General features: G+C 65.0%; 48 protein-coding genes and 1 other RNA gene (1 of these 49 cut by a window edge). 36 read left to right on the forward strand and 13 right to left on the reverse strand.

All coding sequences use genetic code 11. The features are described 5' to 3' along the window. Positions 1–154: 154 nt before the first annotated feature. The 6 genes from AC0L2F_RS26590 to AC0L2F_RS26615 all read left to right on the forward strand — a co-directional run bounded on the left by AC0L2F_RS26590 (position 155) and on the right by AC0L2F_RS26615 (position 7,058). Positions 155–1,345 (forward strand): extensin-like domain-containing protein, encoded by a 1,191-nt coding sequence (locus AC0L2F_RS26590; RefSeq protein WP_063995210.1) that lies wholly within the window; start codon positions 155–157, stop codon positions 1,343–1,345. A 320-nt stretch (positions 1,346–1,665) separates the two neighbouring features. After that, the gene (locus AC0L2F_RS26595) at positions 1,666–2,964 is read left to right on the forward strand and encodes a M20 family metallopeptidase (protein ID WP_063995211.1); all 1,299 of its coding nucleotides are present in this window, start codon (positions 1,666–1,668) and stop codon (positions 2,962–2,964) included. Then, positions 2,961–3,800: an ABC transporter permease gene (locus tag AC0L2F_RS26600; RefSeq protein WP_084777506.1), complete on the forward strand. Its 840-nt coding sequence runs from the start codon at positions 2,961–2,963 to the stop codon at positions 3,798–3,800. The genes AC0L2F_RS26595 and AC0L2F_RS26600 overlap by 4 nt, the downstream gene beginning before the upstream one ends. A gap of 29 nt (positions 3,801–3,829) precedes the next feature. Further along, on the forward strand, positions 3,830–4,840 hold the full coding sequence (locus AC0L2F_RS26605; protein ID WP_473250418.1) for a taurine ABC transporter substrate-binding protein: 1,011 nt from the start codon (positions 3,830–3,832) through the stop codon (positions 4,838–4,840). 62 nt (positions 4,841–4,902) lie between these two features. Continuing rightward, positions 4,903–6,282 (forward strand): amidase family protein, encoded by a 1,380-nt coding sequence (locus tag AC0L2F_RS26610; protein WP_473250419.1) that lies wholly within the window; start codon positions 4,903–4,905, stop codon positions 6,280–6,282. Between the two features lie 47 nt (positions 6,283–6,329). Further along, entirely contained in the window at positions 6,330–7,058 is a 729-nt protein-coding gene (locus tag AC0L2F_RS26615) for a Crp/Fnr family transcriptional regulator (protein ID WP_007613593.1), read from the forward strand. 36 nt (positions 7,059–7,094) lie between these two features. Here AC0L2F_RS26615 and AC0L2F_RS26620 read toward each other — a convergent pair whose 3' ends face one another. The 4 genes from AC0L2F_RS26620 to AC0L2F_RS26635 all read right to left on the reverse strand — a co-directional run bounded on the left by AC0L2F_RS26620 (position 7,095) and on the right by AC0L2F_RS26635 (position 9,456). Continuing rightward, a complete protein-coding gene (locus AC0L2F_RS26620; protein WP_473250420.1) occupies positions 7,095–7,472 on the reverse strand; it encodes a response regulator in 378 nt (125 codons plus the stop codon). A 15-nt stretch (positions 7,473–7,487) separates the two neighbouring features. Continuing rightward, positions 7,488–7,886, reverse strand: a complete 399-nt coding sequence (locus AC0L2F_RS26625; RefSeq protein ID WP_007613589.1) for a response regulator — start codon at positions 7,884–7,886, stop codon at positions 7,488–7,490. Between the two features lie 554 nt (positions 7,887–8,440). After that, a complete protein-coding gene (locus AC0L2F_RS26630; protein WP_473250421.1) occupies positions 8,441–8,776 on the reverse strand; it encodes a DUF6665 family protein in 336 nt (111 codons plus the stop codon). A 44-nt stretch (positions 8,777–8,820) separates the two neighbouring features. After that, positions 8,821–9,456, reverse strand: coding sequence for a TetR/AcrR family transcriptional regulator (locus AC0L2F_RS26635; protein ID WP_063995213.1), 636 nt, complete (start codon positions 9,454–9,456; stop codon positions 8,821–8,823). Positions 9,457–9,653: 197 nt separating this feature from the next. Between AC0L2F_RS26635 and AC0L2F_RS26640 the strand changes: the two genes are divergently transcribed. From AC0L2F_RS26640 to AC0L2F_RS26660, 5 genes are all read left to right on the forward strand, one after another. After that, complete coding sequence (locus AC0L2F_RS26640; RefSeq protein ID WP_473250422.1) at positions 9,654–10,973, forward strand: HlyD family secretion protein; 1,320 nt, start codon at positions 9,654–9,656, stop codon at positions 10,971–10,973. 210 nt (positions 10,974–11,183) lie between these two features. Continuing rightward, complete coding sequence (locus AC0L2F_RS26645) at positions 11,184–12,770, forward strand: DHA2 family efflux MFS transporter permease subunit (protein WP_473250423.1); 1,587 nt, start codon at positions 11,184–11,186, stop codon at positions 12,768–12,770. A 490-nt stretch (positions 12,771–13,260) separates the two neighbouring features. Continuing rightward, on the forward strand, positions 13,261–15,060 hold the full coding sequence (locus AC0L2F_RS26650) for an ABC transporter ATP-binding protein (protein ID WP_473250424.1): 1,800 nt from the start codon (positions 13,261–13,263) through the stop codon (positions 15,058–15,060). A gap of 67 nt (positions 15,061–15,127) precedes the next feature. Then, complete coding sequence (locus AC0L2F_RS26655) at positions 15,128–16,534, forward strand: MATE family efflux transporter (RefSeq protein WP_473250425.1); 1,407 nt, start codon at positions 15,128–15,130, stop codon at positions 16,532–16,534. A 72-nt stretch (positions 16,535–16,606) separates the two neighbouring features. Further along, positions 16,607–17,875 (forward strand): O-antigen ligase family protein, encoded by a 1,269-nt coding sequence (locus AC0L2F_RS26660; RefSeq protein ID WP_473250426.1) that lies wholly within the window; start codon positions 16,607–16,609, stop codon positions 17,873–17,875. Here the strand turns inward: AC0L2F_RS26660 and AC0L2F_RS26665 are convergent. Beyond that, positions 17,872–18,615, reverse strand: coding sequence for a sulfite exporter TauE/SafE family protein (locus AC0L2F_RS26665; RefSeq protein WP_035974350.1), 744 nt, complete (start codon positions 18,613–18,615; stop codon positions 17,872–17,874). The genes AC0L2F_RS26660 and AC0L2F_RS26665 overlap by 4 nt on opposite strands. 276 nt (positions 18,616–18,891) lie before the next feature. Then, positions 18,892–20,262 carry an aminotransferase-like domain-containing protein gene (locus AC0L2F_RS26670; RefSeq protein ID WP_473250427.1) on the reverse strand — a complete coding sequence of 457 codons (1,371 nt, stop codon included), beginning with the start codon at positions 20,260–20,262 and terminating at the stop codon, positions 18,892–18,894. A 49-nt stretch (positions 20,263–20,311) separates the two neighbouring features. Between AC0L2F_RS26670 and AC0L2F_RS26675 the strand changes: the two genes are divergently transcribed. Beyond that, entirely contained in the window at positions 20,312–20,776 is a 465-nt protein-coding gene (locus AC0L2F_RS26675; protein WP_473250428.1) for a DUF983 domain-containing protein, read from the forward strand. A 72-nt stretch (positions 20,777–20,848) separates the two neighbouring features. After that, the gene (locus AC0L2F_RS26680; protein ID WP_473250429.1) at positions 20,849–21,562 is read left to right on the forward strand and encodes an alpha/beta fold hydrolase; all 714 of its coding nucleotides are present in this window, start codon (positions 20,849–20,851) and stop codon (positions 21,560–21,562) included. A 163-nt stretch (positions 21,563–21,725) separates the two neighbouring features. Here the strand turns inward: AC0L2F_RS26680 and rnpB are convergent. After that, positions 21,726–22,205, reverse strand: an RNA gene (rnpB, locus tag AC0L2F_RS26685) — RNase P RNA component class A. A gap of 148 nt (positions 22,206–22,353) precedes the next feature. Between rnpB and AC0L2F_RS26690 the strand changes: the two genes are divergently transcribed. Both AC0L2F_RS26690 and AC0L2F_RS26695 read left to right on the forward strand, forming a co-directional pair. Beyond that, on the forward strand, positions 22,354–22,707 hold the full coding sequence (locus AC0L2F_RS26690; protein ID WP_007600836.1) for a YciI family protein: 354 nt from the start codon (positions 22,354–22,356) through the stop codon (positions 22,705–22,707). 22 nt (positions 22,708–22,729) lie between these two features. Then, entirely contained in the window at positions 22,730–23,962 is a 1,233-nt protein-coding gene (locus tag AC0L2F_RS26695; RefSeq protein WP_473250430.1) for an RNA polymerase sigma factor, read from the forward strand. Between the two features lie 114 nt (positions 23,963–24,076). On the opposite strand, the gene AC0L2F_RS26700 is transcribed toward AC0L2F_RS26695, so the two are convergent. Beyond that, positions 24,077–24,859: an N-acetylmuramoyl-L-alanine amidase gene (locus tag AC0L2F_RS26700; RefSeq protein WP_035974348.1), complete on the reverse strand. Its 783-nt coding sequence runs from the start codon at positions 24,857–24,859 to the stop codon at positions 24,077–24,079. 525 nt (positions 24,860–25,384) lie between these two features. On the opposite strand from AC0L2F_RS26700, the gene rsmH reads away from it, so the two are divergent. The 18 genes from rsmH (at position 25,385) to recN (ending at position 49,007) form a co-directional block, all read left to right on the forward strand. Then, the gene (gene rsmH / locus AC0L2F_RS26705; RefSeq protein WP_473250431.1) at positions 25,385–26,374 is read left to right on the forward strand and encodes a 16S rRNA (cytosine(1402)-N(4))-methyltransferase RsmH; all 990 of its coding nucleotides are present in this window, start codon (positions 25,385–25,387) and stop codon (positions 26,372–26,374) included. 3 nt (positions 26,375–26,377) lie between these two features. Further along, entirely contained in the window at positions 26,378–26,770 is a 393-nt protein-coding gene (ftsL, locus tag AC0L2F_RS26710) for a cell division protein FtsL (protein ID WP_007613549.1), read from the forward strand. Next, a complete protein-coding gene (locus tag AC0L2F_RS26715) occupies positions 26,767–28,521 on the forward strand; it encodes a peptidoglycan D,D-transpeptidase FtsI family protein (protein WP_007613547.1) in 1,755 nt (584 codons plus the stop codon). The genes ftsL and AC0L2F_RS26715 overlap by 4 nt, the downstream gene beginning before the upstream one ends. Positions 28,522–28,605: 84 nt before the next feature. Then, positions 28,606–30,078, forward strand: a complete 1,473-nt coding sequence (locus AC0L2F_RS26720) for a UDP-N-acetylmuramoyl-L-alanyl-D-glutamate--2,6-diaminopimelate ligase (protein ID WP_473250432.1) — start codon at positions 28,606–28,608, stop codon at positions 30,076–30,078. Next, positions 30,075–31,454, forward strand: coding sequence for a UDP-N-acetylmuramoyl-tripeptide--D-alanyl-D-alanine ligase (locus AC0L2F_RS26725; protein ID WP_473250433.1), 1,380 nt, complete (start codon positions 30,075–30,077; stop codon positions 31,452–31,454). The genes AC0L2F_RS26720 and AC0L2F_RS26725 overlap by 4 nt, the downstream gene beginning before the upstream one ends. Positions 31,455–31,618: 164 nt before the next feature. Beyond that, positions 31,619–32,722: a phospho-N-acetylmuramoyl-pentapeptide-transferase gene (gene mraY / locus AC0L2F_RS26730; RefSeq protein ID WP_007600847.1), complete on the forward strand. Its 1,104-nt coding sequence runs from the start codon at positions 31,619–31,621 to the stop codon at positions 32,720–32,722. Between the two features lie 7 nt (positions 32,723–32,729). Beyond that, entirely contained in the window at positions 32,730–34,130 is a 1,401-nt protein-coding gene (gene murD / locus AC0L2F_RS26735) for a UDP-N-acetylmuramoyl-L-alanine--D-glutamate ligase (protein WP_473250434.1), read from the forward strand. Positions 34,131–34,327: 197 nt separating this feature from the next. Continuing rightward, entirely contained in the window at positions 34,328–35,479 is a 1,152-nt protein-coding gene (gene ftsW / locus AC0L2F_RS26740) for a putative lipid II flippase FtsW (RefSeq protein ID WP_473250435.1), read from the forward strand. A 181-nt stretch (positions 35,480–35,660) separates the two neighbouring features. Continuing rightward, complete coding sequence (gene murG / locus AC0L2F_RS26745) at positions 35,661–36,761, forward strand: undecaprenyldiphospho-muramoylpentapeptide beta-N-acetylglucosaminyltransferase (protein ID WP_473250436.1); 1,101 nt, start codon at positions 35,661–35,663, stop codon at positions 36,759–36,761. Positions 36,762–36,899: 138 nt separating this feature from the next. Beyond that, positions 36,900–38,303 (forward strand): UDP-N-acetylmuramate--L-alanine ligase, encoded by a 1,404-nt coding sequence (gene murC, locus AC0L2F_RS26750; protein ID WP_473250437.1) that lies wholly within the window; start codon positions 36,900–36,902, stop codon positions 38,301–38,303. 4 nt (positions 38,304–38,307) lie between these two features. Next, positions 38,308–39,228, forward strand: a complete 921-nt coding sequence (murB, locus tag AC0L2F_RS26755) for a UDP-N-acetylmuramate dehydrogenase (RefSeq protein ID WP_473250438.1) — start codon at positions 38,308–38,310, stop codon at positions 39,226–39,228. A gap of 22 nt (positions 39,229–39,250) precedes the next feature. Next, complete coding sequence (locus AC0L2F_RS26760) at positions 39,251–40,237, forward strand: D-alanine--D-alanine ligase family protein (RefSeq protein ID WP_473250439.1); 987 nt, start codon at positions 39,251–39,253, stop codon at positions 40,235–40,237. Between the two features lie 350 nt (positions 40,238–40,587). Beyond that, entirely contained in the window at positions 40,588–41,616 is a 1,029-nt protein-coding gene (locus AC0L2F_RS26765) for a cell division protein FtsQ/DivIB (RefSeq protein ID WP_473250440.1), read from the forward strand. After that, complete coding sequence (gene ftsA / locus AC0L2F_RS26770; RefSeq protein WP_007613530.1) at positions 41,613–42,935, forward strand: cell division protein FtsA; 1,323 nt, start codon at positions 41,613–41,615, stop codon at positions 42,933–42,935. The genes AC0L2F_RS26765 and ftsA overlap by 4 nt, the downstream gene beginning before the upstream one ends. Positions 42,936–43,022: 87 nt before the next feature. Further along, on the forward strand, positions 43,023–44,828 hold the full coding sequence (gene ftsZ, locus AC0L2F_RS26775; RefSeq protein WP_063995230.1) for a cell division protein FtsZ: 1,806 nt from the start codon (positions 43,023–43,025) through the stop codon (positions 44,826–44,828). Between the two features lie 360 nt (positions 44,829–45,188). Next, complete coding sequence (gene lpxC, locus AC0L2F_RS26780) at positions 45,189–46,151, forward strand: UDP-3-O-acyl-N-acetylglucosamine deacetylase (RefSeq protein ID WP_473250441.1); 963 nt, start codon at positions 45,189–45,191, stop codon at positions 46,149–46,151. A 263-nt stretch (positions 46,152–46,414) separates the two neighbouring features. Next, entirely contained in the window at positions 46,415–47,320 is a 906-nt protein-coding gene (locus AC0L2F_RS26785; protein ID WP_063995232.1) for an outer membrane protein assembly factor BamD, read from the forward strand. 13 nt (positions 47,321–47,333) lie between these two features. After that, the gene (gene recN / locus AC0L2F_RS26790) at positions 47,334–49,007 is read left to right on the forward strand and encodes a DNA repair protein RecN (RefSeq protein ID WP_473250442.1); all 1,674 of its coding nucleotides are present in this window, start codon (positions 47,334–47,336) and stop codon (positions 49,005–49,007) included. Positions 49,008–49,097: 90 nt separating this feature from the next. On the opposite strand, the gene AC0L2F_RS26795 is transcribed toward recN, so the two are convergent. After that, complete coding sequence (locus AC0L2F_RS26795; protein WP_473250443.1) at positions 49,098–49,385, reverse strand: GIY-YIG nuclease family protein; 288 nt, start codon at positions 49,383–49,385, stop codon at positions 49,098–49,100. A gap of 120 nt (positions 49,386–49,505) precedes the next feature. Between AC0L2F_RS26795 and ligA the strand changes: the two genes are divergently transcribed. Further along, the gene (gene ligA, locus AC0L2F_RS26800; protein ID WP_473250444.1) at positions 49,506–51,659 is read left to right on the forward strand and encodes an NAD-dependent DNA ligase LigA; all 2,154 of its coding nucleotides are present in this window, start codon (positions 49,506–49,508) and stop codon (positions 51,657–51,659) included. A gap of 100 nt (positions 51,660–51,759) precedes the next feature. Here ligA and AC0L2F_RS26805 read toward each other — a convergent pair whose 3' ends face one another. Both AC0L2F_RS26805 and AC0L2F_RS26810 read right to left on the reverse strand, forming a co-directional pair. Continuing rightward, entirely contained in the window at positions 51,760–53,034 is a 1,275-nt protein-coding gene (locus tag AC0L2F_RS26805) for a multidrug effflux MFS transporter (protein ID WP_473250445.1), read from the reverse strand. A gap of 320 nt (positions 53,035–53,354) precedes the next feature. Further along, positions 53,355–55,184 carry an aminopeptidase P family protein gene (locus AC0L2F_RS26810; RefSeq protein WP_473250446.1) on the reverse strand — a complete coding sequence of 610 codons (1,830 nt, stop codon included), beginning with the start codon at positions 55,182–55,184 and terminating at the stop codon, positions 53,355–53,357. Between the two features lie 188 nt (positions 55,185–55,372). Between AC0L2F_RS26810 and AC0L2F_RS26815 the strand changes: the two genes are divergently transcribed. Next, positions 55,373–55,552 carry a hypothetical protein gene (locus tag AC0L2F_RS26815; protein ID WP_473250447.1) on the forward strand — a complete coding sequence of 60 codons (180 nt, stop codon included), beginning with the start codon at positions 55,373–55,375 and terminating at the stop codon, positions 55,550–55,552. Positions 55,553–55,576: 24 nt separating this feature from the next. On the opposite strand, the gene AC0L2F_RS26820 is transcribed toward AC0L2F_RS26815, so the two are convergent. Then, a complete protein-coding gene (locus tag AC0L2F_RS26820) occupies positions 55,577–56,464 on the reverse strand; it encodes a 50S ribosomal protein L11 methyltransferase (RefSeq protein ID WP_473250448.1) in 888 nt (295 codons plus the stop codon). A gap of 154 nt (positions 56,465–56,618) precedes the next feature. Here AC0L2F_RS26820 and AC0L2F_RS26825 point away from each other — a divergent pair, with 154 nt between their 5' ends. Continuing rightward, the gene (locus tag AC0L2F_RS26825) at positions 56,619–56,783 is read left to right on the forward strand and encodes a Flp family type IVb pilin (RefSeq protein WP_473250449.1); all 165 of its coding nucleotides are present in this window, start codon (positions 56,619–56,621) and stop codon (positions 56,781–56,783) included. Positions 56,784–57,057: 274 nt separating this feature from the next. On the opposite strand, the gene AC0L2F_RS26830 is transcribed toward AC0L2F_RS26825, so the two are convergent. After that, positions 57,058–57,671, reverse strand: the end of a protein-coding gene (locus tag AC0L2F_RS26830) for a phytoene desaturase family protein (protein WP_473250450.1). It continues 1,024 nt past the right edge of the window; only the last 614 of its 1,638 coding nucleotides appear in the window; its start codon lies beyond the right edge, outside the window; its stop codon occupies positions 57,058–57,060.

The following is a 57,671-nucleotide window of genomic DNA, read 5'->3' on the forward strand; positions in this document are numbered from 1 at the left end:
CGTCATGGTTAACAGAAAGTCTCTTTTCGAAAAAGTCAGCCTTGCTGTCACTCGTCACCGGCAGGCGCTGCTGCCGGCGCGGGCTGACATGGTTAAAGAATACTGAAATCAACACGTTGAAGAGTCTTTAAGTAAATTCACCGAACGTGCGTGCATGACGCGCGGAGTTCGTTTGTATCTCGTCGGCTCCATCGTCCTTGTTTCGTTAGCGGGTTGCGGCCGCGGCTTCTTTCAGGCCGAACGTGAACCGTGGCGGGCCGAGGCCGAAGCCGCATGCCTGAAATCAGGCGCGGTGAAAGAGGGGCCGGATCTCGTCCGCATCGACCCGATTTCCGGGCCGGGCATGTGCGGCGCCGAGTTTCCGCTCAAGGTCGCCGCCCTCGGCGAAGGCTCGAGCAGTTACGGCTTTGCCGACGAGGAATTGCGACCGCCCGGGAACGTCGGCAGCCAGCCGCGCTGGCCGGTGACGCAGCCGCGATCGAATTACCCGCAAAGCCAGAGCTATCCGCAACGCTCGAACTATCCCGAGAGCGCGGTGCGACAGCCGTCCGGCTATGGCGCGCCGTCCGGCCCGGTGTCGTTGAACGCACCCGGCGTGGATCAGCAGGAAGACGAGATCGATCTGCCGCCCGAGGGCACCGATGCCGCGGGTGCGTCGCGCTACATGAATGCGCCGAGCTATCCGGCGCGGCCGGCGCCGTACTCGCAGGCGCCCGCGCAGCAACCGCTGCCGCGCCTTGGTCCGGCACGGGGCAATCCCGTCACCGCCGTCGGCCCTGTTGCGATCAAGCCGGTTGCGACGCTGGCCTGTCCGATCGTCTCCGAGCTCGACCGCTGGCTCGCCGACACCGTGCAGCCCTCGGCGATGCGCTGGTTCGGCACCCGCGTCGCGGAGATCAAGCAGATCTCCGCCTATTCCTGCCGCGGCATGAACGGCAATTCGCACGCCCATATTTCCGAGCACGCCTTCGGCAACGCGCTCGACATCGCCGCCTTCGTGCTCGCCGACGGCCGCCGCGTTACCGTGAAGGATGGCTGGCGTGGCATGCCGGAAGAGCAGGGCTTCCTGCGCGACGTGCAGTCGGGCGCGTGCGTGCATTTCACCACGGTGCTGGCGCCGGGCTCGAACGTCTACCATTACGATCACATCCACGTCGATCTGATGCGCCGCGCCAGCCGCCGACTGATCTGCCAGCCCGCCGCCGTCTCCGGCGAAGAGGTCGCCGCGCGGGCGGGCGGGCGCAATCCTTATGCGAATGCGCGCGATCCCTCCGTGACCGGCTCGCTGGGTACGCGCAAGAGCATGGCGCGAAAACACGAAGAGGACGAGTACGCCGACGATTGAGGCTTGCGCACGATCCGTAGCCTGGATGGAGCGAAGCGCAATCCAGGGACGGCGTTCCCGCATTCCGCTTCGCTCCATGCGGACTACGACCCCACGCCGGCCGGCCTCGCGCTGAGCCCTGCCTGTTCAGCGGACGCCGCGTCTTCGGCAGAGCGCATCTCGAGCGCAAAAATTTGCGCACACGCAAATCTCGCCTAAGCCATTGAAGTCAGAAAGACAATTGTGCTGCCGCAGGCTTTTTCGGCAGTTGGCACGCTCGCTGCAATGAGGAGGCTGCCACGAAGCGGCGCTGCCGGCGCCGTGAGCCAGCGGATCCCGTCATGCAGATGCCTGTCACCCCTCCTTATTCGGATCTCGAACAGCGCGTGCTGTCGCGCATCACGGAGGAGCGCTGGCTTGAACTCGCGTCCGAACTGATCCGCACCGGCCAGCCACGTTCCGGCAATCCGCTGGATCCCGATTTGCCGCCGGCCGAGGAAGAGGCGATCTCGATGCTGGTCGCGGGCAAGCTCGAAGCGCTCGGCATGGAGGTCACCAAGCACAGCGCGCAGCCGCACCGGCCGAACGTGCTTGGCGTGCTGAAGGGACGGGACGGCGCGCCCTCGCTCATTCTCAACGACCATCTCGACACCTATCCGGCGGTCGAGCCCGAGAAATGGCACATGACGGATTTCGATCCGTTCAAGGCGACGCGCCATGGCGATCTGCTCTATGCGCGCGGCACGTCCGACACGCGCGGAAACCTCGCTGCATCCTTGCTCGCAGTGCAGGCCCTGACCGAAGCGGGTGTGAAGTTCGATGGCACCTTGATGTGCTGCTACACCGTCGATGAGGAGCGGAACGGCACCGAGGGCTCCATCTACATGTTGAACAAGGTCGGCCTGACCGCCGACTACGAGATCACCGCCGAGCCGACCGCCTGGGGCGACGTCAACACGGACTGGGGCATGAACCTGTCGGTGGCCAATTCCGGCCACTGCCTGATCGAGCTCACCGTTCACGGGATCAAGTCGCACATCTGGCGACCGGACATCAGCGTCAACGCCATCATGGAAGCGGCGAAGCTGTTGCCGAAACTGAAGGACATGGCGTTCACGCATGTCCCCAGCAAGTTCATGGGACACACGCCGCCCTGCTGCGCCGTGGTGCGCATTCGGTCCGGCCTGCCCGGCGAGATGCAGTTCTCGCCGGATGCCTGCACCATCACGCTCGCCGTGGTCGGCATCGTGCCCGGCATGACGCTATCGAGCGTGATTGCGGACATCGAGCGTCTCGGACGGGACACTTTTGCCGGCATGAACGACGTCAAGGTCGAGGTGCGCCAGGTGCCCGGCTCGCTGTTCGTCAACGCGACCGAACCGGTGCCGGTCGAGGAGGAGCCCTGCCGCTCGTTGCGGGCGGTTTACCGGCGTCTGATGGGCCGCGAGCCCGGGGTCAACCGCAAGAACGCCTTCAACGATACGATCCGCTTCCGCGAAGCCGGCATCAATGCGGTGACGTTCGGTCCCGGAGAAGACGGTTGGGCCGTCGACAATGAGAACATCTCGATCACCAAGTCGGTGATGGCGACGCGGATCTACGCGCTGACCATCATGCAGATCCTGGGAGTGCGGGCATGAGCGTCGAGGCGACCCACATGACGATTCCAATCTCGCCGGATCGCACGCGACGCGGCAGCTTGCGGCTGCGGCTTCCGAAGGTCTCGCGATCGGTGCTGCTCTCGACGCTGACCGTGGCCGTGCTGCTGGCCGGCTGGGCCATCGTCACGGAGATGGGCTGGGCCAACGAGCTGTTCCTGCCGAAGCCGCAGGCGGTCTGGGTCGCGTTCGTCAAGACGATGACGAAGGGATATCAAGGCGCGACGCTGCTTCAGCATCTCGGCGCAAGCCTCTATCGTATCCTTACGGCCTTCACGCTGGCCTGCCTGATCGGCATCCCGCTCGGCGTCCTCATGGGCGTGTCGCGCAACGCACGCGCGCTGCTCAATCCGTTGATCGAGTTCTACCGGCCATTGCCGCCGCTCGGCCTCTATACGCTGCTGGTGATGTGGCTCGGCATCGGTGAGAGCTCGAAGCTGTCGCTGCTGTTTCTTGCCGGTTTGCCGGGCATCGTCATCTCGACGATCCAGGCCGTCACCAGCGTGGACCCGGTCTATGTGCGCGCCGCCCAGTCGCTCGGCGCGACCCGGCGCCACCTGCTCTTTCACGTCTATTTGCCGGCGGCGGGACCGCTGATTCTCGCCGGCATGCGCATCTCGCTCGGATTCACCTACACCGTTCTCGTCGCCGCCGAAATCGTCGCGGCCTCCGCCGGCATCGGCTGGATGATCTGGGACGCCGCAAAATTCCTGCTCTCCGACGTCGTGATCATGGGGCTGATCGTACTCGGTCTCACCGGCGTCGTGCTCGACCTCATGATGCGCGGCATCGCGAAACTGTTGATGCCGTGGGCCTGAATTCAATTCTAATCGTAGGGGAGACCTCCATGATGAAGAGACTGATTGCGACGCTCGCGGTTACCACGTTGGCGCTCACGCCCGCAGTCCGCGCCGAGGACAAGCCGGCGAAGGTGACCGTCGGCTATCTGAACCTCGTCAATGCGCAGCTGGTCACCAAGCATCTTGGCCTGCTTGCCAAGGAGATGCCGGGCGTCGACATTAAATACGTCAAGATCGGCGGCGGCGGCGACATGCTGCGCGCGATCGCCGGCAACGACGTCGATTTCGGCGGCCTCGGGAATCCGCCGACCGCGATCGGCGCGACGCGCGCCCTGCCGATCAAGGGCATCCTGGTGATCAACATGCTCGACTACGTCGAGTCGCTGGTGGTTCGCACCGACAAGAACATCACCTCGCTCAAGGACCTCAAGGGCAAGACGGTGGCGGCGCCGTTCGGCTCCACGACACACTACCTCCTGCTCCAGGCGCTCAAGGACGAGGGTGTCGATCCCGCCTCGATGAAGATTCTGGATCTTGCGCCGTCGGACATCGCGGCGGCCTGGCTTCGCGGCGACATCGACGCGGCCTGGTTCTGGGAGCCGAATCTCGGCAAGGCCGTGAAGAACGGCGGCAAGATCCTCGTCACCTCGGGCGAGATGGCCAAGCGCGGCTACCCGACCTGGGACATCGGCGTCGTCATGAACGCGTTCGCGGAAAAGTATCCGTCCTACGTCGACAAGTTCATCAAGGCCGAATGCGAAGGCATCGATTTCTGGCTGAAGAACCCGGAGAAGACCGCCGAAATCATCGCGGAAGAGCTTTCGCTTCCGATCGAGGACGCGCAGCGAATGATGAAGGGCACCGGGATGGTCCCCTGCAACAAGCAGCTCACGGAGGAATATCTCGGCACATCCGCGAAGAAGGGCAAGTTCGTCGACACGCTGATCTCGACCGCCGACTTCCTGGTGAAGCAGGAACGCCTGCCGAAGCTGCTGCCGCGCGCCGACTTCGAAGCCTTCATCCAGCCCGCCTATCTGGAGAAGGTGATCGGCCGCTAGGGCCGGTGCCGGCGGGCTTGTCCCGCCGGCGCATTGCCAATTCCTGCAAGCACGTGACCGACATGAATCTCACACCTCGCCACCTCCGTGCCGCCTATCGCAGCGGGGAGCTCAAGCCGTCCGATGTCGCCGCACGTGTGCTTTCGCGTCTTGACGACGCCGACCAGAGCGGCGTCTGGATCTCGACGGCAAATCCCGAAGGCGTCATGGCAAGGGCGCATGCGCTCGATGCCCGCATTGGCGAGATCGGCGAGCTGCCGCTCTATGGCCTCGTGTTCTCGGTCAAGGATTGTATCGATGTGGCCGGCGAGCAGACCACCTCGGCCTGCCCGGAATTCGCCTACACCGCGAAAGACACGAGCCCGGTTGTCGCCGACGCCATCGCCGCCGGCGCGATCTATCTCGGCAAGACCAATATGGATCAGTTCGCGACCGGCCTCGTCGGCGTACGCTCGCCCTATGGCATCGCCCGCAACCCGCACAATCCGGACTACATCCCCGGCGGCTCCAGCTCGGGCGCCGCGGTGTCGGTCGCGACAGGCACCTCGTCCTTTGCGTTCGGCACCGATACCGGCGGATCGGGCAGGGTGCCGGCGTCCTATTGTGGCGTGACCGGCTTCAAGCCGGCGCCCGGCGCCTTCAGTCAGCGCGGCATGGTCTACGCCTGCCGCAGTTTTGATACCATCTCGCTCTACACGCGCGATCCGCGCGATGGTCACGACGTCTATCGCGTGTTGGCGCGGCGCGATGCCGAGGATTGTTTTTCGCCGGTGGATTTCGCCGGATGGACGGAGCAGGCATCTCCAGGGCGGCCGCTCAACATCGCAACGCCGCGTCCGGATCAGCTCAGGTTCTTTGGCAATGCGGAGACGGAGGCGCTGTTCGGCGATGGGCTTCGCAAGCTGCGGCAGCTCGATCTGTCGGTCGCATCGGTCGATTTCGCGCCGTTCATTTCGGTCAACGATTTAATGTTTTTCGGACCTTTCCTCGCCGAGCGGGACGTCTCGGTCGGCGCATTCCTCGACGCCAACCCGGACGCGGGCGTGAAGATCGTCCGCGACCTCGTCATCGGCAGCCGGAAGTTCACGGCGGCCGACGCCTATCGTGCGCTCTACAAGGTCAAGGAGGTCCAGCGATCGCTGCGCGATTTCTGGCAAGATCACGATGCGCTGGTCGTGCCGACGGTCGGCACCGTGCTGAGCATCGATGACGTCGCGCGCGATCCGCTGACGGCCAATTTCAACAACGGCTATTACACCAATTACGCCAACCCGCTGGGCCTGGCCGCGATCGCCGTTCCGAACGCCGTCACCGCAGCCGGCGTGCCCTATGGCGTCACGTTCCTGGCACCGGCCGGCCGGGAGCGCCTGCTCACCGATCTGGCTTGCGCTTTCACGGAGGCTGCGGCCGAGCCAGAACATCTGCGCCGCGTTGCAATCTGAGCGGAGACCTCCTAGCCTTCGAGCCGTCACTCGAAGGGAGACCGATCGTGGAGCGCAGCGATGCGCATGAGGTGGCCGATCCAGCTGAGCCGCGCGCCGAACTGTCACGGCCCGGGACCGGACGTTATGTGCTGAAGGCGTTGGACAAGCCCGATCTGGAGCTGGTGATGCGAACCGGCAGGCTCGCGACCTACCAGAACCGCGAATATCTGCTGCGGGAGGGCGAGCCCGCAAACGGCGTCCACATCATCCTGAACGGGATCGTCGAAAGCACCCATGCCGGCACGCAGGGGCGCGAATTGATGCTGTCGACCTGGGAGGCCGGCGACTTCGTCGGCGCGCCCTATATCCTCGGCGATCACCGCCACAGCTGGTCGGCCCGCGCGCTTGGGCGCGTCGAAGCACTGCATCTCGACCAGGACGCGGTCCGCCGGTTGATCGCGCAGTCGCCGTCGTTCGCCATCGCGCTGATCGAGTGCCTCGGCTTCAAGGGCGAGACCTATTCGATGCTGGCGCAGACGCTGGCGGGACAGAAGGCGGCGGAACGGTTGGTGCTGCTGCTGGTCAAGCTGTGCGAGAACGCAGCCCAGGACGAGAGCGGCCCGATCTCGCTCGGCCGCATCACGCAGGCCAATCTCGCGCGCATGATCGGCGCGACGCGCCAGTCGATCAGCCTGATCCTCAGCCGCCTCCAGGACGACGGCATCATCTGGACCGGCCCGACCAAGATGGTCGTCAACGATCTCGCCGCGCTCCGAAAGCAGGTGACCGACTAGGCGTGTACTCATACGATACCAGGCCGGCGCAATCGGCTAGATCGGCCCCAGGCTTTTGCTCGGCACTTGCGACAGTGCTGCATCAATGGCGGTTTGCAACTCTGCCAACAAGCAAGGCTTTGTCACAACTGGCGTGCCCCTGAATGCATCCGGCACTCCCGACGATCCGTACCCGCTCACGAAGAAAAAGGGCTTGCCTCGTCCCGCAAGTGCCGAGGCGATTGGCTCGATGGTGTCGCCGCCGAGATTGATGTCCAGGATCGCGAGATCGAACTCAGCATCCGTCGCTAGAACGGCACCTTTGGTGACGTTACCCGCTTCCGCAACAACTGAATGACCCGCCTCTTCAATCATCTCAACCAACATCATTCGGATGAGGGCTTCATCTTCGATGAGGAGAACTGAAGCAGACACGGATATCGCCGTCTCTCAGGCGGGACCCGTCTGCTGCGAGACCGCGTTCAGGAGCTGAGAAACAGCCGAAACGACTTGCGCAGGCGCAAATGGTTTCTGAAGCAGAATGCTGTTTGGTACACCGAGTACCGGCCACTTATCGGCCGCGCCGCCTGTCATGTAAACCACGGGAAAGTGCGGGTCGATCTCACGGGCGGCTCTCGCGACTTCCCAGCCGTCAAGGCGACCCAGCAGATTGACGTCGGTGACGAGAGCTCGGTAGGGCTGACCACCCTTCAGAAGCGTGACGGCTTCCTCGCCCGTTTTCACGGTCGCGATTTGAAAGCCTCCCTCCGAGAGAGCCTCTTCGACGATAAGTTGGATCGTATCCTCGTCTTCGATCAACAGAATGGATGGAAGTTCCGTGGTGTTCACATCTTCCCCCTGCTTCACCCGCAACGTTACAAAGTGCACACAAGGGTCTTTGTTCCATTCACGGAACGCGAAAAGCGAACCAATTCAAGGGACACCCGGCACTCAGACTAATACGTGCCATTCCGCCTGCGGCACCAATCCTCTTCGAAATTTAATGCAGGAACATTCCTGCCATTGCCAAGTTTTCCCGATACCCTTCCCCAAGGGTGACCCCAATGGCCCCAGCTCAATGCCCCCCAAGCCCCCCGCGAGCTGGGGCCTATTTTTCCCTGCACTTGAGCTGATGCCGGGAGGAGCAGCCACTTCTTAAGTTGAGGATTATTCGCGCCCACGCCTCGACGACGTGTTGCCGACACACGGAGGACCTCAGCTGGCCTAGCCCCGAGCTGTGGTCCTTTTATCAGGCTCGTGCACTGTTATACCGAACTCGGAACGAATATTCGGCGCTTGAATCATTCCAAGTCAGCTAAGTGTCGGATGCCCCATCGTGTCGCGCTTCAACCAGCAGCTCACTGAGTGCACGCCCAAGCGCCGGGCACCGTAGCAAATCATTTTCACGCCGACTTGGACGGTGCTGGGACCAGCCCCATGCACAGCTGCACCTCGGCCGGGACATTGTAGGTCCGCATGATGTGGCGGCTGTCGCGCAGGCCGGTCGCCTCACGCTGCACCACGAACATCCAGAGTGCGTGGCCGGCTTCCATCACCAGCTTGCGCCTGGCCGGCTGCATCGCGGCCGGCACCTCGGGGAGGGCATGGGCGGCGTCGAACTCGCGCAAGCGGGCGAGCGCCTGTTCGAGCGTGCGGCCCATCCGTCCGAGCGCGGAGGCCTGTTCCTGGACAATCTCGTAATGGAGAATATCAACCGGCGGGCGAAGATCACGGGACATGAGCCCCAATATAGGACCGACGGAACGACGTGCAACGCGTGCCGTTACTTCGCCCGATACGCCGCCAGGAACATCCGCGTCGCGCTGTCGACGACTTCGCTCATGCGCTCTTCCGACGGTGCGGGTGCAGCCTGGAAGACGAAGGGCAGGAACAGCGAGGCCTTGCACAGTTCCATGAATTGCGACGCCGCCAAATCGCAATCGTCGATCGCGAGATCGCCGGAGGCGACCTGGGCCTTGAGATAGTCGGAGAGGCGGTTGATGGACTTGTCCAGCACCCGCGCATAGTAGCGGCGGCCGAGATCGGGCATGCGCTCGGCGATCGCCATCACGGTGCGGATCGCCGATCCGCCGCCGGGCCGGCACAGCAGACGGTTGTAGGCCCGGCCGAAATCCTTCAGCGTGGTTTCAACATCGCGTGCCGGATCGAAATTGAACGCGACCTGCCCGTGCTGGAGCGCCTCCTGCTCGAGGATGGCTTCGAACAGCGCGCATTTGTCCGCGAAGTAGACGTAAAGCGTCCCCTTCGAGACCTGCGCCGCGCGGGCGATCTCGCCCATGCTGGCACCATCAAACCCGAGATCCATGAACACCTTGCGGGCTCCGTCCAGGATCTGGCGGCGTTTGGAGCTGTCCTCCTCCTGGATGACGTGCAGATGTTCGCGGCCGGCTACAACCATTGGTTCAGGGTCTCGGCAAGTTTTTGCATCGGTCCAGGATCATGAAACCGAAATAAAGGATTCGGGCCAGTAGGGTCCAACCGGGAATATTATCTATATTGACCGAACCGTTCGGTCAATGATATTTGGGATAGGCGAGAGGGAACCGGCCGTACGGCGGTTGTCCCTCTTCGCGCTTTTTTTTTGGGGAGGCCTTCATGGCCGTAGTGAGAGACCAGGCTGCGCGCGTCCTTCGCCCGGACGCCGTGGAGACGCCGGCGCCCGCGGGTGGTGACGCTGCCACCGAGACGTCTGTGGCTCTCGCCGAGCAGTTGCGCTCTCATGTGGCTGAGGAAACCAAGCGCCGCCCCAGCGAGGCGCCGGAGACGCCCGTGACCGACAAGCCGGCCGCAGCCCCAGACGCGCCCGCCGCCGCCGGCGCGCCGAAGTCCGGCAAGCGCAAATTCGTGATGATGGGAGTAGGGCTGCTTCTGGCGCTCGCGGCCGCGAGCTATGCCGGCTATTACACGCTGGTCGGCCGCTTCTACGTCGCGACCGACGACGCCTATGTCCGCGCCAACAACACCATGCTGGGCGCGCGCGTTGCCGGCCACGTCTCCTCGATCCTCGCCGGCGACAACACGACGGTGCGCGCCGGCGACATCGTCTTTCGTATCGACGACGGCGACTACAAGATCGCGGTCGACGCCGCCGCGACCAGGATCGCGACCCAGCAGGCCACCATCGATCGCATCGGCCGCCAGGTCGCGGCGCTCGACAGCCAGGTCGCACAGGCCAAGGCGCAGCTCGTCTCCGCCGAAGCCGGCCTCAAGCGCGCCGACCTCGATTATGAGCGCCAGCAGGCGTTGAGCAACAAGGGTTTTGCCTCGCGCGCCACCTTCGAGAGCTCCGAAGCCGGACGCGACCAGGGCGCCGCCGCGGTCAAGGCTGCGCAGGCCGCCTACGATGTCGCGCTCAGCAATGTCGACGTCGCCAAGGCGCAGCAGGCCGAAGCGCAGGCGCAGCTCGCCGAGCTCAAGACCACGCTGGCCAAGGCCGAGCGCGATCTCGCCTTCACCGCGGTGCGCGCGCCGGTCGACGGCACGTTCTCGAACCGCCTCGTCAGTGCCGGCGACTTCGTCGCGGTGGGCCAGCGGCTCGGCAACGTCGTGCCGCTCGACAACGTCTATATCGACGCCAATTTCAAGGAGACCCAGCTCAAGCGCATCCGCCCCGGCCAGCCGGTGACGATCAAGGTCGACGCCTACGGCATGCGCAAGTTCTCCGGCGTCGTCGACAGCATCGCGGCGGGCGCGGGCTCGGTCTTCACGCTGCTGCCGCCTGACAACGCCACCGGCAACTTCACCAAGATCGTGCAGCGCGTGCCGGTCCGCATCCGCGTGCCGAAGTCGGTCGCGAAGCAAAACCTGCTCCGTGCCGGGATGTCGGTCACTGCGACGGTCGATACCAACAAGGGCGCGACCGACGCCGACAGCGAGGTCGATCTCGACGACGCCACCATGATCCATCCCCAGTAGGATTGCTGGCGATGGCGCTTGGCAGCACTCCAGCCCCGAACGACGCTGCGCTCCCTCTCCCGCCTGCGGGAGAGGGTTGGGGAGAGGGTGTCTCCGCAACGGGACAATCCCCAAGCGGAGAGAGCCCTCACCCGGCGCTCCGCGCCGACCTCTCCCGCAAGCGGGAGAGGTGCACCAACCCCGCGGCTTGCAGCGATCAGAGCTGACACCATGGCGAACGCCACGACCGCTTCACCTGCCATGATGGCGGACCCCGCTTCGGAGCGCATTGCGCCGAAGCGGCTGTTCGCTTTCGTCATCATGGTGTTCGGGATGTTCATGTCGATCCTGGACATCCAGATCGTCTCGGCGTCCCTGAGTGAAATCCAGGCCGGCCTGTCGGCAAGCTCCAGCGAGGTCTCCTGGGTCCAGACCGCCTATTTGATCGCCGAAGTGATCGCGATTCCGCTATCGGGATTTCTGTCGCGCGCCTTCGGCACGCGGCTGTTATTTGCGATCTCGGCGGCCGGCTTTACCGCATCGAGCCTGCTCTGCGGCTTCGCCACCACCATCGAGGAGATGATCCTCTGGCGCGCGCTGCAAGGTTTTCTCGGCGCCGGCATGATTCCGACGGTGTTCGCCTCGGCCTATACCGTTTTCCCACGCACCAAATTCCACATCGTCGGTCCGATCATCGGGCTCGTCGCGACGCTGGCGCCGACCATCGGACCGACCGTCGGCGGCTACATCACCGACCTGATGTCCTGGAACTGGTTGTTCTTCATCAACATCGTGCCCGGCATCGGCATCACCATCGGCGTGCTGGCGCTGGTCGATTTCGACGAGCCGCATTTCGAATTGCTCGATCGTTTCGACTGGTGGGGGCTGCTGTTCATGGCCGGCTTCCTGGGCACGCTGGAATACGTTCTGGAGGAGGGCCCGCAATATGAATGGATGCAGGACCCCTCGGTCGCGATCTGCGCCTGGATCTGCGGCATCTCGGCGATCGCCTTCTTCTGGCGCGTCTTCACCGCGGCCGAGCCGATCGTCAATCTACGCACCTTTTCCAATCGCAATTTCGCGATCGGCTGCGTCCTTCAGTTCTGCATCGGCATCGGCCTCTACGGCCTGACCTACATCTATCCGCGCTATCTCGCCGAAGTGCGCGGCTATAGTGCGCTGATGATCGGCGAGACCATGTTCGTCTCGGGAATCACCATGTTCATGGTCGCGCCGGTGGTCGGCCGCCTCATGGCAAAGTACGACATGCGCTACATGATCGCGTTCGGGCTCGTCGTGTTCGCGCTCGGCTCCTACCAGATGACCTGGATCACGCGCGACTACGATTTCTACGAGCTGTTGATTCCGCAGATCCTGCGCGGCATCGGCATGATGTTCGCGATGGTGCCGACCAACAACATCGCGCTCGGTACGCTTGCGCCGGACCGGGTGAAGAACGCCTCGGGCCTCTTCAACCTGATGCGCAATCTCGGCGGCGCCGTTGGTCTCGCCGTCATCAACACCGTGCTCAACGACCGCACCGACCTGCACATCACGCGCCTGCAGGAGCGCGTGACCTGGGGCAACGCGACCGCGACCGAAACCCTGACCATGTTCATGCAGAAGTTTCAGGGGCTCGGCGATTCCACGCTGATGGCGATGAAGCAGCTCAGCCAACTCGTGCATCGCCAGGCCGTGGTGATGAGCTTCGGCGATGCTTTCTTTATGCTGACGCTGTTCTATCTCGGCCTCACCCTGCTCGTCACACTGTTGAAGAGGCCGGCCTCGCCGTTCGGCGCCAGCGGCGACGCGCATTAAGCCAGCCCTTCATTCGGTATCATCGCCCGCGAAGGCAGGCGATCCAGTATTCCGAGAAGGCTGTGATGGAGCCGAGGCGTCGCGGCGTACTGGATGCCCGCCTTCGCGGGCATGACGGTGGAGATTGAGCCGGCGGCGACGCGGGCCAAGGCACCTCGCACCAATTTGCAACACTCGTGCGTGATCTCGCGCGAGCCCCGTTGCAAATCACCAATGACACATCTATAAAGCGCAGCTCATTCCATCGAACCGGGAGGATTTGCATGATTTCGTCGCATTCGCAGATCGCACGCCCGCGCTCGATGATGTTCTGGCTCGGTATGTGCTCGGCCTCCTAGAGGCCTCTTCCGCCAGCTTCGATTGGGCTTTCAGTCCCGATCGCTTCGCTTCCCAGATCAAAGCCAACTTTAAGTGACGCCGTCTCGGCCCTCGCGGCCGGCCTGCGTCCATCAATGGAGCCGGCCCGCGCCATAAGCGGCCGGATGATGCCATGACCGCTCTGTCAAAACGGCCCGCGGCGATACGCGTGGTGCTGCCATTCGTGTTCCGGCACTGGCTGAAGCAGCCGGGGCGTACCCTCATCGTCGCCGGCGGCTTGCTGGGTGCGACCATCGCCGACCTGTTCATGCCGGTCTTCTCCGGCCATCTGGTCGACGCCCTGACCCGCGGCCCGTCCGATCCCGCCGCACGGCACGCGGCGCTGATGGCCCTGGGCGGTATCGTGGCGCTGGGCGCGGCGTCCATGGTGCTGCGGCTGACCGGCCTCCAGGCCATCGTGCCGTTCTCGCTGAAGATCATGTCCGAGGTCGCGCAGGAAGCCTTCATGCGCGTGCAACGCTTCTCGACCGACTGGCACGCCAACTCCTTCGCGGGATCCACGGTGCGCAAGGTCACCCGCGGCATGTGGGCGCTCGACCTGTTGAACGACACCATCTTGATGGCGCTGGCGCCGTCGCTGCTGGTGCTGATCGGTTCGATGATCCTGCTCGGCCTGCACTGGGCCTCGCTTGGCGCGGTGATCGCGCTGGGCGCGCTGGCCTATGTCACGATGACGGTGCTGTTCTCGATGCGCTACATCGCGCCGGCCGCGCGAATCTCCAATGCCTGGGACACCAAGGTCGGCGGCACGCTTGCGGATGCGCTGACCTGCAACGCGGTGGTGAAGTCCTTCGGCGCGGAGGCGCGCGAGGATGCGCGGCTTGCCCGGGTCGTCAACCGCTGGCGCGTGCGCGTGCGGCGGACGTGGCTGCGCTACAACTACACCAATCTGGCGCAGCTCTCGGTGCTGCTGGCCTTGCGCGCCTCCGTGATCGGCGGTGCCGTGCTGCTGTGGATGTCGGGGCGGGCCTCGCCCGGCGACGTCACCTATGTGCTGACGAGCTACTATGTCATCCATGCCTATTTGCGCGACGTCGGAATGCACATCAACAACCTGCAGCGTTCGGTCAACGACATGGAAGAGCTGGTGGCGATCCACGACGAGCCGATCGGGATTGCGGACGCGCTGGACGCGCGGCCGATCGCGATCCAGCGCGGCGAGCTCGTGTTCGACGACGTCACCTTTCACTATGGCGGCCATCACGCGCCACTCTATGACGGATTGTCGGTCACGATCCGCGCCGGCGAACGCGTCGGTCTCGTCGGCCGCTCCGGCTCGGGCAAGACCACCTTCGTCAAGCTGGTGCAGCGGCTCTACGACGTCACCGGCGGCCGTGTTCTGATCGATGGGCAGGACATCGCCAAGGCCACGCAGCATTCGCTGCGCAGCCAGATCGCGATCGTGCAGCAGGACCCGATCCTGTTTCACCGCTCGCTCGCCGAGAACATCGCCTATGGCCGGCCCGGCGCCAGCCTGGAGGCGATCGAGCAGGCAGCACGGCTGGCCAACGCGCACGATTTCATCGTGCGCCTGCCCAAGGGCTACGGCACGCTGGTCGGCGAGCGCGGCGTCAAGCTCTCCGGCGGCGAGCGGCAGCGTGTGGCGCTGGCGCGCGCCTTCCTGGCGGACGCGCCGGTGCTGATCCTGGACGAAGCGACCTCGAGCCTCGATTCGGAATCCGAGGCGCTGATCCAGCAGGCGATGGAGCGGCTGATGCGAGGCCGGACCTCGATCGTGATCGCGCACCGGCTGTCGACGGTGAAGAGCCTCGATCGCATCCTGGTGTTCGACCGCGGCGAGATCGTCGAGCAAGGCACGCATGCCAGGCTCGCGTCCAAACCCGGCGGCATCTATCGCGGCCTGTTCGAGCGCCAGGTGGTGGAGCTCGGGCGCATCGCGGCGGCGGAGTGAGGAAGAGGAATGGCGCGTGGCATCGAGGCGAACTTCCTGACGCTGCGCCGCCAGAGGGTGGAATGAGATGAAAGACCTGACAGACGGCTCCATCGTCCGACACATCCTGGTCATGTCGCCACCGATCATGGCCGGCATGATCTCGATCATGATCTGCCAGCTGGTCGATCTGTATTTCGTTTCGGGATTGGGCGATGCCGCCGTTGCGGGTGTCGCCGCGGCCGGCAACGCCGGCTTTCTCGTCAACGCGTTGATGCAGGTGCTCGGTGTCGGCACGGTGGCGCTGATCGCGCATGCCGTGGGACGCAAGGATCGGCCGGACGCCAATCTGATCTTCAACCAGGCGGTCGCGCTGTCGGCGCTGTTCGGCGTGTTGACCCTGGTCGCGGGATCGGCGCTGTCGCGCCTCTATATGCGTTCGATCGCCGCGGACCAGGCCACGATCGAGGCGGGAACCACTTATCTGCTGTGGTTCATGCCGGCGCTCGCCCTGGAATTCGTCATGCAAGTGATTGCATCCGCGCTGCGCGCGACCGGCATCGTGCGCCCCGCCATGTTGGTGCGCGTCCTCGCGGTCGTCATCAACATCGCGCTGGCGCCGGTGCTGATCTCGGGCTGGGGCACCGGCTACGCGTTCGGCGTCGCCGGCGCGGGGCTGGCGAGCTCGATCGCGGTCGCCGTCGGCGCCCTGATGCTGTTTGCGTATTTCCGCAAGGTCGAGCGCTATGTCGCCTTCAATCCGGCGCAGTGGCGTCCGCAGCCGCGCCATCTGAAGCGCATCCTCAATGTCGGTCTGCCTGCCGGCGGCGAGTTTGCGATGATGTTCATCTTCATGGCGGTGGTCTATTTCGTGCTGCGCGATTTCGGCGCGGCGGCGCAGGCGGGGTTCGGGATAGGACAACGAGTCCTGGCCCTGATCCAGATGCCGGCGCTTGCGGTTGCGCTCGCCGCCGGGCCGATCGCCGGCCAGAACATGGGCGCCGGAAAAGGCGAGCGCGTGCGCGAAACCTTCGTCAAGGCGGCGCTGATCACCAGTGTCGTGATGATCGGCTTCATGTGCCTTGCGCAGTTGAAGCCGCAGTTCCTGCTCGCGGGGTTCTCGAACGACCGGGAGACCATGGAGATCGCTTTCCTGTTCCTGCGGATCATCTCGCTCAACATGGTGGCGCAGGGCCTGATCTTCACCTGCTCGAGCATGTTCCAGGGCCTCGGCAATACCAAGCCGGTGCTGTGGAGCTCGGCAACGCGCGTGTTCACCTATTCGCTGCCGGCGATCTGGCTGTCGACGCGGCCGGGCTTCCGGATGGAGTACGTCTGGTACTTGTCGATCGCGGCGACCACGCTGCAGGCGGCGCTGAGCTTGTGGCTGCTACGGCGCGAATTCAGCAAGCACCTGGTGGTGCTCCGGCACGAGGAGGCTCCAGCACAGGCTGCGCCCGAGCCCGCGGCGTCTCCTGCACGCGCGCCCGCGTAGCGATCGCTTGTCCCCGCCCCACGGCTCCGGCTAATTTGCGGCACCGTGGGGATGGCGGCTGCAAGGGGCCAAATGACCGAGGTGTCGAACGAGCAGCGGCCCAATTCCTGGCTCTCCGCGATCTGGGCGGCACGCTATCGCACGCCAGCCCGCTTCGTCGCGCTGATCGCGCTGCTCCTGCCGTGGACCACGACCGGGCTCACCTTTGCGCTCATACCCTGGCTGATCGCGTTCGCGTTCGCCGACCTCCGCGAATTTCCGCGTTCGCTGCTTCGGCCGGTCTGCCTGCTGCCGATTGCGCTGGTCGCGCTCGCCGCCATCGGCGCGCTCTGGTCGGATGCGCCGTGGCCTGATCGAATCCATGCGATCGGCCCGGCGGCGAAGCTGCTGGTGATTCCGCTTCTGATCTACCAGTTCGAGCACTGGCCGTTTGGCGGCTGGGTGTTTTCGGCGTTCCTGGTGTCCTGCACGGCGCTGATGCTCTATTCCTTCGCCGTCGCCGTCGATCCCGCACTGTCGCTGAAACTCTATCTGTCGCGCGGGCCTTACAAGGTCGAAAGCGGGATCGCTGTGCGCAATTATATCGACCAGAGCCAGGAGTTCGCACTCTGTGCGATCGCGCTGGCCTACCCGATCGTGTCGCTGCTGCGAGAGGGCCGTTACCGCATCGCGGCGCTGTTCGTGGCGCTCGCGATCGGCTTCCTCGCCAACATGATGTTCGTCGTGGTCTCGCGGACGGCGCTGGTGACGCTGCCGATCCTGATCGTGGTCTTCGCCCTCTTGCATCTGCGCCGCCGCACCGCGCTGCTCGCCGCGGGCGTGATGGGGATGTTGGCCGTGCTGCTGTGGACCGTCTCGCCGCATCTGCGCGCGACGCTCGCCAAGTTCAGCGGAGACTACGAAGTCAGCATCGTCGGCAACGACGTCAGCGGCATGGGGTCCCGACTGGAGTTCTGGCGCAAATCGCTGGCGTTCACCGCGGAAGCGCCGCTGCTTGGTCACGGCACCGGCGCGATCCGCGGCCTGTTCGAGCGCGCGGCTGCCGGCGAGAGCGGGGTTCGGGCGGAAATCGTCGGTGATCCCCACAACCAGACGCTCAATGTCGCCGTGCAATGGGGAGCGCTGGGCGTGGTGGTCCTCTACGCGCTCTGGTTCGCGCATCTCTCGCTGTTTCGCGGAGAGGGTCTGGCCTGCTGGGTCGGCCTCCTGGTCGTGGTGCAGAACATGCTGTCCTCGCTGCTCAATTCGCATCTGTTCGATTTCGCCGAGGGCTGGATCTACGTGCTTGGCGTCGGAATTGCCGGCGGCACGGCGCTCGCCGCGAAGACGATACGGAGTTAGTGCGTGCCCAAACTGTTCCAGACGAGGCCGAGGCCCGACAGGAACAAGAGACCGAGCACGACATCGCCGAAATGCTTGTCGCTCAGCGCGTGATAGACGCGCGCGCCGGCCCATGCGCCGATCAGCGTGCCCGGAAATGCGATCACCGCGAGCCAGACCACCTTGAACGCGACGAGGCCCGAGGCGGTCTGCAACACCAAAGCGGCGGCGAGCACGGTGAAATTGAAAAGCTGGAAGATGCCGCGCCGCTCGTGCTTGTTCCAGCCGCGGATGTTCGCCCACAGGATCGGCAGCGGCCCGGACAGTCCGGCAAGGCCACCCAATATGCCGCCAGCAAAACCGATCGCGCCGTCGGCAATGCGGCCGCCGAAGGTGAGGGCGAGCGGCTGCTTGTTGAGATAGAGAGCGGTCGAAAACACCAGGATCAGCACGCCGACGCTCAGTTTGAACACTTTTGGATCGGCGGAGGCGACCAGCATGGTGCCCAGCGGCACGCCGATCAGTCCTCCAATCAGGAACGGCCAGACCAGCGCGAGATCGAAACTTTTCCACATCGACGGCAGCGTCGAGCTCTGCGCGATCACCGAGCAGATCAGCACCAGGGGCACCGCGAGCGAGGGCGGCAGTACATAGAGCCAGATGCCGAGTGCCATCAGCGCCGTGCCGAAACCGGCAAGGCCCGAGACGAAGCCCCCGGCCAGTGCGCCGAGCAGCAGCAGCGCGTAGGTGAGCATTTCCAACAGATTGTCCCTGTCGCCTGGGCGATCCCGAACTGTTGATCGCCATTGCTCGCATAGCACAGCTGTGGCCGTGCAGGTCAATTTCAAAACCGTACGCAAGCGTGATCCTCAGCAGCGCTGCGGTCGATCGGCCAGTCTCCCGAATGAGACTATGGAGAAGGATGATGACCCGCACGAAGATTGCCGTCGCGCCGAGCGAAGCCTATGCGGCCTATCCGTCCCCCGTCGCACCAATCGTGCGCTCGCGGCATCGCCGTCAGCATCGATAGGTATTTGCTAGACGATCTGTCTGGTGTCGGCGGGCCTGTGCAGCGCGCTCACGAGGATGCGCAGCGCTTCCGTCAATTCCGCCCTGTTGCGCGCCGCGCCAAGCGAGACGCGTGCCGCATGCGGCAGCGTTCCGTCGACGTCGAAGGCCTCGCCGGCGACGACTGCCAGTCCATTCCGCAGCAGATGCGCCGCGACGTCGGCACGGCCCTCCGGCAGCCGCAGCCAAAGATGGTGAGCGGCGGGCTTGGCCTGGAACTCAAAGCCTTTCAGCGCCCGTTGCGCGAGCTGCTGGCGGCCGATCGCCTCGCTCCTGATGGCGGTGATGATGCGGTCGGCGATGCCGGTCTCGATCCAATGCGTCACCAACGCGACCATCAGCGGCGCCGGCATCTGCACCGTTGCCTGCAAAGAGTTGCGCATCTCCCGCTGCGAGCTGCTGTCCGGCGTGACCAGATAGGCAACCCGCAGCGCGGGCGCGATACATTTCGACAGCGTGGTCGCGAGATAAGTCCGATCCGGAATGAGATTGGCGATCGGCGATGCCGACCGATCGAGCAGCCCGTAGGCGTCGTCCTCGATCAGAATCGTATCGGCATCGTTGATGATCTTGGCGATGGCGCTGCGGCGCTCGGGGAGCAGCGTCGCTGTGGTCGGATTGTGCAGCGTCGGAATGAGATAGACCGCCTTCGGCTTATGCGTGCGGCAAGCCTTCGCCAGCGCGTCGGGCAGGATGCCGCCGTCATCCATGGCGACGCCGACGAGCTTGACGCCGAGCCGCGCGGCGGCGGCCCTGATGCCGGGAAAGGTGAGGGCTTCCGTCAGCACGACGTCACCTGGACGCGCAAGATGTGCGAGCAGATTGAACAGAATCGTCTGCGCGCCGGGAAAGATCACGAGCCTGTCGGCATGCGCATGTGGCACGCGTGCGCGCATCCATCGCGCCGCGACCTCGCGCTCGTGTGCGCTGCCGCCGGGCGGCTGGTAGTTGAGATGCGCCGTCAGGCCCGATTGCGCGCGGATGGCTTCCATCCCGGCGATGATGCGCTCGTCGAGCTGCGCTTCGAGTGGCTGCGGCGGCACGTTCATCGAGAGGTCGATCGCGACGGGATGCGGCAGATCGACCGCGCGGCGCGCGCTGGTCTCCGACACGAACGAGCCCTGGCCGACCCGGGCTTCCATGATGCCGCGGCGCCGCGCCTCGGTGTAGGCGCGGGTCACCGTGGTGAGGTCGATGCCGAGCGCCTTTGCCAGCGCCCGCTGCGTCGGCAGTTGCTGCCCGCGGACCAGCCGGCCGGCGGCGATATCGGCCTCCATGGCCTCGACGATTCGCTGATAGCGCGGCCCGCTCAGCTCCGAGATTGTAGGGGTCCAATCCATGCAATTAGCGCCCATATCCTTTGAATGTATGGATGCAAGATATTATTGTATGGATCGTAGAAAAGGAAGAGGTGGGGTCATGGCGACCGGTTCAGTCTCTCTGGCAAAAGCGATGTGGCGCGGATTTCGGGGCAAGTGCCCGAACTGCGGCGAAGGGCATGCATTCGGCCGTTTCCTGAAGGTGGCGGATACCTGCGACCATTGCGGCGAGGAGCTGTTCCACCAGCGCGCCGACGATTTTCCGGCCTATCTCGTGATGGTCGTTGTCGGCCATCTCGTGGTCCCTGCGATCCTCGCGATCGAAACCGCCTATGCGCCGGCCGTTTGGCTGCAACTGGCGGTGTGGTTGCCGGTGACCTTGTTCGCTTCGCTCGCGCTGCTGCAGCCGACCAAGGGTGCCATCGTCGGGCTGCAATGGCAGATCGGCATGCACGGTTTTGAGCCGGGCAAGCTGCGGCGCGAAGCTGGTCAGGGTGCACCCGTTTTCGTGAAGGTGAACACGCGCGCGGCTTAAGGAGCCATAGCGTTTACATCGCGGGGTCGTCCGCTACACTCCATCGTACAAACAAGAATGATGGAAACGCCGATGGCCGCACGCTCAAAAACCTTCCTGCTCTGTCACGGCGCGTGGTCCGGCGGATGGGCCTGGAAGAAGATGCATCCGCTGATGGCGCAGGCCGGCCATCGTCTGATTGCGCCGACCTATACCGGGCTCGGCGAGCGCGCGCATCTGGCCAGTCCCGCGATCGATCTCGACACGCACATCCAGGACATTCTCAACGTCATCAGGTTTGAGGACCTCGAGGACATCGTGCTGCTCGGCCATAGCTATGGCGGCATGGTCGCCACCGGCGTCGCCGATCGCGCGCGCGAGCGGGTGACGCAATTGATCTATCTCGACGCCTTCGTGCCGCGTGACGGCCAGTCGCTATTCGATCTCAATGAGGGCGGGCGCGAGCCGATGCGCAAGGCAGCAAGCTCTGGCGACGGCTACCGCATCCCGCCGAACCCGCCGCCGCCGGATACGCCGCAGGCCGATCTCGACTGGCTCAACGCCCGCCGGATCAACATGCCGATCAAATGTTTCGAGACGAAGCTGAAGCTCGAACATGGCGAGCCGGCGATGCCGCGCAGCTACATCTATTGCACGCGCATTCCGCCGGGCGACGTGTTCGGGCAGTTCGCCCGGCGCACCAAGAGCGAGGATGGCTGGCGCACTTTCGATCTCGACGCCAGTCACGCGCCGAACGTGACAGCGCCGGAGGCGCTGATGGCGGTGTTGGAGAAGATCGTCGGCTAACTCACAGTGGTCATTCCGGGGCGTGCGCAGCACGAGCCCGGAATCCATTCCTCTACAGACTCTGTGGCTTGATGGATTCCGGGTTCTCGCTTCGCGAGCCCCGGAATGACGGCGCCAAATGGTGAGGGGCTCGATGCGGTCAGCATAGAGCCCCTCGTTGCAAGATATCAGCCGGCCTGTAAGCCGGGTTCTGTAGGGCACCGTCCGCTTGCGCGAACGATACGTGACGGCCATTCCTCTGGGACCATGTTTGCACATGGCCTCGAGCAACCTACCCGGACGGCGGGCCTGACATCGCCCCGCGGCGTTATCGCTTTCGCGAACAGCCCGCTATGCCGTCCCTATTCGGTTTTGCTCCCGGTGGGGTTTACCATGCCGGCTCCGTTGCCGCAGCCGCGGTGCGCTCTTACCGCACCTTTTCACCCTTACCCGTCTACGCAGCTGACGCTGCTACGACGTGGCAAGCCTTGCGGGCCTGCCTGCCGAAGCCCCGAAGGGGCGAAGGCGGGCGGTTCGTTCTCTGTGGCACTTTCCCTGGGGTCGCCCCCGCCGGACGTTATCCGGCACCGTATGTCAAGGGAGCCCGGACTTTCCTCCCCGGCGGCCTTTCGGCACTTGCCGGAGCGGCCGTCCGGCCGACTGACGGCTTACGCATGGAGCATTTGTGTCGGTTCTGCAAGCCGTTATCGCCGTGCACGGTTCGCCCGAAATAATTTATCCTGAAGATGTCGTTGGAAGCGTGTCCCGTTCGACTGGTTGTCGGTGATCCCAAGTGCAACAGGAGTTAAGCGATGCAGTATTTGCTGATGATCTACCAGAACGAAGCCGAGTACGCGAATATGCGTCCGGCCGCCGGCCAACAGATGACGGCGGAATATCAGACGTTCACGCAAGGCATCATCCAGAGCGGCAATTTCAAGGCTGGCGACCGTTTGCAGCCGACCACGACCGCGACGACGGTCCGCGTGCGCGATGGCAAGACGCTGACGACCGATGGCCCGTTTGCCGAAACGCGCGAGCAGCTCGGCGGCTATTACCTCGTGGAGGCCAAGGATCTCGACACTGCGATCGAGATCGCGTCGCGGATTCCGTCGGCGCGCATCGGCTCGATCGAGGTGCGGCCGATCTGGGTCTACGACAAGTGATGGCGCAGCCGCACATCGTCACATGACACTGTCCGAGATCGACAAGATCTTCCGCGACGAGGCGGGGCGGGCGCTGGCCACGCTGATCCGCCTCGTCGGCGATTTCGATCTCGCCGAGGACGCGCTTCAGGACGCCTTTGCGGCGGCACTGGAGCGCTGGCCGGCGTGCGAGTTTCCCGACAACCCGCGCGCTTGGCTGGTCAATGTCGCCAAGCACAAGGCGATCGACCGCATCAGGCGCCAGGCCGTCTTCCGCGGCAAGGAACAGGCGCTCGTGCACGAGCTCGAGCTGAACGCGCAAGCGCCCAATGAGCCGCCGGCGATGCTCGACGACGACATGCTGCGGCTGATCTTCACCTGCTGCCATCCTGCATTTGCGCCCGAAGTCCAGGTCGCGCTGACGCTGCGCACCGTCTGCGGGCTCTCCACGGCGCAGGTCGCGCGCGCGTTCCTCGTCACTGAGGAGGCAATGGGGCAGCGCCTCGTCCGCGCCAAGCAGAAGATCAGGCTCGCCGGCATTCCCTATGAGGTCCCCGAGCGCGGCACGCTGGTGCCGCGGCTCGACGGTGTGCTTGCCGTGATCTATCTGGTCTTCACCGAAGGCTATGTGGCGACGTCGGGTGCGGATTTGATGCGGCCCGATCTTGCGGCCGAGGCCATCCGGCTTGGCCGCTTGCTCGACCGGCTGCTACCCGATCGCGCGGGGATCAAGGGCCTGCTGGCGCTGATTCTGCTGCACGATGCGCGCCGCGCAGGGCGCCAGACCGCCGCGGGCGACATCGTGCTGCTGGAAGAGCAGGATCGCTCGCGGTGGGACCGTGCACAGATCGAGGAAGGTCTGCGTCTGGTGGACGACGCACTGCGCGTGCCCGGCCCGCCACAGCCCTATGGAGTACAAGCTGCGATCGCTGCGTTGCATGCGCGTGCGCCGAGCTATGAGCAGACAGACTGGCCGCAGATTGCCGGGCTCTATGAAGTGCTGCTGCGGATCAATCCGTCACCGGTGATCGAGCTGAATCACGCAGCGGCAATGTCGATGGTCGATGGTCCCGCACGCGCGCTCGATCTCGTGGATGCGATTACGGCGCGGGGCGGGCTTCATGGCTACGAGCTGTTGCCGGCGGTGCGGGCGGATTTGTTGCGGCGGCTCGGCCGGAAGGAGGAGGCGCGCGAGGCCTATCGCGCGGCGACGGAGGCGACGCAGCTCGAGCCGCTGCAACGACTTTATGCGCGAAGGATGAGGGAGATGAACTGAATTCCGTCATGGCCGGACTTGTCCCGGCCATCCACGTTCTTCCTGTGCGACAAAGACGTGGATGCCCGGGACAAGCCCGGGCATGACGGAGCAAGACGTTCTCGAAGACGTCAACTATTTCGACGCGACCGCCGTTCCCTCCGCCGGCAAGCTTCCCAACAGCGCCTGCAAGGTCGACAGCGTCGAGTGATCCGCGACCCCATCCAGTCGCGCCGGGCGGAAATGGCGCTGGAACGCGGTCACGACTTCCATGGTTGCGGCGTCGTATTTGCCGGTGAGGGGAACGCCGTAGCCGTATCTGGCGAGCGCCTGCTGCAGGCTCAGCACCTCGTCGCTGATGGTGCCGAGCATCAGGCTCTCGCCGCGCACCACCGGCGCGGGCGTGACCCAGTGGCCGACACCGGAATTGGCGAGCGAATGCCACGGAAATTTTTCGCCGGGATCTTTCTTGCGCGCGGGCGCCACGTCGGAATGGCCGAGCACCCGGTGCGCGGGCACCTTGCGGCGGAGCATGATGCCGCGGCACAGCGCGATCACGGCGGCGATCTGGCGCAGCGGAAACTCCGGATAGCCCCAATCGTGGCCGCGATTGACGATCTCGATCCCGATCGAGCAGGAGTTGATGTCGTCCTCGCCGGACCAGGACGAGACGCCGGCATGCCAGGCGCGCCTGGCCTCCGGCACGCATTGCACGATGCGGCCGTCTTCCAGCACGACGTAATGTGCCGACACCTCGGTACCCGCGGAGCAGAGCCGCGCCAGCGCACCTTCGACGTCGGGCATGCCGGTGTAATGCAGCACGATCATATCGGGCTGCCGGCCCTTGTTGCGGTCGCCATGGTTCGGTGAGGGGATGATGTCGGAGACGATCGAGGAATCCGGCTCGAACGTCCGCATGTTCGCGGCGGCCTTGGGAACCGGGAGAACACGTTGACGCTTCGAATCAGATCCAGACGGCGTGGACGAACCGGACGACATAAACAGCTCGAGACAGAGAGAGTGTGTGGGCCAAGCCCTTCTCTTTACTATTCCTTTACCCTCGATCGTGCGCAATCGGGCGACGGGGTTAACGGATGCATTTTGGCGCATGTGTGTGGATGAAGCATCACCGCCGCGTCAGCTTTTCGACTTGTCGCGAGCCGATCAACGCTTTCTTAACGCTAAGGGCCGTTACTGAGAGATGAAGAGCCGACCCGCGTCCGGAGGCGGCCAAAGCGTATTTTGGCTCGAAATCCCATGGCTGCCCGACAAGTTCCAAGGGGAATACTGGGTTGGTGGCCCGGGACGACCGGGCACGGTAACCATGTTGGACGGGGGTTGGGTCGTGGAACCGCCGCGACGCGGAATCATTCGAGGCGCTATGAGCTTGTTCGTCCCCGATCTCACTTGGGAGTCCGGCGGGGCGATTGGCAGGCCTGGCGCATGAGTTCGGCTCCGCACATCCCCGTTCTTGGCCGTGAGGCCATCGACCACCTCGCCCCGCGCGAAGGCGGCCTATACATCGACGCGACCTTTGGCGCCGGCGGCTACAGCCGCGCGATTCTTGACGTGCCGGGAACCCGGGTGATTGCCATCGATCGCGATCGCACTGCGATCGAGGGCGGCGCCGCGCTGGTCGAACGCTCGGCGGGCCGGCTGACGCTCGTTGAAGATCGCTTCTCCAACCTCGCCGAAATCTGCGCGGCTCAACGCGTCGATGACGTCGCCGGCGTCGTGATGGATGTCGGGGTGTCCTCGATGCAGCTCGACCAGGCCGGCCGCGGCTTCTCGTTCCGCCTCGATGGTCCGCTCGACATGCGGATGGGGCAGGCAGGCCCGACTGCGGCCGATGTCGTGGCGCGCGCATCGGAAGGCGATCTCGCCGACATCATCTATCTCCTCGGCGAAGAGCGGCAGTCGCGTCGCATCGCCCGCGCCATCGTCGCGGACCGTCAGGAGACGCCGTTCACCACCACGCGCGCGCTCGCCGATCTCGTCGGCAGGGTGGTTCGTTCCAAGCCTGGGGATATTCACCCGGCGACGCGGACGTTCCAGGCCCTGCGCATCTTCGTCAACGAAGAGCTCGAGGAACTCCAGAACGCACTCATCGCTGCCGAGCGTGTGCTCAAGCCCGGTGGTCGCCTCGTGGTCGTCTCGTTCCATTCGCTGGAAGATCGCATCGTCAAGAATTTTCTCGCCGAGCGTAGCAAGACGGGTGGCGGCTCACGCCATCTGCCGGAAGTGTCTCAGGCGGTGCCGAGCTTTCAGCTGCTGACGCGGCGGCCGGTGATTGCAGGCGAAAACGAAGTCGCGCATAACCCGCGCGCGCGGTCGGCAAAACTGCGCGCCGGCGAGCGCACCTCGGCGCCCGCGCATGACGATCGCGAGCAATCGTCCTGGCCAAAACTCTCCGACGTCATGAGAGGTGGCTAGCGCATGCGCTTCATCCACCTCCTCGTCATCGGCGCGCTGATCTTCGCGGCGGCCTATGTCTATAGGATCAAGATGGACTCCACGGCGCGCACCGAAAAGGTGCTGCGGCTGCATGCGGAGATCCGCGAGCAGCGCGATGCGATCGCGGCGCTGCGCTCCGAATGGGCCAAGCTCGATGCGCCCCAGCGCCTGCAAGGCCTGTCCGATCGGCATCTGCAGCTCAAGCCGGTCAACGGCACGCAATATGATTCACTGAAGAATTTGCCCGAGCGTCCGCCGCGCATGTTCAGGCCGGGCGAGCCGGATCCGATCGGCGCCATGCTCAACACCATCGAAGCCGCCAGCGATCCCGATAATGTGACGGGCTCCGTGCCTCAGCCCGAGGACAAGCCATGAGTGCTGTGACCCCGGCCAAACCGGCAGAAAAGCCGACCGAGCCTTGGCGGCAGCGGCTGATCCGCAGCCTGCTGTACGGGCGCAACGTCGATCGCGCGGCCAAGGCGCGGGCGCGTGTCGGCCTGGCGATGCTCGCCTTCGGCGCGGTTTACGCCCTGATCGGCGGCCGGCTCGTGATGTTCGCGATCGGCGCCGACGCGCACGGCGCGCGCCGCGCCGCGGCGCAGGAGGTGGTCGCGACCGCGCGGCCCGACATCGTCGATCGCAATGGTGCGATCCTCGCGACCGACGTCAAGGCGTCGAGCCTGTTCGGCGAGCCGCGCCGCATCATCGACAAGGACGAGGCGATCGAGCTTCTGACCGCCACTGTGCCCGACCTCGACGAGGCCGAGGTGCGCGAGCGCCTGAAGACGCGCAAGGGATTCGTCTGGCTCAAGCGCGAGATTACGGCGAAGCAACAGCAGGACATCCACAAGCTCGGCATTCCCGGCATCGGCTTCCTACGCGAGAACAAGCGCGTCTATCCGACCGGCAACGAGGTCGCCCACGTCATCGGTCTGGTCAACATCGACAACCAGGGCATCGCCGGCATGGAGAAGTGGCTCGACAATCAGGGGCTCGCCGATCTCCATCGCGCGGGCTTTGCCACCGACCGGCTGCAAAAACCGATCGAGCTCTCGGTCGATCTGCGCGTCGAGCACGCACTGCGTGACGAGCTGCTGAAGGCCAAGGAGAAATACCACACCAAGGCCGCCTCCGGCATCGTCTCCAACGTCAAGACCGGCGAGATCGTGGCGATGGTCTCCCTTCCGGACTTCGATCCCAACAGTCCGAAGGAGGCGCACGACCCCGACCGCATCAATCGCCTGACCACCGGCGTCTACGAAATGGGATCGACCTTCAAGGCATTCACGCTGGCGATGGCGCTGGATTCCGGCAAGATCAATTTGAACTCGTCGTGGGATGCACGCGGAAACCTGCACTACGGCAAGTTCACCATTCACGACAGCCACGCGCTTGGACGCTTCATCAACACCAAGGAAGTGTTCACCTATTCGTCCAATATCGGTGCGGCGCGGATCGCGCTCAGCCAGGGCGTCGAGGCCCACAAGGCGTTCCTTGCCAAGATGGGACAGTTGACGCGGCTGCGCACCGAGCTGCCGGAGAGCGCGGCTCCCCTGGTGCCGCGACGCTGGGGCGAGCTGAACACGGTGACCATCGCGTTCGGCCAGGGCATGTCGGTGGCGCCGCTCCAGGCGGTGATGGGCATCAACGCGCTGGTGAACGGCGGCTATCTGATTCCGCCAACCTTCATGAAACGGACCGAATCCGAAGCGGCGGCGATGGCCAAGCGCGTCATCAAGACGGAGACCAGCGACAAGATGCGGTTCCTGATGCGGCTCAATGCCGAAATCGGCACCGCCAAGACCGCTGACGTCAAGGGTTACTATGTCGGCGGCAAGACCGGCACGTCCGAGAAAGTCATCAACGGCCGCTATGCCAAAAAGCGCGTGCTCAACTCCTTCACCGCGATCATGCCGTGCGATGATCCAAAATATCAGATCCTGATCATGCTGGACGAGCCCCAGGCGATTCCCGAAACGAAGGGTTTCATCACCTCGGGCTGGAACGCGGTGCCGACCGGCGGCAAGGTGATCGAGCGGATCGCGCCGCTTTTGGGCGTCGAACCGCGGTTCGATCTGCCGCCGTCCGAGCGCCTTATTCTTGCAGCATCCAGGACAACCCAGTAATCAAGCGGGTGGGCCGTTGCCGCTGCTGAGTCGGGATTTCCCTGGAGATTCGGCGATCCGGTCCGGCATGTCGACTGGAAGACCATGAAGCTGCGCGACCTCCTCGATCAGGACGTTCAGGGCAATGACGCCGCAATCGAGCCCGCCGTCGCGGCGCTCGACGTGACCGGCGTTGCCCTCGACAGCCGCGCGGTCAAGCCGGGTCATCTCTTTTTCGCACTTGCGGGCAGCAAGACCGACGGTGCGCGCTTCATCGATGCCGCGATTGCCGCGGGCGCGGTGGCGGTCGTCGGCGAGCATGCGCCTGATGGCTGCAAGGTGCCGTTCATCTCAGTCGCCAATCCGCGCCGCGCGCTGGCGCTGGCCGCGGCAAGATTCTATCCCGCGCAGCCCGCGACAATTGCGGCGGTGACCGGCACCAGCGGCAAGACCTCGGTCGCCGCATTCACCCGGCAGATCTGGGAACGGCTCGGGCACGCCTCCGCCAGTATCGGAACCATCGGCCTGGTCTCGCCCAAGCGTACCGTCTACGGCTCGCTGACGACGCCCGATCCGATCGCACTGCACCGGCAGTTGGACGAGATCGCCCGCGAGGGCGTCACGCACCTCGCCTTCGAGGCCTCCTCGCACGGGCTCGATCAGTATCGCCTCGACGGCGTGCGCGTGTCGGCCGGCGGCTTCACCAATCTCTCGCGCGACCACATGGATTACCACCCGACCGTTGCGCATTATCTCGCGGCCAAGCTCAGGCTGTTCCGCGAGCTTGTCCCTCCGGGGGGCGCGGCCGTGATCTCCGCCGATCATGATTGCTCGGCGGAGGCAATCAGTGCGGCGAATTCGCGCGGCTTGCGCGTGATGGCGGTCGGTCGCAACGGGGACGGATCAGGCGAGGGCATTCGTCTCGCCGGTGCGGAGGTCGAAGGGTTTTCGCAAGTGCTCGCGCTCGAACATCGCGGCAAGCGGTATGCGATCCGGCTGCCGCTGGTCGGCGAATTCCAGATCGAGAATGCGCTGGTGTCGGCCGGTCTCGCCATCGGCACCGGCAGCGACGCCAGAAACGTGTTCGCGAGCCTCGAAGGTCTCGAAGGGGCCAAGGGCCGCTTGGAGCGCGTCGGCGAGCGCAACGGTGCGCCGATCTTCGTCGACTACGCGCACAAGCCCGATGCGCTGGCCAAGGCGCTGCAGGCGCTGCGTCCCTACGCCAGGCGCAGGCTGGTCGTCGTGTTCGGCGCCGGCGGCGACCGCGATGCCGGCAAACGTCCGATCATGGGCGAGATCGCGGCCGGCAACGCCGACGGCGTCATCGTCACCGACGACAATCCGCGCAGCGAGAAGCCGGAATCCATCCGCGCCGAAATCCTCGCCGCCGCCAAGGGCGCCCGCGAAATCGGCGACCGGGCCGCGGCGATCCGCACCGCGATCGCGGAATTGGAAGATGGCGATGCGCTGCTCATCGCCGGCAAGGGGCACGAGATCGGGCAGATCGTCGGCGCAGAGGTTTTGCCCTTCAGTGATCACGAGGCGGTCGCCGCCGCACTAGCGTCGAGGATTGCATGAGCGCGCCCATATGGACGGTGGCCGAAGTGGCGCGCGCGCTGGGCGCCGCCGGATCGTTCCCGGACACGCCGATCGACTTCGTCACCCAGGACAGCCGGCTGGTGAAGCCGGGCAGCCTGTTCGTGGCGCTGAGCGGCACCCCGAGCGGCGGCTTCATCTCGGCCTTCGCCAGCGCGCGCGACGGCTGGGAGTTCGCGGACAAGGCCGAAGCTTCCGGCGCGGTCGCGATGATCGTGCCGCACGAGATCGCGGGCGTCCGCATTCCGCAGATCGTCGTCAAGGACACGCTGATCGACGGGCTCTGGGGTCTTGCGCGCGCGGCACGTGCGCGCTTCAGCGGACCGGTGATCGGGCTCACCGGCAGCGCCGGCAAAACCAGCACCAAGGAATTCCTCGCGGCCTACCCCAATGCCTATGCCAGCCCGTCGAGCTTCAACAATTTCTGGGGCGTGCCGCTGACGCTGTGCAATGCGCGCCCCGATGCCAGTCTCTGGGTCGTCGAGATGGGCATGAACCAGGCCGGCGAAATTGCGCGGCTCAGCGAACTGACGCGGCCGACGGTCGCGCTCGTCGTCAACGTCCAGCCGGTGCATCTGGAGAAGCTCGGCTCGCTCGAAGCCATCCGCCGCGAGAAGGTGTCGATCGCACTCGGCCTGCCCGCGGAAGGTGTGCTGGTGCTGCCCGCCGGGATCAAGGCGCCGGACTGGAAGGGCAAGGTCATCCGCTTTGGCGACAAAGCCGAGGTGCACGAGGTCGCGCACGCGCCGCATGGCGACAGCTGGCAGGTGGTGGCCGCGCTCGGCAAGAAGGAGATCGCGTTCAGCCTGACGCCGGGCGCGCCGCACCGCGTCCAGAATGCGCTCGCCGCGCTTGCATCGATCCGTGCGGCCAACCTCGATGCGGCCACGCTTGCGATCAAGCTCGACCGGGTCGGCATCATGACCGGCCGTGGCGTCGAGCAGGCGGTCGGCGGCGTCACCGTGATCGACGACAGCTTCAACGGCAATCCCGCCAGCGTGGCTGCCGCGCTGCAAAGCCTGCAGGCGCGCAACACGACCGGCGGCCGCCGCATTGCGGTACTCGGCGACATGCTGGAGCTCGGCGACGGCGCGCCGGCCTATCACACCGACCTCGCCAGGCATCTCGACGGCATCGACGCCGTCTATTGCGTCGGGCCCCTGATGCGTCACCTGTTCGAGGTGCTTCCAGCCGGCAAGGGCCTCGGCTGGCACGACGACCCCGTTACGCTGAAGCCGGGCGAGGTCGCAAATCTGCTGAGGGCAGGCGATGTCGTGGTTGTCAAGGGCAGCAAGAAGATGTTCTGGGTCAACAAGTTTGTGCCGGGCCTAGTGGCCGCCTTGCAGGCAAGGGCGTAAACTGCTTGGAAGGCGCTGTTCCCGAATCCCACCCTTTCCGGCGCGAAGTCGTTCGTTTTCTTTAGAGATCGCCCGACCCCATGATGAAGACCAGCGAATGCGCGTGAGGCAGGTTGACAAGGCCAAGATCAAGGCGCGTGCAAAGGCGCCATAGGACCGTCTGAATGTTTTACTGGTTGATCGAGCTCTCCAACACATTTCCGGGCTTCGGTGCCGTTCGCACCTTCCTGAACGTCTTCCGTTACATCACCTTCCGCACCGGCGGCGCCGTCGTCACCGGCGCGCTGTTCGTGTTCCTGTTCGGGCCCTGGATCATCGACCATCTGCGCATCCGCCAAGGCAAGGGCCAGCCGATCCGGGCCGATGGTCCGCAATCGCACCTCGCCAAGAAAGGCACGCCCACCATGGGCGGCCTGATGATCCTGTCCGGCCTCACGGTCGGCACGGTGCTGTGGGCCAATCCGCTTAACCCTTACGTCTGGATCGTGCTGGCGGTGACGCTCGGTTTCGGCTTCGTCGGCTTCTATGACGATTATCTCAAGGTGACCAAGCAGACCACGACCGGCTTCGGCAGCAAGCTCCGCCTGCTGATCGAGGCGGCGATCGCGCTTGTGGCCTGCTACGCGCTGGTGCGGCTGAACCGCGATCCCGCGTCGACCGCGCTGACGATTCCTTTCCTGAAGGACACCGTGCTGCATTTCGGCTGGTTCTTCGTCGTGTTCGGCGCCTTCGTCATCGTCGGCGCCGGCAACGCGGTGAACCTCACCGACGGTCTCGACGGCCTTGCCATCGTGCCCGTGATGATCGCGACCGCGAGCTTTGCGATGATCGCCTATCTCGCCGGCAACGCGGTGTTCGCCGATTATCTCCAGATCAAATATGTCGCCGGCACCGGCGAGCTCGCCGTGCTCTGCGGCGCGCTGCTGGGCGCCGGTCTCGGCTTCCTCTGGTTCAACGCGCCGCCGGCCTCGATCTTCATGGGCGACACCGGCTCGCTCGCGCTCGGCGGCATGCTGGGTGCGATCGCGGTCGCGGTGAAGCATGAGATCGTGCTCGCGGTGATCGGCGGCCTGTTCGTGCTGGAGGCGGTCTCCGTCATCGTGCAGGTGGTGTCGTTCAAGATGACGGGAAAACGCATCTTCCGGATGGCGCCGATCCATCACCATTTCGAGCAGCTCGGCTGGACCGAGCCGCAGATCGTGATCCGGTTCTGGATCATCTCGGTGATGCTGGCGCTCGCCGGCTTGTCGACGCTGAAGCTGCGGTGACCGCTCGATGATCCCGGTCACGTCCTTTGCCGGCAAGACGGTCGCGGTGTTCGGCCTCGGCGGTTCGGGGCTCGCCTCCTGTCACGCGTTGAAGGCGGGCGGCGCCGAGGTGATCGCAGGCGATGACAGCGCCGACAACGTCGCCAAGGCCGCGCAAGCGGGCTTCATCACGGCTGATCTACGCAACGTCTCCTGGGCGAATTTCGCCGCGCTGGTGCTCGCGCCCGGTGTGCCGCTGACCCACCCGGTGCCGCATTGGAGCGTGCTGAAGGCGCGCGAGGCAGCTATCGAGGTGATCGGCGACATCGAGCTGTTCTGCCGCGAACGGCGCCGCCACGCACCGGATGCGCCGTTCGTCGCCATCACCGGCACGAATGGTAAATCGACGACGACGGCGCTGATCGCGCATCTGACCAAGGTCGCCGGCTACGACACCCAGATGGGGGGCAATATCGGCACCGCGATCCTGTCGCTGGAGCCGCCGGGCATGGGTCGCGTCCACGTCATCGAGATGTCGTCCTACCAGATCGACCTCACGCCCTCGCTCGACCCCTCCGTCGGCATTCTGCTCAATGTCAGCGAGGACCACATCGATCGGCACGGCACCATCGCGCATTACGCCGCGGTGAAGGAGCGTCTCGTTGCGGGTGTGCAGGCCGGCGGCACCGCCATCGTCGGCGTCGACGACGGTTTTTGCCGCGATATCGCCGACCGGCTCGATCGCGCCGGCAAGAATGTGGTGCGGATCTCGGTCAGGAATCCGCTGGCCAGCGGCATTCATGTCGAGCATGGCAATATCGTGCGCAATTCGGGTGGCGCGCGCAGTGAAATCGCGGCACTCGGGGGCATCGGTTCTCTGCGCGGCCTGCACAACGCGCAGAATGCGGCCTGTGCCGCCGCCGCCGCACTCGCGATGGGCATCGATCTCGATGTCTTGCAGAGCGGCCTGCGCAGCTTTCCCGGCCTTGCCCATCGCATGGAGCAGGTCGGCCGCCGCGGCAACGTGCTGTTCGTCAACGACTCCAAGGGCACCAATGCCGACGCCACCGCGCATGCGCTGTCGTCCTTTTCTGACATCTTCTGGATCGCGGGCGGCAAGCCGAAGGCCGGCGGAATCACCGGCCTCACCGGCTACTTCCCGCGCATCCGAAAGGCCTATTTGATCGGCGAGGCCGCGCAGGAGTTTGCCGGCACGCTCGGCACGCAAGTGCCGCACGAGATCAGCCAGACCCTCGACGTCGCGGTCGAGCAAGCCGCGCGCGATGCGGAGGCGTCGGGCATCACTGACGCGGTCGTCCTGCTGTCACCCGCCTGCGCCTCCTTCGACCAGTATCGCAACTTCGAAATCCGCGGCACCAGGTTCCGCGAGCTGGTGCAGGCGCTGCCGGGCGTGAAGCCGGTGGTGTAGCGAGTTTCTCGTGTCCCGGACGCGCGTAGCGCGAGCTGGAACCCAGAAGTGACAATGGGCCCCGGCTCTGCAGCGCACCGCGAGGGCGCTGCGCTGCGTCCGGGGCACGAGACTCTTCAAAACTTGAACAGCTCCTTAACCCTGCGGTAACCAACCTCGGCGACCAATGGACCGACCTCTGTCCGAAAGCGGCCGCCATGCTCTCCCGTGAAGAACGCACCCCCTTTTCCGAGTGGTGGTGGACCGTCGACAAGCCGCTGATGGGAGCCATCCTGGCGCTGATGCTGACCGGCGTGATCCTGTCGCTGGCGGCGAGCCCGCCGGTTGCGACCCGCATCGGGCTCGATCCCTTCCACTTCTTCAGCCGCCACGTGCTGTTCCTGCTGCCGTCCTGCATCGTGCTGCTCGGGGTGTCCTTCCTGTCGCCGCGCGCGATCCGTCGCTCGGCGCTGATCATCTTCGCGGCCAGCATCATCCTGATCGTGTTGACGCTCGCGATCGGTCCCGAGGTGAAGGGCTCGCGGCGCTGGATCACGCTGATCGGCGTCAATATCCAGGCCTCCGAAATCGCAAAGCCGTCGTTCGTCGTCATCGCCGCCTGGCTGTTTGCGGAATCGACCAAGCGGCCAGAGATGCCGGCGACCTCGATGGCGCTCGCGCTGCTCCTGATGCTGGTCTCGCTTCTCGTCATGGAGCCCGACTTCGGCCAGACCATGCTGATCCTGATGGTGTGGGGCTCGCTGTTCTTCATCGCGGGCATGCGGATGATCTGGGTCTTCGGGCTCGCCGGCCTGGGCGCCGCCGGGCTGTTCAGCGCCTATCTTTTTGTTCCCCACGTCGCTGGTCGCATCAAGCGCTTCATGAATCCGGCTTCGGGCGACACCTTCCAGGTCGATACCGCCATGGAGGCCTTCTACAATGGCGGCTGGTTCGGGCTCGGACCGGGCGAGGGTATCGCCAAGCGCAGCCTGCCGGACAGCCATACCGACTTCGTGTTCGCGGTTGCCGCCGAAGAGTTCGGCATCATCCTGTGCCTCGCGATGCTGGCACTGTTTGCTTTCGTCGTTATCCGCACGCTGTCGCGCGCCTATGCCAACGAGGACATGTTCTCGCGCTTCGCTGCTTCGGGTCTTGCGATCCTGTTCGGCGTGCAGGCCGCCATCAACATGTCGGTCAATCTCCAGCTCATCCCCGCCAAGGGCATGACGCTGCCCTTCATCTCCTATGGCGGCTCCTCGATCGTGTCACTGGCCTATGGTGTCGGCATGATGCTGGCGCTGACGCGGCTGCGCCCGCGCACCGAGGTCGAGGCGAGCGGCCACGCCGAGGCGATGCGCAGCTACGCGTGATTGCGTGTCCCGGACAAGCGCAGCGAATCGGAGCGCAGAGCCGGGACCCAGAATGCCGCAGCAATGGGCCCGGTTCAGCAGCGCACCACGCCGCGAAGGGCGGCGCGTTGCACTGCTCCCGGGCACGAGCATTGTGTGGGCGGCTCGCAATGACGGGGGAGACACTGTAAAACTCCTCGCCATGGACACCTCCCCCCTGATTCTTCTCGCCGCGGGCGGCACCGGCGGCCATCTGTTTCCGGCCGAGGCGCTCGGCGTCGAGCTGATCCGGCGCGGATACCGGGTCCGCCTCGTCACCGACGAGCGCGCGCTGCGCTACAGCGGGCTGTTCACCAAGGACATGATCGACGTCGTATCGAGCGAGACCGCGCGCGGACGCAATCCGCTGCAGCTCGCCTATGCCGGCCTGACGCTGGCGGCCGGAACGTTGTCCGCCTACAGCCTGATCAAGCGACTGAAGCCGGTCGCCGTCGTCGGCTTCGGCGGCTATCCGACGCTGCCGCCGCTGGTCGCGGCAAGATTCGCCGGCGTGCCCGGCATCATCCACGACGCCAATGCCGTGCTCGGTCGCGCCAACCGATTCCTGTCGAGCCGCGTTCGCGCCATCGCGACGTCGTTGCCTGGCGTGCTCGACCGCGATCCGGCGCTATCGGGCAAGACAACGACGGTCGGCACGCCGATGCGCCCCGCAATCCTCGCCGCAGCCGGCGTGCCATATGCCGCGCCTGAAGTGAACGGCCCGCTGCGGCTGCTCGTCGTTGGCGGCAGCCAGGGCGCGCGTATCATGGCCGACATCGTGCCGGGCGCGATCGAGCGCCTCGAGCCCGCACTGTGGAGCCGGCTCGTCCTCACCCAGCAGGTGCGCGACGAGGACATGGCGCGCGTTCGTGCGGTCTACGACAGGCTGAAGATCAAGGCCGAGCTTGCGCCGTTCTTCACCGATCTGCCGGCTCGGCTCGCCTCCAACCATCTGGTGGTGTCGCGCTCGGGCGCGGGCACTGTGGCCGAACTCGCCGCGATCGGGCGGCCTTCGATCCTGGTGCCGCTGCCGGGCGCGATCGACCAGGACCAGTTCGCCAATGCCGGCGTGCTGGCCAAGGTCGACGGTGCGATCCGCATTCCGCAAACCGAGTTTTCCGCCGATCGCCTCGCCGCCGAGATCTCCGCCTTCGCCGCCGAGCCCGCGCGTCTTGCCGCCATGGCGCAGGCCGCCCGTGGCGCCGGCCGGCTCGACGCAGCGGAGCGGCTGGCCGATCTGGTAGCCAAAATCGCGGGAATCTGACGCGAAATTGGCCGGAATTCCTACTTTTGCCGTCATGGCCGGGCTTGTCCCGGCCATCCACGTCTTGCAAGAAGTGGTAAGGATTCGTGGATGCCCGGGACAAGCCCGGGCATGACGAAGGGAACTGCGGGATACGCCATGAGACTGCCGCGCGAGATCGGACCCATCCACTTCGTCGGGATCGGCGGGATCGGCATGAGCGGCATCGCCGAGGTGCTGCTCAATCTCGGCTATTCCGTGCAGGGTTCGGACGCCTCGGACAATTACAATCTCGACCGTCTGCGCAAGAACGGCGCGAGAGTCTCGGTCGGCCACAAGGCGGAGAACGTCGACGGCGCCGACGTCGTCGTGGTCTCCACCGCGATCAAGCGCGACAATCCGGAACTGACCGCGGCGCGCGAACGGCGCATTCCGGTGGTGCGCCGCGCCGAGATGCTGGCCGAGTTGATGCGGCTGAAGAGCTGCGTCGCCATCGCCGGCACGCACGGCAAGACCACCACGACCACGATGGTCGCGACGCTGCTCGACGCCGGCGGTCTCGATCCCACCGTGATCAATGGCGGCATCATCAACGCCTACGGCTCCAACGCGCGGCTTGGCGCCGGCGACTGGATGGTGGTCGAAGCCGACGAGAGCGACGGCACGTTCCTGAAGTTGCCGACCGAGGTCGCGATCGTCACCAATGTCGATCCCGAGCATCTCGATCACTTCAAGACCTTCGAGGCTGTGCAGGACGCGTTCCGCCATTTCGTCGAGAACCTGCCATTCTATGGCTTCGCCGTGATGTGCATCGATCATCCCGTGGTGCAGACTCTTGTCGGCAAGATCGAGGATCGGCGCATCATCACCTACGGCGAGAATCCGCAGGCCGACGTGCGCTTCGTCGACCTCACCCCGATGGGCGGCGGTTCGAAGTTCAAGGTTGCCTTCCGCGATCGCAAGACGGGCGCCGTGCACGAGATCTCCGATCTCATGCTGCCGATGCCGGGACGCCACAATGCCTCCAACGCGACCGCTGCGATTGCGGTCGCGCGCGAACTCGGCGTGTCGGACGAGGCGATCCGCAAGGCGATCGCCGGCTTCGGCGGCGTCAAGCGCCGCTTCACCAAGACCGGCGAGTGGAACGGCGTCACCGTCATCGACGATTACGGCCATCATCCGGTCGAGATCGCGGCGGTGCTGAAGGCGGCGCGGGAATCCACCAGCGGCAAGATCGTCGCCGTCGTGCAGCCGCATCGCTACACCCGGCTGCAGTCGCTGTTCGAGGAATTCTGCACCTGTTTCAATGATGCGGATGCGGTGATCGTCGCCGAGGTCTACGCCGCAGGCGAGGCGCCGATCGAGGGCATCGACCGCGACCATTTCGCCGCGGGTCTGCGCGCCCACGGCCACCGCGAGGTGATCCCGCTGCCGGCTGCGTCCGATCTCGCCGGTATCGTCAAGGGCGTGGCGAAGTCGGGCGATCTCGTCGTGTGCCTAGGGGCCGGCAACATCACGCAATGGGCGTATGCCTTGCCGGATGAGTTGAAGGCGCTGGGGTAGAGCAGTGGGCTTCCCCGACATCACACCCGACCTCAAAGCCGCGATGCCCGATCTTCGTGGCCGGCTGCTGGCGAACCAGTCGCTCGCCGAGCTCACCTGGTTTCGCGTCGGTGGTCCCGCGCAGGTGTTGTTCACGCCGGCGGACGAGGACGATCTCGCCTACTTCCTCGCGCATCTCGCAAGCGACATTCCCGTCTATGTCGTCGGCGTCGGCTCCAACCTGATTGTGCGCGATGGCGGCATGGCGGGCGTGGTGATCCGGCTGGCGCCGCGCGCCTTCGGCGAGGCGAGCGCCTGTGGTGATACAGTCACTGCCGGCGCGGCCGCGCTCGACAAGCGCGTGGCGGAAGTCGCCGCGTCAGCCAATATCGGCGGGCTCGAATTCTATTTCGGCATTCCCGGTACGATCGGCGGCGCGCTACGCATGAACGCGGGCGCCAATGGCGGCGAGACCAGGGACGTGTTGATCGAGGCGCGAGGCGTCGGGCGCGACGGCACGAAGCACATCTTCTCCAACGCCGACATGAAGTTCGTCTACCGCAACAGCGGCGTCGATCCCTCCATCATCTTCACCTCCGCGCGCTTCCGCGGCGAGATCAGGGATGCCGACGCGATCCGCGCGCGCATGGCGGAAGTGCAGACCCATCGCGAGACCGCGCAGCCGATCCGCGAAAAGACCGGCGGCTCGACCTTCAAGAATCCGCCCGGCCATTCCGCCTGGAAGCTGGTCGATGGCGCCGGCTGCCGCGGTTTGCGCGTCGGCGGCGCCGAGGTCTCCGAGATGCACTGCAATTTCCTGATCAACACGGGCAATGCCACCGCGCACGACATCGAGACGCTGGGCGAGACCGTCCGTGAACGGGTGAAGGCAAATTCCGGAATTGAGCTACACTGGGAAATCAAGCGGATCGGAATTCCCGGCTAATTTGGACAAGCGACGAGAAAACATGCGCATTACCATCCTCTTCGGCGGCTCCAACCGCGAACGTCTGGTTTCCGTCGCCTCAGCTCAGGCACTGCATCAGGCGCTACCCGAGGCCGATCTCTGGTGGTGGGATGTCGAGGACAAGGTGCATGTCGTGCAGTCCAGACAGCTGCTCGAACATACCCGCCCCTTCGAGGACGAATTCAAGCCGGGCACGTCAGGCATTCCGCTGGAGCAGGCGCTCGACCAAGCCAGGGCGGAGAACCGCGTGCTGGTGCTCGGCCTGCATGGCGGGCGTGCCGAGAACGGCGAATTGCAGGTGATGTGCGAGGCGCGCGGCGTGCCTTTCACCGGATCGGGCTCGGCCTCCTCGCATCTCGCGTTCGACAAGATCGCGGCCAAGCATTTCGCCGCGCTCGGCGGCGTGTCGCCGCCGGCGAACGTTGCGCTGGACCAGATCGACGAGGCCTTCGCCGAATACGGCCGGCTGATCGCAAAGCCTGCCAGGGATGGCTCGAGCTACGGCCTGATCTTCGTCAACGCCAGGCAGGATCTCGTCGCCGTCCGCAATGCCGCCAAGCACGAAGAGTACGTGATCGAGCCCTACATCGCCGGCGTCGAGGCGACCTGCGGCGTGCTGGAGCGGCCGGATGGCTCGATCATCTCGCTACCGCCGATCGAGATCATTCCGGGCGAGGGCAGTTTCGACTACGCGGCGAAGTACCTCTTGAAGTCGACCCAGGAGATCTGTCCAGGCCGCTTCACGGCGGAGATCACCGCGGCGCTGAAGCAGCAGGCGATGCTGGCGCACCGGGCGATGTCCTGTACCGGCTATTCCCGTTCGGACTTCATCGTCTCGGACAAGGGCCTGGTCTATCTCGAAACCAACACGCTGCCCGGCCTGACCAAGTCCTCGCTCTACCCCAAGGCGCTGAAGGCCGAGGGCATCGCGTTCGTCGACTTCCTGCGCGGCCTGGTCGAGCTCGCTGTGGCCGGTGTGCGAAAATAATTAGGACTGGTTAACGGCCGAACTGGCGAAACGGCCGGTTTTGGAACCCAAAGCCGGTAAAATGCCGGATATTGCGGCATAAATGCCTCACAGGCCTGGGCAAAAAGCTCACGTCGTTAACGAACTTTACCTTTTGTTTACCAGGACGTCCGAAGGTTAACGCTGGCGGCGCATATGACGCTTTGGCTGCCGGCGCGTGGACCGTTGCGGGTGTTGTCACCCCTAGCGAACGCTCTGAAGGGGAGAGGTTTTCTTCTGCTGAAGACCAGCACCCGGCCCGGTAAGTCCGAGACGTCATGTTCGCCAGGACCCGCGCGATGTCGCGGGCAAACTGTTGACGAGCTCGTGCAATGGATGGAGCAGGAAGCCTCACTCGGTCGCTTTTCAGATCGCTGAGGCCCCAAGCTGACCTAAAGGCGGCCGCTATCGGAGCGGTCGTGCTTCTGCGCGAGTGGGTGCAGGACAAGCGCCAGGAAAGAGTTCACGGCGCGCGTGCTGCCGCCAAGGAAAAGACCCGAGTCAAAGCCGCTATCGAGCGCGAGCCGCCGCCGCGGTTGGTCGCGCTTGTCGAGCGCTATCTGCCGCGCCGGGTCGGGATCAGCATGACGGTGCTGCTCCTGATCGGAAGCTGCGGCTTCGGTATCGTCAAGGGCGGCCATCTCCAGGATTTCATCACGGCGGTCAACGACACCCGTAACGCGCTGGCCAATTCCGCCGGCTTCCGCATCACCTCCGTCGTGATCAACGGCCGCAAGCAGCTCAGCCAGGACGAGATCCTCGCGATCGGCGGTGTCAGCGGCCGATCCTCGCTGCTGTTCCTCGACGCCGACGCCGTGCGCGACAAGCTCAAGGCCAATCCCTGGATCGCGGATGCGACCGTGCTGAAGCTCTATCCGGGCCAGCTCATGATCGAGCTCACCGAGCGCAAGGCGTTCGCACTGTGGCAGGAGGCCGGCCGGCTCTCCGTCATCTCCGATGACGGCGCCGTGCTCGAACCCTACGTCTCGCGCCGCTTCCTGTCGCTGCCGCTCGTGGTCGGCAAGGGCGCCGAGACGCAGGCCCGCGACTTCCTCGCTTTGCTGGCGCGCTATCCGCAGGTCAATTCCATCACCAAGGCCGCGATCTTCGTCGGGGAGCGGCGCTGGAACCTGAGGCTCAAGGACGGCCTCGACATCCGCCTGCCCGAACAGGACGTCGGCAACGCGCTTGCGATGCTGTCGAGGCTCGACAAGGAGGACAGGCTGTTCTCCCGCGACATCGTCGCGGTCGACCTGCGCCTGCCCGATCGGCTGGTGGTGCAGCTGTCCGAGGACGCCGCCAAGGCGCGCGACGATTTGTTCAAGGACAAGAAGAAGAAAAAGGCCGGGGACGCTGCATGACCGGTCTTGATCGCACCCAGACACCGAAGACGCGCCCGATGCCGCACAAGCGCGGCGGCCTCGTCGCCTGCCTCGACATTGGCACCAGCAAGATCGCCTGCATGATCGCGCGGCTGAAGCCGTCGGCGCCGAGCGAAGCCCTGCGCGACCGGACCCATGCGGTGGAGCTGATCGGCTACAGCCAGATCCAGTCGCGCGGCATGAAGGCCGGCGCCGTGATCGATCTCGGCGAATGCGAGCAGGCGGTGCGACAGGCCGTCGGGCTCGCGGAGAAAATGGCCAAGGTGCGGGTCGAGTCCGTGCTGCTGTCGGTCTCCGGTGGCCGGCTCTCCGGTCAGCTGGTCGAAGCTGCGGCCGACATCCGCGGCGGCGCCGTGACGCCGGCCGATGTCAGCCGCGTCACCTCTACCGGCATGCGCCACGCCACCGGCGAAGGCCGCACCGTGCTGCACGCGCTGCCGGTCGGCTACACGCTCGACGGCGTCAAAGGCATCCGCGACCCCCGCGGCATGGTTGCGCATCAGTTCGGCATCGACATGAACGTCGTCACCTGCGACGCCACGGTGGCGCGGAACCTGATGCTGGCGGTCGAACGCTGCCACATCAACGTCGAAGCCATGGCGGCGAGCCCCTATGTGGCAGGCCTGTCCGTGCTGACCGACGACGAAGCCGATCTCGGCGCTGCCGTCGTCGAGATGGGCGCAGGCACCACCACGATCGCGGTCTTTTCCGGCGGCCGCTTCGTTCATGCCGCGGGTTTTGCGGTCGGCGGGCAACACATCACGATGGATCTGGCGCGCGGACTCTCCGCGACCATTGCCGATGCCGAGCGAATCAAGACGTTATACGGGACCGTCATCACCGGCGGATCGGACTCGCGTGAGCTGATGTCTGTACCGACAGCCGGTGACGAGCAGGATCTGCCGCAGATCGTCTCCCGCGCTACCATCGCCAACATTGTCAAACATCGTGCCGAGGAAGTCTTCGAAATGGTTCGGGACAAGCTGAAGGATTCGCCCTTCGCCTCGGAGCCCAACGGCCGCGTCGTGCTCTCGGGTGGGGCTTCACAGCTCACCGGTCTCGTCGAGCTCGGAACGCAGATTCTCGGCCGGCCCGTGCGGGTCGGACGTCCGCTCGGTTTCGGCCGGCTGCCCAACGAGGCGAAGAACGCCGCCTTCGCGGTGCCGGCCGGACTGCTCGTCTACCCGCAATATGTTCACCACGAACATGTCGAACCGCGGCATACGCGGCAGCAGGTCAGGACGGGGACCGGCGGGTATTTCGGAAAGGTCGGACGATGGCTACGCGAGGGCTTCTGATGACTCCTTCCCGCAATATTCGATTTTCACCAACTCCCGCGGCCGCCGGCCGGGGCGAACCCACGCGCGCGTGATCGAGAGGCAAACATGACCATCAGCATCAATGTTCCTGATATTCACGAACTGAAGCCCCGCATCACCGTGTTCGGCGTCGGCGGAGCCGGTGGTAACGCCGTCAACAACATGATCACGGCGGGCCTCCAGGGCGTCGATTTCGTGGTCGCCAACACCGACGCGCAGGCGCTGACGATGTCGAAGGCGCAGCGCATCGTGCAGATGGGCACGGCCGCCACGCAAGGGTTGGGCGCAGGTTCGCAGCCGGTGGTCGGCGCGGCCGCGGCCGAAGAAGTCATGGACGAGCTCCGCGACCATCTCTCGGGCGCCAACATGGTGTTCGTCACCGCCGGCATGGGCGGCGGCACCGGTACCGGTGCAGCTCCCGTGATCGCCAAGATCGCGCGCGAGATGGGCATCCTCACGGTCGGCGTCGTGACCAAGCCGTTCCACTTCGAGGGCGGCCGCCGCATGCGCACCGCGGAAGCGGGCATCAACGAGCTGCACAAGGTCGTCGATACGCTGCTGATCATCCCGAACCAGAACCTGTTCCGGGTCGCCAACGAGAAGACCACCTTCGCCGACGCCTTCGCGATGGCCGACCAGGTGCTCTATTCGGGCGTTGCCTGCATCACCGACCTGATGGTCAAGGAAGGCCTGATCAATCTCGACTTCGCCGACGTCCGCGCCGTCATGCGCGAGATGGGCAAGGCGATGATGGGCACCGGCGAAGCCTCCGGCGACAAGCGCGCGCTGACCGCCGCCGAAGCCGCGATCGCCAACCCGCTGATCGACGATAGCTCGATGAAGGGCGCCAAGGGCCTCCTGATCTCCATCACCGGCGGCAAGGATCTCACTTTGTTCGAGGTCGACGAAGCTGCGACCCGCATCCGCGAGGAAGTCGACCAGGACGCCAACATCATCGTCGGCGCCACCTTCGACGAGGCCCTCGACGGCCTGATCCGCGTCTCGGTCGTCGCCACCGGCATCGAGCAGGCCGCGATCGCGCGCAACAGCCAGGCCACCAGCGCTCCCGTGGCGAATCCTGCTCCGCAGGCGCAGCAGGCTCCCGCTGCTCCGGCCGCGGCTGCCGAGAGCCGTCTTGCCGATTTGACCGCACGGCTGCGCGCCGACAATCAGCGCATGGCCGAGCGCGCCCAGAAGTTCGAAGCGCAGAGCCCGGCCGCCGGAACGGGCCAGTTTGCCGCCGCTCCCACGGCTCCGCGTCCGAACGTCGAGCGCGCTGCGCTTGCCGCCATCGCCGCCGCCGTTGCGGACGTCCCGCAGGCCCCCGCGCCGATGCAGACCTATGGCGACGTCACCGTGCGCCCGATCGCGCAAAAGCCCACGCTGTTCCCGGAGCCCGAGCAGGCGCCGATGGCCATGCATGAGCCGATGACGCCGGAAACCTTCATCCCGCCGCAGGCCGAGCGTGCGCCGGTCCGCACGCCGCGGATGCCGCGTATCGAGGAACTTCCGATGCCCGCCCAGGCCGAGCTTCGCCAGGCCCGCGGCGAGCTCGAGGAGGAGACCCCGCAGAAGACCCGGCTGTCGCTGCTCCAGCGCCTCGCCAATGTCGGCCTCGGCCGTCGTGACGAGGAGAGCGAGGCGCCGATCGCGGCCCGCACCGCCGGTCCCGCGATGCCGCCGCTGCCCGATCGCCGCCCCCAGAAGACCGTGGCGCAGCAAATCGCTTCCGCCGAGCCGGTGTCTGAGTATGCCCGTCGTCCCGCGCCGCAGGGGCTGGACATGCACGGTCGTCCCGCGCCTGTTGCCCCGGCGCCACAGGGAGATGACCATCTTGATATCCCGGCCTTCCTGCGGCGGCAGGCGACCTGAGGATTGTTACAATAAGGCAGACGAAAAAAGGTCCCGGCGGGAAGCTTGCCGGGACCTTTTCTTTTGCCCCGTGCATGTCCGGATTGCGTAGCCAAGCAACTGATTTTAAATCATTAATTACGTATTCGATGGTTCAGTAAAACTGCTGAAAACGGCTCCGAACTCCGGTCCAATTTGGTTAAGCCTTGGCGCGAATACGGCGGGTTTGGGGTAACAATCGGTAAAAAAGCGTGAGTTGGCGCTGTTTGAGGCAGTGACTATGGTTTGCCGTGACTTGGGGATACGGATTCGGAAGGAGCGGTCTAGGCCGCTCAGTCGGGTTCAGTATAAGTCGCGATGGTCGTAGTGGGGCGGTTCCTGATGAAATTTAGCCGGCAAACAACGCTTCGTGCGCAAGCCAGTGTGGCAGGCGTCGGCGTTCATTCCGGTCTTCCCGTCACGCTCACGCTTGGGCCTGCGCCTGTCGACGCGGGCTTTGTTTTTGTCCGCACCGGGCTCGAGGGAAGCGACCGCGAAGTCCAGGCCACCGCCGAGCAGGTGATCGCGACCGATTTCGCCACCGTCCTCGGTGATCGCGACGGTCCGCTGGTTTCCACCGCCGAGCATGTGCTTGCTGCACTGCGGGGCATGGGCGTCGACAACGCCATCATCGAGATCGACGGGCCGGAAGTGCCGATCATGGACGGCAGCGCGGCAGCCTTCGTTGCGGCGATCGACCAGGCCGGCATCGTGACCCAGCCGGCACAGCGTCGCTTCATCCAGGTTTTGAAGCCGATCTCGGTCAAGATCGGCGACTCCTTCGGTGAGATCAGGCCCTATGCCGACGGGTTCCGCGCCGAGGTCGAGATCGACTTTACCAATCCTGTCATCGGCCAGCAGAGCTACGCCTTCGACCTGAACCCGGAGCGTTTCCGCCGCGAAGTCGGCCGGGCCCGGACTTTCGGCCTGATGTGCGACGTCGCGCGGCTCTGGAGCGCCGGCTATGCGCTCGGCGCCTCGTTCGACAACACCGTCGTGTTCGACGAGGAGCGGCTGCTCAACACCGAAGGCCTGCGCTACGCCGACGAATGCGCCCGCCACAAGGTGCTGGACGTGATTGGCGACCTCGCGCTGGCCGGTCTGCCGCTGCTCGGCGCCTACCGCTCGGTACGTGGTGGCCACAAGCTCAACCACGCGGTCCTGACTGCGCTGCTCGCCGACCGCACCGCCTGGCGGGTGGTCGAGGGCGAGGCAGCCCGCCGCACCACGCGTCCGGTGACCGAAACCGGTCGCGGCATCGTCGGTGGCCGGATCGCCGCGGTCTACGGGCCGGACGTTTCCTAAAAGAGAAACGGGGCCTGCGAAGACCCGTTGCCATGGGCGTCTTGTGGCGGCTTTCCCCGGGAAACTCCTGGTAACGATGATCGGCTAGGATTGCGGCGCGTTCGCCTTAATCCGGGCGGAATGCCTGCCTATCCGGTTGGTTGAAGATCGTTTTTCGGTTACACCGGCGTGGTCGCACGGCAGGCACCACGGCTATATTTCGCGCCCAGGACGGGGTTCATGGGCTGGCGGACACCGCATCACAGGGCGTCAGGGCAATACTCATGTCGGCACAGCGTATGACGCGCGGATATCTTCAGGCCTGGTCTCGAGAGGTCTCGTCTCGAGCCCGTGGGTTGCTTCAGGTTGTCGCCCTCTTCTTGCTCGCGCTGCCGCTGGCCGGCTGCGGCACCGGCGCGCTTTGGGACAAGTTCATTGCCAAGGACGACACCTTCGTCGAGGAGCCCGCCGACAAGATCTACAATGAGGGCCTGTACCTCATGAACGAGAAGAAGGACATGAAGGCGGCGAACAAGAAGTTCGAAGAGGTCGACCGCCAGCATCCTTATTCCGACTGGGCCCGCAAATCGTTGCTGATGTCGGCCTACGCGTCCTACCAGGGCGGCGACTACGACAGCTGCATCGGCGCGGCCACCCGCTACGTCACGCTGCATCCCGGCAGCCCGGATGCGGCCTACGCGCAATATCTGATCGCCGCCTCGCATTACGACCAGATTCCGGACATCAGCCGCGACCAGACCCGCACCGAGAAGGCGATCGCCTCGCTGGAAGAGGTGGTGCGCAAATATCCGACCTCCGAATATGCGACCTCGGCCAAGGCCAAGATCGAAGGTGCGCGCGACCAGCTCGCCGGCAAGGAAATGAACGTCGGCCGCTACTACGCGCAGAAGCGCGACTACACGGCGGCGATCAACCGTTACAAGGCCGTGGTCACGCAGTACCAGACCACCCGCCATGTCGAGGAGGCGCTGTACCGCCTGACCGAGGCCTATATGGCGATCGGCATCGTCGGCGAGGCCCAGACCGCCGCCGCCGTGCTCGGGCACAATTTTCCTGACAGTCGCTGGTACAAGGACGCCTATAATCTTGTAAAATCAGGCGGTCTCGAACCGAGCGAGAATCAGGGGTCCTGGATTAGCAAGACCTTCAAGAAAATGGGTCTCGGCTAGGAAATAGAATTCCATGCTGGCGCGTCTGTCGATCCGTGACATCGTCCTGATCGAACGGCTCGATATCGAATTCGCACCGGGCCTCGCGGTTTTGACCGGCGAGACCGGTGCGGGCAAATCCATCCTGCTCGATGCCTTTGCGTTGGCGCTCGGCGGCCGCGGCGATGCCGGCCTCGTGCGGCATGGGGCGGAGCAGGGGCAGGTCACTGCCGTATTCGATATCCCAAAAAACCATCCCGCGGCCAAGATCCTCGCGGAGAACGGGCTGGAGGATACCGGCGAGATGATTCTCCGCCGGGTCCAGCTCGCCGACGGCCGCACCCGCGCCTTCATCAACGACCAGGCGATCAGCGTGCAGACGCTGAAGGCGGTCGGGGCCGCCCTGGTCGAGATCCACGGACAGCACGACGAGCGCGCGCTGGTCGATGCCGCCACCCACCGCCGCCTGCTCGACGCCTTCGCCGGTCTCGAAAAGGACGTCTCGGCGGTCGAAGCGCTCTGGGACGCCCGCCGCACCGCCAACAATGCGCTGGAGGAGCATCGCGCCGGCATGGAGCGCGCTGCGCGCGAAGCCGACTACCTCCGTCACGCCTCTGACGAATTGAAGCAGCTCGCGCCCAAGGATGGCGAGGAGACCTCGCTGGCCTCCCGTCGGACCACGATGATGCAGGGCGAGAAGATCGCCTCCGACCTGCGCGAGGCGCAGGAGGCGGTCGGCGGCCACCATTCGCCGGTCGCCTCGCTCTCGGCCGCCGTGCGGCGGCTGGAGCGCCGCGGCGTCAACGCGCCGGCGCTGGTCGAGCCCGCGGTGAGGGCGATCGATATCGCCATCAACGCGCTGGAGGAGGCCGACCAGCATCTGCAGGCGGCGCTTGCCGCCACCGATTTCGATCCCTCGGAGCTCGAACGCATCGAGGAGCGGCTGTTCGCGCTGCGCGCAGCCTCGCGCAAATATTCGACGCCGGTCGACGGGCTCGCCGCGCTTGCCGCCAGATATGCCGCCGATGTCGTTCTGATCGACGCCGGCGCCTCACGGCTGAAGAAGCTGGAGCAGGCCGCGATCGAGGCCGATGCGCGCTATGCGGCGGCCGCCAAGAAGCTGTCGATGGCGCGGCAGAAATCGGCGGAGAAGCTCAACAAGGCGGTCAATGCCGAGCTCGCGCCGCTCAAGCTCGAACGCGCCAAGTTCATGACCCAGGTCCAGACCGACGAGGCAGCTCCGGGGCCGCAAGGGTTCGATCGCGTCGAGTTCTGGGTGCAGACCAACCCGGGCACCAAGCCGGGGCCGATGATGAAGGTCGCCTCCGGCGGCGAGCTGTCGCGTTTCCTGCTGGCGCTCAAGGTCGTGCTGTCCGACCGCGGCTCGGCGCCGACCTTGGTCTTCGACGAGATCGACACCGGCGTCGGCGGCGCGGTCGCGGACGCGATCGGCGGACGGCTGGCGCGGCTCGCCGGCAAGGTCCAGGTGATGGCCGTAACCCACGCCCCGCAGGTCGCCGCCCGTGCCGACCAGCATCTGCTGATCTCCAAGGACGCACTGGACAAGGGCAAGCGCGTCGCCACCCGCGTCAATGCGCTTGCCGCCGACCACCGCCGCGAGGAGATCGCGCGGATGCTCGCCGGCGCCGAGATCACCGCCGAGGCGAGGGCTGCCGCGGACCGGCTGCTCAAGGCGGCGACGGCTTGATTGCCACCGTCATTCCGGGGCGCACGAAGTGCGAACCCGGAATCTCGAGATTCCGGGTCTGGTCCTTCGGACCATCCCGGAATGACTCTTTCAATTGCAGATCGACTCGTAACGATCATCCCAATTCGGATTGTCTTTCTCGATCAGTTGAATCTTCCATGCGCACTTCCACTTCTTCAGCTCTTTTTCGCGCGTTATCGCCGAGACTGGGTCATCATAAGTCTCGAACCAAACCAGCCGCGTGATGTTGTATTTCGCCGTGAAGCCCGGAACGGCTTTGATTTGATGCTCATAGACGCGCCGTATGAGGTCGTTGGTGACGCCCACATAGATTGCTCCGTCGCGCCGGCTTGCTAGGATATAGACGTAATACGCCATGACTCCCGAGCCTTTCTCAACTGTCATTCCGGAGTGTACGAAGAGCGAGCCTGGAATCTCGAGGTTCCGGGTCTGGTCCTTCGGACTATCCCGGAACGACGAGGCACAACCATAAGTATAATGACAAGAGCAGCAAAATCGAAACCAACACCGCTTCGCGACGTCGCCGACCTCACCAAGGCGCAGGCCAAGGTCGAGCACATGCGGCTCGCGCTCGAGATCGAGGGGCACAACGAGCGCTACTACCAGGAGGACGCGCCCACCGTCACCGATGCCGAGTACGACGCGCTGCGCCAGCGCTTCAACGCGATCGAGAAGCGTTTTCCGGAATTCGTCAGTGCAGACTCTCCGTCGCAGAAAGTCGGTGCTGCACCATCAGGCCGCTTCAAGAAGGTGCGGCATGCCGTTCCCATGCTGTCGCTCGACAACGCCTTTGCGGAAGAGGATCTGCGCGACTTCGTCGGTCGTATCGTGCGCTTCCTGAAGCTCGACGACGACAAGATCGATTTCTCCGCCGAGCCGAAGATCGACGGCCTCTCGATGTCGCTGCGCTACGAGGGCGGTGAACTCGTCACCGCGGCGACTCGCGGCGACGGCGCGGTCGGCGAGGACGTCACCGCCAACATCCGCACGCTCGAGGACGTGCCGCAGAAGCTGAAGGGCCGCAACGTCCCCGACATCTGCGAGGTGCGCGGCGAGGTCTACATGACCAAGAAGGCGTTCCTGGCGCTCAACGAGCGGCAGAAGGCGGAAGGCAGCACCATCTTCGCCAATCCGCGCAATTCGGCCGCGGGCTCGCTCCGGCAGAAGGATCCGACCATCACCGCCTCGCGCCCCCTCGGCTTCTTCGCTTATGCCTGGGGTGAGATGAGCGCGATGCCGGAGGGCACGCAGAGCGGCATGATCGGTTGGTTCGAGCGCTGCGGCTTCAAAACCAACCCGCTGACCAAGCTCTGTCACTCCGTCGAGGAGCTGCTGGCGTTTCATCACGCGATCGAGGAGCAGCGCGCAAAGCTCGACTACGACATCGACGGCGTCGTCTACAAGGTCGATCGCATCGACTGGCAGGAACGGCTCGGCTTCGTCTCGCGCACGCCGCGCTGGGGCATTGCCCACAAATTTCCGGCCGAGCGCGCCATGACGGTGCTGCGCGACATCGAGATCCAGGTCGGCCGCACCGGCTCCTTCACGCCGGTGGGCAAGCTCGAACCGGTCGGCGTCGGCGGCGTGATCGTGCAGAACGTCACGCTGCACAACGAGGACTACATCAAGGGCATCGGCAACAAGGGCGAGGTGCTGCGCGAGGGCCGCGACATCAGGATCGGCGACACCGTCGTGATCCAGCGCGCCGGCGACGTCATCCCGCAGGTGGTCGACGTCGTCCTCGACAAGCGGCCGAAGTCTGCCAGGGAATTCCAGTTTCCGAAGAAGTGCCCGTGCCCGCTGCATACCGACGTCGTGCGAGGAGAGACGGCCGCTGGCGAAGAGGAAGCACGCGCCCGTTGTACCGGCGAGTTCGCCTGCCCCTATCAGAAGATCGAGCACCTGAAGCTGTTCGTGTCGCGGCGCGCCTTCGACATCGACGGCCTGGGCGAGAAGCAGCTCCAGTACTTCTTCGACGAGGGTTTTGTGAAGGAGCCAGCCGACATCTTCACGCTGGAAAAGCGCAATTCGAAGCTCAAGCTCGAGGACATAGAGGGTTACGGCGCAACTTCGGTGCGCAATTTGTTCGGCGCGATCGAGAGCCGTCGCAAGATTGCACTGGAGCGCTTTATCTACGCGCTCGGCATGCGCCATATCGGCGAGACCACGGCGCTGGCGCTGGCACGCGGCTACGGCTCCTGGGACGCCTTCCACGACGCCAGCCTGAAGGTCGCCAAGGGCGACGAGGAGGCGATGGCCGAGATGGATGCGCTCGACCAGATCGGCGAGACCGTGATCAAGAGCATCGCCGATTATTTCGGCGAGAGCCACAATCGCGGCATCGTCGAGCGGCTCACCAGGGAAGTCGAGATCATCGACGCCGAGAAGCCGAAGAGCAATTCCGCGGTCGCCGGCAAGACCGTGGTGTTCACAGGCTCGCTGGAGAAGATGACGCGCGACGAGGCCAAGGCCACCGCCGAGCGGCTAGGCGCAAAGGTGTCCGGATCGGTGTCCAAGAAAACCGACCTCGTCGTCGCCGGCCCCGGCGCGGGTTCAAAGCTCGCGGAAGCCAACAAGCATGGCGTCAAGGTGCTGACCGAGGACGAGTGGTTGCAGCTGATCGGGGAGTGATGTTTTCTTCCGTCATTCCGGGGCGATGCGCAGCATCGAACCCGGAATCTCGAGATTCCGGGTTCGCACTTCGTGCGCCCCGGAATGACGACTTAAACCCTCACATCATCCCGCTCTCTTCCTCTTCCGCCTGCCCGATCAGCGTCTCGCTGACCATGATCTCGCGGCGGGGGACGACGAAGATCATCGTGCAGGCGCAGAGCAGGGAGATCGCCAGCACCGCGGCGGTGAGCGGCAGCGTGGTCGCGGAATGGCCGCCGAGATAGGCGCCGAATTGCGACATCAGCGCGCCGATACCCTGCTGCAGGAAGCCCATCGCACCTGATGCGGTGCCGGCGGCCTCGGGACGGATGCTGATCGCGCCGGCGGCCGAGTTCGCCATCACGAAAGCATTGCCGACCATCACGATCATCTGCGTGCCGAACAACCAGGCGGGTGCCTCGTTCCAGCCAGTGAAACTCCACAGCAGGTTCAACAGGCTGCCGCAAAGCTGCAGCGCGAGGCCGAACCAGATCAACTTCTCCAACGAGTGCCTGGGCGCGAAGCGCACGCAGAGCAGATTGCCGACGAGATAGGCAAAACCCGTCGTCGCGAACCACGCGCCGTATTCGGCGCTGGTCCTGCCCATCTGCGTCACCACGATATAGGGGCCGCCGCCTGCGAAGGTGAAGATGATCTGCGAGGCCAGCACCTGGCACATCACGTAGCCGACGAAGGCGCGGTTGCGGATCAGGATGCCGACATCGCCGCGAAAGCCGCTGCCGGCGGCGCGGTCTCGCCGCGTCTCGGGCAGCGCGAATGCGATGCCGACGGCGACGATGATCGCGGCGACGGTGATGGCGTAGAAGATCGCGCGCCAGCCGAATGCGGTTTCGATCAGGCCGCCGGTGAGCGGGGAGACCATCTGCCCGATCATCAGCGCCGCGACGACGAGGCTGATCATCGAGGCGACGCGATCGCGCTCGTAGATGTCGCGGATGATGGCGCGGCTCACCACCATGCCGGCGGCGCCGCCCAGCGCCTGGAAGAAGCGCGCGGCGATCAGCTGCGGCAGGGTCTCGGCGAAGATGCAGCCGACGCTGGCCACCACCATCAGCGCCAGCCCTCCGAGCAGCACCGGCCGCCGTCCGAAACGGTCCGACAGCGGGCCCATGATGAGTTGCGACAGCGCGATGCCGACCATGTACAGCGACACCGTCATCTGTGCGACCGAGATGTCGCTGCCGAATGTCGTCGCCAGCACCGGCAGCGCCGGAACCAGCATGTAAAGCGAGATCGGCGCGATGCCGGTCATGACGACGAGCAGCAGCAACACCACGCGCGAGGTCGCGAGGTTCTTCGCCGTTTCCGACGGCTTGCTGATCATGCCGTGCATGCGTTGTCCGTCTCGTGGAAATTCGAATCGGACTGTAGCGCGCTCGCACAAGACGGATATCGGCGTTTCGGAATGCGGCTATACGGATTCTGGGAGGGTGATAGTGGCGGCGCGATGATGATGATTTGGGCGCGTTTGCATGCCCCAAAACAGGTGTCATTCCCCGCGAAAGCGGGGAATCCAGTATTCCAGAGGCAGTAGTGATTGAATCGAGAGGCCGCGGCGTACTGGATGCCCCGCTTTCGCGGAGCATGACAGCTGTGGTGGAGAAGCAGCCTTGCGCAAAGCGCGTAGTGCCATGCGGCTTCGCGACGACGCGCTTACGCCTTCAGCTCCGCCGTGGCCTGGTCCAGCCAGGCCTTCGTCGTCGCGTCCAGCGCCGGCCGCACCTCGGCCCTGACGCGCGCGTGGTAGGCATTGAGCCAGTCGAGCTCGTCCTTGCCCAGCATGGCCACATCGATCAGCCGGCGGTCGATCGGTGCCAGGGTCAGCGTCTCGAACGCGTTCATCGATTTTTCCGCGCCCTTGATGTCGGCCGCGACCACCAGTTCGAGGTTCTCGATGCGGATGCCGAAACCGTCGGTCTTGTAGTAGCCGGGCTCGTTGGACAGGATCATGCCGCGCTTCAGCGGCGTGGTGCCGAGCTTCGATATCCGCGCCGGTCCTTCGTGCACCGAGAGATAGCTGCCGACGCCGTGGCCGGTGCCATGCTCGAAATCGACGCCGGCGGCCCAGAGATATTGCCGTGCCAGCGTGTCGAGTTGCGCGCCGGTAGCGCCGTCGGGAAAGATCGCGCGGGCGATTGCGATGTGGCCGCGCAGCACACGCGTGAAGCGGTCGCGCATCTCGTCGGTCGGCTCGTCCACGGCCATGGTGCGGGTGACGTCGGTGGTGCCGTCTTCATATTGCGCACCTGAATCGATCAGCAGCAGATCGCCGGGCACGATCCGCCGGTTGCTCTTGCGGGTGACGCGGTAGTGCACGATGGCACCATTCGGGCCGGTGCCCGATATGGTCGGGAACGACACGTCCTTCAGCGCGCCGGTGTCGCGGCGGAACGTCTCCAGCGCCTCGACCGCGTCGATCTCGGTGAGCTTGCCGCTTGCCGCCTCGCGGTCGATGAAGGCGAGGAAGCGCGCCAGCGCCACGGCGTCGCGCCGGTGCGCCGTTTGCGTGCCCTTGATCTCGGTCGGGTTCTTGACCGCTTTGAGCAGCGCGATCGGATCGCTGCCGCGCACCGGCTTGCCGCCGGCGCCTGTGATCAGCCGGCTAAGCGCGTCGGCCGCGGTCGCATTGTCGAGCGCAATCGATCCACCGCTCTTGGCGAGCGCCATCAGCGTCGGCGCCATTGCATCGGGCTCGCGCACGTCGGCGGACTGCTCGAGATGGTCGCGGGTCAGATTGGATAGCTTGCGGTGATCGATGAAGATGGTGGGACGGCCGTCCTTTGGCACCAGCGCATAGGACAGCGGCAGCGGCGTATGCGCGACGTCGGCGCCGCGGATGTTGAAGGTCCAGGCCACGGCATGGCTGTCGGACAGCACCAACGCATCGACGCTGAGCTTGCCGATCTCGCTCCTGATCTGCGTCAGCTTCTCGGCTTCAGTCACGCCGGCATGTTGCATCCCGTGCACCGTGACCGGCGCAATCGGCGGCTGTGGCCGGTCCTGCCAGATCGCATCGACCGGATTGCTGTCGACGGCGACCAGCTCGGCACCGGCCTTGGTGCAGGCGGCGGACAAACGCTCGGCTGCCGCAAAAGTGTGCAGCCACGGATCAAATCCTAGGCGGTCGCCGGCCTTCAGGTGTGCCGACATCCAGCTTTCCGGCGGGGGATCGATCAGAGACTCCACGGCCCAGGCCCTTGAATCGACCTGCTTGGCCGCCTGGATCGTGTAGCGGCCATCGACGAAGACCGCGGCCTCGTGCGTCAGCACCACCGCCAGACCCGCCGAGCCCGTAAAACCGGTCAGCCAGGCCAGACGCTCTTCCGACGGCGGCACATACTCATTCTGCTGCTGATCGGCGCGTGGAATCACGAAACCGGTCAGCTTGCGGCGGGCGAGTTCTTCACGGAGCGCGGCCAGCCGGGCCGTCAATGCGACGCCGGCCTCGGGCTCCTCGAATGTCTGGAAGTGCGCTTCGAACATGGTGGATCACTTTAGGATCATGCGGATCGCTCCGCAATGTAGACGCATTTGAGGTCGCATCTGGCATGGACTGTGCTTGAACAAGTTCCATTCGAATTGAGTGGAGTACAGGATGCGGCAGTTGCGCTTCGTCCGGATAACAGGGAAATTCGAGCAAGTTGTTCATCTCAACGACGAGGGGACACTCGATGCCAGCGTTCACGTTTGAGAAGATTACGCCGCCGGTGCGCCGCGCTCCGACTGCGGCGACACCGAAGAAACCGCGCGGCCTCATCAACCAGATGATCGACCGTTTCGCCGAACGCCGCGCGAGGCGCGCCTCGCAGGCCGAGCGCACGATGCGCCGGGACGAGAAGGCGTCAAAGTAGCGGCATCTACGGCAGCACCCGTACTCACCCCATCTTCCGCAGCAACAGGCTGCTCCACCCCTCGATCCGCAAGTGCTTCAGAGGCACGAGGCCGCGTGCGCGGTAGGCGGCGATCACGGCGGGGACCTGGGGCGTCAACAGGCCGGATAGGATGACGCGCCCGCCAAGGGCGAGGTGGCGCGTCATCGGGCCCGCCAATTGCCGTAACGGATTGGCAAGGATGTTGGCCAGCACCAGGTCGAACGGACCGCATCTGCCGAAATCAGCCGCAGCGAAGCCGGTGGCGCGGATCACGCGCACATTGTGACCGACCTCGTTCAACAAGGCGTTCTCGGCTGCCACCTTGACCGAGGCCGGGTCGATGTCGGAGGCCAGCACCGCGCGATGCAGCGCCTTCGCCGCCGCTATCCCCAGCACGCCGGTCCCGGTGCCGAGGTCGAGCACGCGGCCGGGCCGGGTGCTTTTCAGGACATGGTCAAGCAGAAGTAAACAGCCGCGTGTGGTGCCGTGATGGCCGGTGCCGAAGGCGAGAGCCGCCTCGATCTCGATGGCGAGCTTGTTTGGCGCCACGCGGTCGCGGTCATGGCTGCCATGGACCACGAAGCGCCCGGCCGGCACCGGGACGAGATCTTCCAGGCTCGACTTGACCCAGTCCCTGGCTTCGACGGTGTCGAAGGCGAGCGTGTCCGCAATCTCATTTCCTGCTGAAGTTGCAACGAGTTCGCGCAGCCACACCCGGTCCGGGGCGTTCGCGAAATGCAGCGCGACGTCCCATCGTCCGTTCGGCTGCTCGAAGGCGGCGACCGCCGCATCGTCCTCGAAGAACATTTCGGTGAGGACGTCGACAATGCGCCTGGCGGCGATCTCGCTGCCCATCGAAAAACTGGCGCGATGTGTGGGGGAAGGCTGCATTCTCAGGGTTCCGTCCGGTTCAATTTTTGGAACTTTTGTTCCCAATTTTTCCCATAACTTGCGTTCCGGAGGTTAACCCGACCGCAGGTTGTAGGACGTAGATTTGCGGGTGTTGGATAACCCACACAGCTCTAAATGGAATAGGAGGCGAGACTTGAAGCGCATCATTTTGAAGTTCTGGACCGACGATTCAGGTGCAACCGCAATCGAGTACGGCCTGATCGCAGCCGGGATCGCGCTGGCGATCATCACCGTGGTGAACGGCCTGGGCACCACGATGAACGAGAAGTTCACTTCGATTAGCAGCTCCTTGAAGTAATTTCCGCCTTCCATTTCCCGGCGGGGCCAATTCTCCATACGACTGCTTCCGAGCCGCGCCCGTCGGGGGATTCCCCTGGCGGGCGAAGTCGTTTTTGGGGATTGGCTTGCACAGAATGCCCACAGGCTATCCGGCGGCTTTTCCGGACTTTGTCCACGGATTATCCCGCCGTTCATCCCCGGATTTTCCACCAACTTGTACCAGGCTTGGACGGGCGCAACCCACCCCTCTTCCACAGCTCTGCCAACAGTCTGTCCACAGCCCATCCACAGGCTTATCCACGGCTACCGAACAACGACCGGTGATCCCTCAGGATCGCCTGCGCGGCGTTGTGGCCGGGCGCGCCGGTGACGCCGCCGCCGGGATGGGCGCCGGAGCCGCAATGATAGAGGCCCTTCACGGGCCCGCGATAATCGGCGTGGCCCAGCATCGGCCGCGCCGAAAACAGCTGGTTCAGCGTCAGCGCGCCGTGGAAGATGTCACCGCCGAGCAGGCCGAACTGCCGTTCGAGATCGAGCGGTGACAGGATCTGGCGGCCGAGCACGCTTGTCGCAAAACCCGGCGCGTATTTGTCCACCGTGGCGATCATGAGGTCGGCGACCTCGTCGCGATGGTCGTCCCACGACTTTCCATCGGGAAGCTCCGGCGCGACGTGCTGGCAGAACAGGCTCGCGACATGTTGTCCTGCGGGCGCGAGCGTGTCGTCGAGCGTCGAGGGGATCAGCATTTCCACCATGGGCTCCCGGCTCCAGCCGTGCGCGCGGGCATCGAGAAAGGCGCGGTCCATGTAGCCGAGGTCAGGGGCCAGGATGATGCCGGAGGTGAGATGATCGCCGTCGCCCGGCAGTGCCGTGAAGGAGGGCAGGCGGTCCAGCGCGACGTTCATGC

The organism is Bradyrhizobium sp. Ken64, from assembly GCF_055807555.1.

Excerpts from the sequence above, each read along its gene's own strand:
- lpxC (WP_473250441.1), top strand. The coding sequence starts at position 45,189 with ATGAAATTTAGCCGGCAAACAACGCTTCGTGCGCAAGCCAGTGTGGCA.
- AC0L2F_RS26605 (WP_473250418.1), top strand. The coding sequence starts at position 3,830 with ATGATGAAGAGACTGATTGCGACGCTCGCGGTTACCACGTTGGCGCTC.
- AC0L2F_RS26785 (WP_063995232.1), top strand. The coding sequence starts at position 46,415 with ATGTCGGCACAGCGTATGACGCGCGGATATCTTCAGGCCTGGTCTCGA.
- ftsL (WP_007613549.1), top strand. The coding sequence starts at position 26,378 with ATGCGCTTCATCCACCTCCTCGTCATCGGCGCGCTGATCTTCGCGGCG.
- AC0L2F_RS26645 (WP_473250423.1), top strand. The coding sequence starts at position 11,184 with ATGGCGAACGCCACGACCGCTTCACCTGCCATGATGGCGGACCCCGCT.
- AC0L2F_RS26720 (WP_473250432.1), top strand. The coding sequence starts at position 28,606 with ATGAAGCTGCGCGACCTCCTCGATCAGGACGTTCAGGGCAATGACGCC.
- AC0L2F_RS26630 (WP_473250421.1), bottom strand. The coding sequence starts at position 8,776 with ATGTCCCGTGATCTTCGCCCGCCGGTTGATATTCTCCATTACGAGATT.
- AC0L2F_RS26810 (WP_473250446.1), bottom strand. The coding sequence starts at position 55,184 with ATGTTCGAAGCGCACTTCCAGACATTCGAGGAGCCCGAGGCCGGCGTC.
- ftsA (WP_007613530.1), top strand. The coding sequence starts at position 41,613 with ATGACCGGTCTTGATCGCACCCAGACACCGAAGACGCGCCCGATGCCG.
- AC0L2F_RS26715 (WP_007613547.1), top strand. The coding sequence starts at position 26,767 with ATGAGTGCTGTGACCCCGGCCAAACCGGCAGAAAAGCCGACCGAGCCT.
- ftsZ (WP_063995230.1), top strand. The coding sequence starts at position 43,023 with ATGACCATCAGCATCAATGTTCCTGATATTCACGAACTGAAGCCCCGC.
- AC0L2F_RS26650 (WP_473250424.1), top strand. The coding sequence starts at position 13,261 with ATGACCGCTCTGTCAAAACGGCCCGCGGCGATACGCGTGGTGCTGCCA.
- murD (WP_473250434.1), top strand. The coding sequence starts at position 32,730 with ATGATCCCGGTCACGTCCTTTGCCGGCAAGACGGTCGCGGTGTTCGGC.
- AC0L2F_RS26805 (WP_473250445.1), bottom strand. The coding sequence starts at position 53,034 with ATGCACGGCATGATCAGCAAGCCGTCGGAAACGGCGAAGAACCTCGCG.
- AC0L2F_RS26590 (WP_063995210.1), top strand. The coding sequence starts at position 155 with ATGACGCGCGGAGTTCGTTTGTATCTCGTCGGCTCCATCGTCCTTGTT.
- mraY (WP_007600847.1), top strand. The coding sequence starts at position 31,619 with ATGTTTTACTGGTTGATCGAGCTCTCCAACACATTTCCGGGCTTCGGT.
- AC0L2F_RS26660 (WP_473250426.1), top strand. The coding sequence starts at position 16,607 with ATGACCGAGGTGTCGAACGAGCAGCGGCCCAATTCCTGGCTCTCCGCG.
- murC (WP_473250437.1), top strand. The coding sequence starts at position 36,900 with ATGAGACTGCCGCGCGAGATCGGACCCATCCACTTCGTCGGGATCGGC.
- AC0L2F_RS26690 (WP_007600836.1), top strand. The coding sequence starts at position 22,354 with ATGCAGTATTTGCTGATGATCTACCAGAACGAAGCCGAGTACGCGAAT.
- AC0L2F_RS26635 (WP_063995213.1), bottom strand. The coding sequence starts at position 9,456 with ATGGTTGTAGCCGGCCGCGAACATCTGCACGTCATCCAGGAGGAGGAC.
- AC0L2F_RS26675 (WP_473250428.1), top strand. The coding sequence starts at position 20,312 with ATGGATCGTAGAAAAGGAAGAGGTGGGGTCATGGCGACCGGTTCAGTC.
- AC0L2F_RS26700 (WP_035974348.1), bottom strand. The coding sequence starts at position 24,859 with ATGCGGACGTTCGAGCCGGATTCCTCGATCGTCTCCGACATCATCCCC.
- AC0L2F_RS26595 (WP_063995211.1), top strand. The coding sequence starts at position 1,666 with ATGCAGATGCCTGTCACCCCTCCTTATTCGGATCTCGAACAGCGCGTG.
- AC0L2F_RS26680 (WP_473250429.1), top strand. The coding sequence starts at position 20,849 with ATGGCCGCACGCTCAAAAACCTTCCTGCTCTGTCACGGCGCGTGGTCC.
- ftsW (WP_473250435.1), top strand. The coding sequence starts at position 34,328 with ATGCTCTCCCGTGAAGAACGCACCCCCTTTTCCGAGTGGTGGTGGACC.
- AC0L2F_RS26725 (WP_473250433.1), top strand. The coding sequence starts at position 30,075 with ATGAGCGCGCCCATATGGACGGTGGCCGAAGTGGCGCGCGCGCTGGGC.
- ligA (WP_473250444.1), top strand. The coding sequence starts at position 49,506 with ATGACAAGAGCAGCAAAATCGAAACCAACACCGCTTCGCGACGTCGCC.
- rsmH (WP_473250431.1), top strand. The coding sequence starts at position 25,385 with ATGAGTTCGGCTCCGCACATCCCCGTTCTTGGCCGTGAGGCCATCGAC.
- AC0L2F_RS26820 (WP_473250448.1), bottom strand. The coding sequence starts at position 56,464 with ATGCAGCCTTCCCCCACACATCGCGCCAGTTTTTCGATGGGCAGCGAG.
- AC0L2F_RS26815 (WP_473250447.1), top strand. The coding sequence starts at position 55,373 with ATGCCAGCGTTCACGTTTGAGAAGATTACGCCGCCGGTGCGCCGCGCT.
- AC0L2F_RS26670 (WP_473250427.1), bottom strand. The coding sequence starts at position 20,262 with ATGGATTGGACCCCTACAATCTCGGAGCTGAGCGGGCCGCGCTATCAG.
- AC0L2F_RS26765 (WP_473250440.1), top strand. The coding sequence starts at position 40,588 with ATGGATGGAGCAGGAAGCCTCACTCGGTCGCTTTTCAGATCGCTGAGG.
- AC0L2F_RS26695 (WP_473250430.1), top strand. The coding sequence starts at position 22,730 with ATGACACTGTCCGAGATCGACAAGATCTTCCGCGACGAGGCGGGGCGG.
- AC0L2F_RS26600 (WP_084777506.1), top strand. The coding sequence starts at position 2,961 with ATGAGCGTCGAGGCGACCCACATGACGATTCCAATCTCGCCGGATCGC.
- AC0L2F_RS26760 (WP_473250439.1), top strand. The coding sequence starts at position 39,251 with ATGCGCATTACCATCCTCTTCGGCGGCTCCAACCGCGAACGTCTGGTT.
- AC0L2F_RS26655 (WP_473250425.1), top strand. The coding sequence starts at position 15,128 with ATGAAAGACCTGACAGACGGCTCCATCGTCCGACACATCCTGGTCATG.
- AC0L2F_RS26795 (WP_473250443.1), bottom strand. The coding sequence starts at position 49,385 with ATGGCGTATTACGTCTATATCCTAGCAAGCCGGCGCGACGGAGCAATC.
- AC0L2F_RS26610 (WP_473250419.1), top strand. The coding sequence starts at position 4,903 with ATGAATCTCACACCTCGCCACCTCCGTGCCGCCTATCGCAGCGGGGAG.
- murG (WP_473250436.1), top strand. The coding sequence starts at position 35,661 with ATGGACACCTCCCCCCTGATTCTTCTCGCCGCGGGCGGCACCGGCGGC.
- AC0L2F_RS26640 (WP_473250422.1), top strand. The coding sequence starts at position 9,654 with ATGGCCGTAGTGAGAGACCAGGCTGCGCGCGTCCTTCGCCCGGACGCC.
- recN (WP_473250442.1), top strand. The coding sequence starts at position 47,334 with ATGCTGGCGCGTCTGTCGATCCGTGACATCGTCCTGATCGAACGGCTC.